Origin of the sequence: Pseudomonas sp. PP3 (genome assembly GCF_905336995.1) — a bacterium.
GTDB lineage: Bacteria > Pseudomonadota > Gammaproteobacteria > Pseudomonadales > Pseudomonadaceae > Aquipseudomonas > Aquipseudomonas reinekei.
This window is the reverse complement of record NZ_HG995459.1, coordinates 3382021-3438106: the sequence shown is the minus strand read 5'-3', so window position 1 is coordinate 3438106 and position 56086 is coordinate 3382021. Positions and strand designations below refer to the sequence as shown.

53 protein-coding genes and 1 pseudogene (1 of these 54 cut by a window edge) are annotated in these 56086 nt (G+C 60.2%); 19 read left to right on the top strand and 35 right to left on the bottom strand.

Going from position 1 to position 56086, the window contains the following annotated elements; genetic code table 11:
• Positions 1-29: 29 nt before the first annotated feature.
• Positions 30-548 (top strand): hypothetical protein, encoded by a 519-nt coding sequence (locus KHO07_RS29190; RefSeq protein WP_244858220.1) that lies wholly within the window; start codon positions 30-32, stop codon positions 546-548.
• Positions 549-620: 72 nt separating this feature from the next.
• On the opposite strand, the gene KHO07_RS15525 is transcribed toward KHO07_RS29190, so the two are convergent.
• A complete protein-coding gene (locus KHO07_RS15525; protein ID WP_150732677.1) occupies positions 621-914 on the bottom strand; it encodes a fructose-bisphosphate aldolase in 294 nt (97 codons plus the stop codon).
• Between the two features lie 516 nt (positions 915-1430).
• On the opposite strand from KHO07_RS15525, the gene KHO07_RS15520 reads away from it, so the two are divergent.
• Both KHO07_RS15520 and KHO07_RS15515 read left to right on the top strand, forming a co-directional pair.
• Entirely contained in the window at positions 1431-1850 is a 420-nt protein-coding gene (locus KHO07_RS15520; RefSeq protein ID WP_212624787.1) for an HD domain-containing protein, read from the top strand.
• A gap of 64 nt (positions 1851-1914) precedes the next feature.
• A complete protein-coding gene (locus KHO07_RS15515) occupies positions 1915-2526 on the top strand; it encodes a hypothetical protein (RefSeq protein WP_212624786.1) in 612 nt (203 codons plus the stop codon).
• 12 nt (positions 2527-2538) lie between these two features.
• Here KHO07_RS15515 and KHO07_RS29185 read toward each other — a convergent pair whose 3' ends face one another.
• Positions 2539-3321 carry a hypothetical protein gene (locus KHO07_RS29185; protein WP_191635199.1) on the bottom strand — a complete coding sequence of 261 codons (783 nt, stop codon included), beginning with the start codon at positions 3319-3321 and terminating at the stop codon, positions 2539-2541.
• A 193-nt stretch (positions 3322-3514) separates the two neighbouring features.
• Here KHO07_RS29185 and KHO07_RS15505 point away from each other — a divergent pair, with 193 nt between their 5' ends.
• Positions 3515-4183, top strand: a complete 669-nt coding sequence (locus KHO07_RS15505) for an ATPase (protein WP_212624785.1) — start codon at positions 3515-3517, stop codon at positions 4181-4183.
• 5 nt (positions 4184-4188) lie between these two features.
• Here KHO07_RS15505 and KHO07_RS15500 read toward each other — a convergent pair whose 3' ends face one another.
• The 7 genes and pseudogenes from KHO07_RS15500 to KHO07_RS15475 form a co-directional block, all read right to left on the bottom strand.
• Positions 4189-5073 carry a serine hydrolase domain-containing protein gene (locus tag KHO07_RS15500; protein ID WP_212624784.1) on the bottom strand — a complete coding sequence of 295 codons (885 nt, stop codon included), beginning with the start codon at positions 5071-5073 and terminating at the stop codon, positions 4189-4191.
• Between the two features lie 344 nt (positions 5074-5417).
• Positions 5418-6704, bottom strand: a complete 1287-nt coding sequence (locus KHO07_RS15495) for an FAD-binding oxidoreductase (RefSeq protein WP_150732682.1) — start codon at positions 6702-6704, stop codon at positions 5418-5420.
• 23 nt (positions 6705-6727) lie between these two features.
• Positions 6728-6826, bottom strand: a pseudogene (locus KHO07_RS29430) (metal ABC transporter ATP-binding protein); the annotation flags it as partial.
• Positions 6827-6841: 15 nt separating this feature from the next.
• Positions 6842-8206 carry a glutamine synthetase family protein gene (locus tag KHO07_RS15490; protein ID WP_212624783.1) on the bottom strand — a complete coding sequence of 455 codons (1365 nt, stop codon included), beginning with the start codon at positions 8204-8206 and terminating at the stop codon, positions 6842-6844.
• A gap of 320 nt (positions 8207-8526) precedes the next feature.
• Positions 8527-9873, bottom strand: a complete 1347-nt coding sequence (gene chrA / locus KHO07_RS15485) for a chromate efflux transporter (RefSeq protein ID WP_212624782.1) — start codon at positions 9871-9873, stop codon at positions 8527-8529.
• A gap of 134 nt (positions 9874-10007) precedes the next feature.
• The gene (gene moaA / locus KHO07_RS15480; protein WP_212624781.1) at positions 10008-11006 is read right to left on the bottom strand and encodes a GTP 3',8-cyclase MoaA; all 999 of its coding nucleotides are present in this window, start codon (positions 11004-11006) and stop codon (positions 10008-10010) included.
• Positions 11007-11134: 128 nt separating this feature from the next.
• Positions 11135-11986 carry a CAP domain-containing protein gene (locus tag KHO07_RS15475; RefSeq protein WP_212624780.1) on the bottom strand — a complete coding sequence of 284 codons (852 nt, stop codon included), beginning with the start codon at positions 11984-11986 and terminating at the stop codon, positions 11135-11137.
• Positions 11987-12127: 141 nt separating this feature from the next.
• On the opposite strand from KHO07_RS15475, the gene KHO07_RS15470 reads away from it, so the two are divergent.
• The 7 genes from KHO07_RS15470 (at position 12128) to KHO07_RS15440 (ending at position 18853) form a co-directional block, all read left to right on the top strand.
• Positions 12128-12748 (top strand): cell wall hydrolase, encoded by a 621-nt coding sequence (locus KHO07_RS15470; protein ID WP_212624779.1) that lies wholly within the window; start codon positions 12128-12130, stop codon positions 12746-12748.
• A gap of 188 nt (positions 12749-12936) precedes the next feature.
• Entirely contained in the window at positions 12937-13677 is a 741-nt protein-coding gene (locus KHO07_RS15465; RefSeq protein ID WP_150732688.1) for a glycosyltransferase family 2 protein, read from the top strand.
• On the top strand, positions 13674-13952 hold the full coding sequence (locus tag KHO07_RS15460) for a lipid-A-disaccharide synthase N-terminal domain-containing protein (protein ID WP_150704572.1): 279 nt from the start codon (positions 13674-13676) through the stop codon (positions 13950-13952). Before KHO07_RS15465 ends, KHO07_RS15460 begins: the two co-directional genes overlap by 4 nt.
• Positions 13953-13955: 3 nt before the next feature.
• A complete protein-coding gene (locus KHO07_RS15455) occupies positions 13956-15479 on the top strand; it encodes a glycosyltransferase family 39 protein (protein WP_212624778.1) in 1524 nt (507 codons plus the stop codon).
• 268 nt (positions 15480-15747) lie between these two features.
• Positions 15748-16785, top strand: coding sequence for an isopenicillin N synthase family oxygenase (locus tag KHO07_RS15450; protein ID WP_212624777.1), 1038 nt, complete (start codon positions 15748-15750; stop codon positions 16783-16785).
• Position 16786: 1 nt separating this feature from the next.
• On the top strand, positions 16787-17734 hold the full coding sequence (locus tag KHO07_RS15445; RefSeq protein WP_212624776.1) for a hypothetical protein: 948 nt from the start codon (positions 16787-16789) through the stop codon (positions 17732-17734).
• A gap of 39 nt (positions 17735-17773) precedes the next feature.
• Positions 17774-18853 carry a putative urea ABC transporter substrate-binding protein gene (locus KHO07_RS15440; protein ID WP_212624775.1) on the top strand — a complete coding sequence of 360 codons (1080 nt, stop codon included), beginning with the start codon at positions 17774-17776 and terminating at the stop codon, positions 18851-18853.
• Positions 18854-18921: 68 nt separating this feature from the next.
• Here the strand turns inward: KHO07_RS15440 and KHO07_RS15435 are convergent, their stop codons facing one another.
• Entirely contained in the window at positions 18922-19437 is a 516-nt protein-coding gene (locus KHO07_RS15435) for a DoxX family protein (protein WP_212624774.1), read from the bottom strand.
• 371 nt (positions 19438-19808) lie between these two features.
• Here KHO07_RS15435 and KHO07_RS15430 point away from each other — a divergent pair, with 371 nt between their 5' ends.
• On the top strand, positions 19809-21311 hold the full coding sequence (locus KHO07_RS15430) for an aldehyde dehydrogenase family protein (RefSeq protein WP_212624773.1): 1503 nt from the start codon (positions 19809-19811) through the stop codon (positions 21309-21311).
• Positions 21312-21394: 83 nt separating this feature from the next.
• Here the strand turns inward: KHO07_RS15430 and KHO07_RS15425 are convergent, their stop codons facing one another.
• The 3 genes from KHO07_RS15425 to KHO07_RS15415 all read right to left on the bottom strand — a co-directional run bounded on the left by KHO07_RS15425 (position 21395) and on the right by KHO07_RS15415 (position 24879).
• Complete coding sequence (locus tag KHO07_RS15425; RefSeq protein WP_150732693.1) at positions 21395-21724, bottom strand: hypothetical protein; 330 nt, start codon at positions 21722-21724, stop codon at positions 21395-21397.
• Between the two features lie 512 nt (positions 21725-22236).
• Positions 22237-22740, bottom strand: a complete 504-nt coding sequence (locus tag KHO07_RS15420; RefSeq protein WP_212624772.1) for a GNAT family N-acetyltransferase — start codon at positions 22738-22740, stop codon at positions 22237-22239.
• 189 nt (positions 22741-22929) lie between these two features.
• Complete coding sequence (locus KHO07_RS15415) at positions 22930-24879, bottom strand: DNA topoisomerase III (protein ID WP_212624771.1); 1950 nt, start codon at positions 24877-24879, stop codon at positions 22930-22932.
• Positions 24880-25146: 267 nt separating this feature from the next.
• On the opposite strand from KHO07_RS15415, the gene KHO07_RS15410 reads away from it, so the two are divergent.
• Complete coding sequence (locus KHO07_RS15410) at positions 25147-25515, top strand: DUF427 domain-containing protein (protein ID WP_212624770.1); 369 nt, start codon at positions 25147-25149, stop codon at positions 25513-25515.
• Positions 25516-25565: 50 nt separating this feature from the next.
• On the opposite strand, the gene lldD is transcribed toward KHO07_RS15410, so the two are convergent.
• The 3 genes from lldD to KHO07_RS15395 form a co-directional block, all read right to left on the bottom strand.
• Entirely contained in the window at positions 25566-26717 is a 1152-nt protein-coding gene (gene lldD, locus KHO07_RS15405) for an FMN-dependent L-lactate dehydrogenase LldD (RefSeq protein ID WP_212624769.1), read from the bottom strand.
• A 153-nt stretch (positions 26718-26870) separates the two neighbouring features.
• Positions 26871-28493, bottom strand: coding sequence for an MFS transporter (locus tag KHO07_RS15400; RefSeq protein ID WP_150732699.1), 1623 nt, complete (start codon positions 28491-28493; stop codon positions 26871-26873).
• Positions 28494-28654: 161 nt separating this feature from the next.
• Positions 28655-30295, bottom strand: coding sequence for a GMC family oxidoreductase N-terminal domain-containing protein (locus KHO07_RS15395; RefSeq protein ID WP_212624768.1), 1641 nt, complete (start codon positions 30293-30295; stop codon positions 28655-28657).
• 121 nt (positions 30296-30416) lie between these two features.
• Between KHO07_RS15395 and KHO07_RS15390 the strand changes: the two genes are divergently transcribed.
• On the top strand, positions 30417-31319 hold the full coding sequence (locus KHO07_RS15390; RefSeq protein ID WP_150732701.1) for a LysR family transcriptional regulator: 903 nt from the start codon (positions 30417-30419) through the stop codon (positions 31317-31319).
• A gap of 28 nt (positions 31320-31347) precedes the next feature.
• Here the strand turns inward: KHO07_RS15390 and KHO07_RS15385 are convergent, their stop codons facing one another.
• Both KHO07_RS15385 and KHO07_RS15380 read right to left on the bottom strand, forming a co-directional pair.
• Entirely contained in the window at positions 31348-32448 is a 1101-nt protein-coding gene (locus KHO07_RS15385; protein WP_212624767.1) for a DNA alkylation repair protein, read from the bottom strand.
• Positions 32449-32604: 156 nt separating this feature from the next.
• On the bottom strand, positions 32605-34413 hold the full coding sequence (locus KHO07_RS15380) for a monovalent cation:proton antiporter-2 (CPA2) family protein (RefSeq protein WP_150732703.1): 1809 nt from the start codon (positions 34411-34413) through the stop codon (positions 32605-32607).
• A gap of 160 nt (positions 34414-34573) precedes the next feature.
• Here KHO07_RS15380 and KHO07_RS15375 point away from each other — a divergent pair, with 160 nt between their 5' ends.
• Positions 34574-35488: a LysR family transcriptional regulator gene (locus KHO07_RS15375; RefSeq protein ID WP_212624766.1), complete on the top strand. Its 915-nt coding sequence runs from the start codon at positions 34574-34576 to the stop codon at positions 35486-35488.
• Here the strand turns inward: KHO07_RS15375 and KHO07_RS15370 are convergent.
• Both KHO07_RS15370 and KHO07_RS15365 read right to left on the bottom strand, forming a co-directional pair.
• Positions 35478-36254, bottom strand: a complete 777-nt coding sequence (locus KHO07_RS15370; protein ID WP_212624765.1) for a substrate-binding domain-containing protein — start codon at positions 36252-36254, stop codon at positions 35478-35480. The two genes, KHO07_RS15375 and KHO07_RS15370, sit on opposite strands and share 11 nt — an antisense overlap.
• A 24-nt stretch (positions 36255-36278) precedes the next feature.
• Complete coding sequence (locus tag KHO07_RS15365; RefSeq protein WP_212624764.1) at positions 36279-37571, bottom strand: MFS transporter; 1293 nt, start codon at positions 37569-37571, stop codon at positions 36279-36281.
• A 276-nt stretch (positions 37572-37847) separates the two neighbouring features.
• On the opposite strand from KHO07_RS15365, the gene KHO07_RS15360 reads away from it, so the two are divergent.
• On the top strand, positions 37848-38186 hold the full coding sequence (locus tag KHO07_RS15360) for an FKBP-type peptidyl-prolyl cis-trans isomerase (RefSeq protein WP_150733163.1): 339 nt from the start codon (positions 37848-37850) through the stop codon (positions 38184-38186).
• Between the two features lie 16 nt (positions 38187-38202).
• Here KHO07_RS15360 and KHO07_RS15355 read toward each other — a convergent pair whose 3' ends face one another.
• From KHO07_RS15355 to KHO07_RS15345, 3 genes are all read right to left on the bottom strand, one after another.
• Entirely contained in the window at positions 38203-38526 is a 324-nt protein-coding gene (locus KHO07_RS15355; RefSeq protein ID WP_212624763.1) for a protealysin inhibitor emfourin, read from the bottom strand.
• A complete protein-coding gene (locus tag KHO07_RS15350) occupies positions 38523-39584 on the bottom strand; it encodes a M4 family metallopeptidase (protein ID WP_212624762.1) in 1062 nt (353 codons plus the stop codon). The genes KHO07_RS15355 and KHO07_RS15350 overlap by 4 nt, the downstream gene beginning before the upstream one ends.
• A 109-nt stretch (positions 39585-39693) precedes the next feature.
• The gene (locus tag KHO07_RS15345) at positions 39694-40824 is read right to left on the bottom strand and encodes a cytochrome P450 (protein WP_212624761.1); all 1131 of its coding nucleotides are present in this window, start codon (positions 40822-40824) and stop codon (positions 39694-39696) included.
• Between the two features lie 77 nt (positions 40825-40901).
• Here KHO07_RS15345 and KHO07_RS15340 point away from each other — a divergent pair, with 77 nt between their 5' ends.
• Positions 40902-41657, top strand: coding sequence for a winged helix-turn-helix domain-containing protein (locus KHO07_RS15340; RefSeq protein ID WP_212624760.1), 756 nt, complete (start codon positions 40902-40904; stop codon positions 41655-41657).
• Between the two features lie 14 nt (positions 41658-41671).
• On the opposite strand, the gene KHO07_RS15335 is transcribed toward KHO07_RS15340, so the two are convergent.
• The 6 genes from KHO07_RS15335 to KHO07_RS15310 all read right to left on the bottom strand — a co-directional run bounded on the left by KHO07_RS15335 (position 41672) and on the right by KHO07_RS15310 (position 48979).
• A complete protein-coding gene (locus tag KHO07_RS15335) occupies positions 41672-42415 on the bottom strand; it encodes an SDR family oxidoreductase (RefSeq protein ID WP_212624759.1) in 744 nt (247 codons plus the stop codon).
• 287 nt (positions 42416-42702) lie between these two features.
• Positions 42703-43722: a branched-chain amino acid aminotransferase gene (locus KHO07_RS15330; RefSeq protein WP_150732713.1), complete on the bottom strand. Its 1020-nt coding sequence runs from the start codon at positions 43720-43722 to the stop codon at positions 42703-42705.
• A gap of 288 nt (positions 43723-44010) precedes the next feature.
• Complete coding sequence (gene lpdA, locus KHO07_RS15325) at positions 44011-45393, bottom strand: dihydrolipoyl dehydrogenase (RefSeq protein ID WP_212624758.1); 1383 nt, start codon at positions 45391-45393, stop codon at positions 44011-44013.
• Between the two features lie 18 nt (positions 45394-45411).
• A complete protein-coding gene (locus tag KHO07_RS15320; protein WP_212624757.1) occupies positions 45412-46683 on the bottom strand; it encodes a dihydrolipoamide acetyltransferase family protein in 1272 nt (423 codons plus the stop codon).
• Positions 46684-47742, bottom strand: a complete 1059-nt coding sequence (locus KHO07_RS15315; protein WP_053158507.1) for an alpha-ketoacid dehydrogenase subunit beta — start codon at positions 47740-47742, stop codon at positions 46684-46686. It lies immediately after the preceding gene.
• Between the two features lies 1 nt (position 47743).
• Positions 47744-48979, bottom strand: a complete 1236-nt coding sequence (locus tag KHO07_RS15310; protein ID WP_212624756.1) for a 3-methyl-2-oxobutanoate dehydrogenase (2-methylpropanoyl-transferring) subunit alpha — start codon at positions 48977-48979, stop codon at positions 47744-47746.
• A gap of 185 nt (positions 48980-49164) precedes the next feature.
• On the opposite strand from KHO07_RS15310, the gene bkdR reads away from it, so the two are divergent.
• Positions 49165-49653 carry a Bkd operon transcriptional regulator BkdR gene (gene bkdR, locus KHO07_RS15305; RefSeq protein ID WP_016985245.1) on the top strand — a complete coding sequence of 163 codons (489 nt, stop codon included), beginning with the start codon at positions 49165-49167 and terminating at the stop codon, positions 49651-49653.
• Between the two features lie 114 nt (positions 49654-49767).
• On the opposite strand, the gene KHO07_RS15300 is transcribed toward bkdR, so the two are convergent.
• Positions 49768-50631, bottom strand: coding sequence for an MBL fold metallo-hydrolase (locus tag KHO07_RS15300; RefSeq protein ID WP_212624755.1), 864 nt, complete (start codon positions 50629-50631; stop codon positions 49768-49770).
• Between the two features lie 161 nt (positions 50632-50792).
• On the opposite strand from KHO07_RS15300, the gene KHO07_RS15295 reads away from it, so the two are divergent.
• The gene (locus KHO07_RS15295; protein WP_212627640.1) at positions 50793-51596 is read left to right on the top strand and encodes a sulfite exporter TauE/SafE family protein; all 804 of its coding nucleotides are present in this window, start codon (positions 50793-50795) and stop codon (positions 51594-51596) included.
• On the opposite strand, the gene KHO07_RS15290 is transcribed toward KHO07_RS15295, so the two are convergent.
• From KHO07_RS15290 to KHO07_RS15270, 5 genes are all read right to left on the bottom strand, one after another.
• Positions 51591-52454 (bottom strand): aldose 1-epimerase, encoded by an 864-nt coding sequence (locus KHO07_RS15290; protein ID WP_212624754.1) that lies wholly within the window; start codon positions 52452-52454, stop codon positions 51591-51593. The genes KHO07_RS15295 and KHO07_RS15290 overlap by 6 nt on opposite strands.
• A 163-nt stretch (positions 52455-52617) precedes the next feature.
• Positions 52618-53898 carry a TRAP transporter large permease gene (locus KHO07_RS15285; protein ID WP_212624753.1) on the bottom strand — a complete coding sequence of 427 codons (1281 nt, stop codon included), beginning with the start codon at positions 53896-53898 and terminating at the stop codon, positions 52618-52620.
• The gene (locus KHO07_RS15280) at positions 53899-54426 is read right to left on the bottom strand and encodes a TRAP transporter small permease (protein WP_212624752.1); all 528 of its coding nucleotides are present in this window, start codon (positions 54424-54426) and stop codon (positions 53899-53901) included.
• A 78-nt stretch (positions 54427-54504) separates the two neighbouring features.
• Complete coding sequence (locus KHO07_RS15275) at positions 54505-55476, bottom strand: TRAP transporter substrate-binding protein (RefSeq protein WP_150732721.1); 972 nt, start codon at positions 55474-55476, stop codon at positions 54505-54507.
• 61 nt (positions 55477-55537) lie between these two features.
• A protein-coding gene (locus tag KHO07_RS15270; protein ID WP_212624751.1) for an SMP-30/gluconolactonase/LRE family protein crosses the window boundary here: on the bottom strand, positions 55538-56086 show its 3' portion. 360 nt of this gene lie beyond the right edge of the window; the window shows 549 of its 909 coding nt (coding positions 361-909); the start codon falls outside the window, past its right edge; its stop codon occupies positions 55538-55540.

Sequence of the window (56086 nt, the reverse complement as noted above, 5' to 3'; positions counted from 1 at the left end):
TGCGATATCAACCCCCTACGGAAGCAATCATGCTTTTAAAAAACAAGAGTCTCGTAGCTGTCCTGTCCTGCGCATTTATGCTGGCAGCAGCCCCTTTACTGCCTGCTGACCTTTCCCTCATCAACTCAGCCGTTGCGAAAGAGGGTGGTGGTGGCGGAGGCGGTGGTGGCGGTGGCGGTGGCGGCGGCGGAGGTGGTGGGCACGGCGGTGGAAATGGTGGTGGCCACGGTGGCGGTAATGGTGGTGGAAATAGCGGCGGTCGCAGCGGGTCTGATCATGCCGGAAACTCTACCAGCAATGGCCACGGGAAGGGGTTGGCCAGCGATCACGCCGGCAAAGCGACGCGCAATCATGGTGTAAGCGGCAACCATTACGGCAGTGAGCGCAATGATGACAACGGTCATGGCACCGCTACCTCAGGCATCGCCAATTCCAAAGACACCCGTGGAATTTCCAAGGCCAGAGCGATTTCGACAACGACGCCAGGTGATCACAACGTCAAAGGGCTGAGTCACGCAGGTCCGTCGGGGGCGAAAAATCCTCGTTGAGACATTGAAGCGATCAGTTTCATGCACACAGAAAACCCGCAGTGATGCGGGTTTTTTCTGTCTGGAGTTTCGTTACTGCCCTTTAGGCACTTCAAACCCGCGCTGCTCGATCACCGCAAACACATCGCGCACGTCCTGAAGCAGAATCCGCGAAATGTTGGTGACGGTGTTGATGTCGTTTTCGGCGTAGTCGGGGAGGCTGGTGCAGGCCATCAGGTTGATGTAGTGGAGGACGGCGTTGAGGCGTTCGCTGACGCACTTGTGCAGTTCGCGGATGGGGGCTTGGTTATCGATCAGGAGGACGGGGTAGTCCGTGGCGAATTGTTTCAGGGGGATGTAGCGGCGAGGAGAATTCTCAGTAGTCATGGTGATAATCCTATTAAAAGTAGAATCGCCACCTTTTTGCTGCGAAACAAAATGGGTGGCAGCTATGCACGGGTTCGCAGACCGGAGGATTAACACCATGTCCCGGCAGACCCGTAGGTCTCCCGTGCACAACCGCCATAAAGAAAACACTCAGCCGGAAGCCGGCCGTGTCGGACGGAATAAAGTGCCAATCTTAAGGGCTGCGAAACCCTATCGCCAACTGCGGTCAGCGACGAGGCTCACCATAAACGGCGATTTTGTTGCCTTCAACCAGGCCACCACCCAGCTGTAGGACCGAACCGGGTAATTGTGGCGAGGGAGCTTGCTCCCGCTCGGCGGCGCAGCCGTCGTAAAACCGGCCACTACAACGAAGCTTAGGAAATGAGCGAGTAGGGACCAGGGCTGCTTCGCCGCCCAGCGGGAGCAAGCTCCCTCGCCACAAAGCGAGATTTCCTACAGCTTTTACAGATCAAAAAATCCGAGTATCAAGCACGGCTTCGCATCAAGGAGAACGAGATGACTCAATCACTGGAACGTGCCATCGCCATCGCTGCCGGCGCTCACGAGGGGCAAATCGACAAGGGCGGTGCGCCCTACATCCTGCATCCGTTGCGGGTGATGCTTAAAGTCAGCACGCTGGAAGAGCAAATCGTCGCGGTGCTGCACGACGTGGTCGAGGACTGTGACATCAGCCTTGAGGCGTTAGCCGAGGAAGGCTTCAGCGAGACGGTGCTGGCGGCTATCGAGTCGGTGACGAAAGTACCGGGTGAGGCTTACGAAGACTTCATCACCCGCGCGGCACAGAACCCGATCGGCCGTGTGGTCAAACTGGCGGACCTGGAAGAAAACAGCGACCTGTCGCGCATCGCCCAGCCGAGCTGGGAGGATCTGGAGCGGATTGAAAAGTATCGGCGGGCGATTGGGGTGTTGCGTTAGTCGTCGCGATTTTTGTGTGTTTGATCTAGCGTTAAATATCAATTCTTACGCAGGGAATGCACCCATGACCGAAACGTTGCTGTTCCAAGGGCCTTTTTTCGACTATCTGCTGACCCAGGTACCATTGGCGGGTACGCGATATTTCAACCATGGCTCCTTGAGCGTGTTGTTTGAAGATGATTCGCGTCTGTTTCGGCTCACCCGGGATGGCGGTGGGCATGTGTTTTTAGTCAAGGAGTCTGCAGCCGGTAACCCGAATGTAGTTAAGGTGTTGAAGGATTACGGTCCTGTTGCGCCTTCGGATGAGGATCGCAAGATCGGATTCTACTATTGGCTAGCCGAAGTAGAGCGGCTCGAGGAACTGCCCGATACGGATGAACGGACACTGCGATTGGAACAGGCTTTCGACTTGCTGGAGTATGACAGCGCCGATCTGCCTCAACAGATTGAAGCGGCCAGTGCTGAATTTCCGGAATTCCATTCTCTGTTCCACACCCTTGAACTCGCCCGGCGATTTGCGCTAGAACGTGGCGATTTGCCGGATCCGAACATCAGCAATGTAATGGTCAGGCCTTCTACCGGCGAGTGGGTGTGGATCGACGCACTGACTTCAACTGAATACATGCCGGAGGAGGCCACACTGATCCGCCTGGAAGCAATGCGGGCAGGCGATTGAGCGCAAAGATTATCAGCGCGCCGGCGCGCGCAATTGCCCAATCTTTTTCGTCAATTGCTCCCGAGCCGCATCCAGTGAGCCCGCGTTGGTTTTTACGGACAGTGCCGCCTTGTCCTTGCGCCCCAGGAAATAGCTGATGCGCTCGGCGTTGGCGCCGGAGGGGTGGGGCAAGCCGCTCAATACCTGTTCCGGGCGCAGCAGGCCAAGGGTCAACAGGTATTCGAACACTTCGCCGACCTTGGGGCCCAGTGGCACGTACACGCAGTTGGCGGGCAGTGCGCGGATTTCTTCGCTCAGGTGATTTTCTATCTGATTGCGCAGGCTGGCGCGGCTCAGCAATCCAGGGTTACCGCTGTAGTTCTCGCCGTTCAGGAATACCGGATAACGCAGCGCCGAGGTGTAGTGCACCCAGTGTCGATGGGATTCGAACAGTCGTTCGCAGCTATCGATGCCCAGGTAGGTCTGCACACCGATGTGATCCAGCATGGCAATCAGGTTCGGTCGCATCGGCCCCGAGAAGCTCGCGGTTTCCTTGGCGGCCTGCTTGGCCAGGGCCACCGATGCGCCGTTGCGTAATTGGCGGCGGGCCTCGTTGAGCGCATTCATCGCTTGTTGCAGGCCTGGGGTGATGCCGCAAATGACAATGCGGGCCTGTTCATTGATGTGGTCGAAAGGGGCATAGAAGGTTTGCAGGCTGCCTTCGCTGGATAAAAGCAGGCCTTCAGGCAGCGGCTTGCCAGCCAGAATGAAGGCCTCGTCGGCCATCAGGTGCTGATAATGCTCGAACAGACTCAAATTTTCGTTCTCCAGGCTGGATGCTTCGTTAGTGGCTTAAAGGTAGCGGATTTATCCGCAAGTGCAGGGCGCGTACGCGTTATGGCTACCATTCATTTGGTCGATATCCATCATTAAAGAATGCAAGTTCTGTTTTTCTGTCATCAGAGGAGGATAGGGTCATACCAATCTCGCCTTTGAAGGAATCAGCGCGATGAGAATCTCGACCTTGCTGGCTTTTGTTGCCGTGTTCAGCGGCAGCGTTGCTGTTGCTGCCCCGGCCGTTGCGGCCGATCCGTCCTGCCACTTTCTGCCCATAGCCGATAGCGCTGCCAGTTTGCAGGAAGCGAAAACCGTGGCGGTGCTCTATAGCGAAAACACCCTCAATACCCAGGAGTATCTGGAGCGCTACCACGCCGTGGCGGTGAATGGCGCGAAGAATCCGCAGCTGGATTCGCGGATCAGCCAGGCGTTTGTCGACAGCTCCGATCCGCAGCGGGCGATTAATTGGTTGATGGGGTCGCTGCAGAAAGAATTCGCTTCGGTGACGGCCTATGACAGCCTCGATGCGGCGGTGCAGGCCCATCCGGATGTGGTAGTGATGCTCGACACTTACAGCCGCCTGGTTTCCAAGCGCAACAGCCAGGTTGAGGCGCGGTTCATGGCCAAATTCTACGATGCGAACTTGCAGTACATCGGCCAGGCTGAGGGCTCGCGTGCCCGGCAAATGCCTTCGGTGTGGGTGCATGGCAAAGCCGCGCCGCAGATTGCCGCGCAGATTGGCCAGCAGACCGAGCTGCAAGTGAATGCGCTGAAGCAATTCGACGCGTCGTTGAAGGCGCTGGTGAATGCCGATACTGCAGGGCATGTCGCCAGCAATTGATGCAGCTAAAGAATTCCCAGGGTTGCCGCCAGATGGTTGACCGCTTCTGCTTCAACCAGCCCATCGTCGCTGCCCTCATGAAACACTGCGCAACTCGCGGATTTACCGGCATGAACGCCGCGATAAACCGCGATGTTGCTGCCGGGGCCGGCGCCGGTGTGTCCGCTCAGGATCAAGCCGCTCGCCACAGGGCCGTGCATCAGGCCGAGCGCGTAGCCGGGGGCGGTCCATGGGCGTCCGGCAATCGGTCCGCCGAGGACGCGCGCTGTTTGCATGTCCTGCAACAGCGGCGCAGGTAGAAAGTCGCCATTCAACACTCGGTCCAGACACCGCGCTGCCTGATCCAGCGGGCCGACCAGCAAGCCGTGATAGACCCAGCCGGGGTCGTAAGTGGCGGCGGTTCCCATGCTCACCCCGTTCAAATCATGCCGGGTCTTTGCCAGATGCGCATTGCACAGGTCGAGGGGCGCGAACACACGCTGCGTTAGCGCCTGTTCAAGGGAAAGGTCGGTGATGCGCTCAATGATGCGTGCAACCCACAGGTAGCCGACGTTCGAGTAGCGCCAGCCTTCACCCGGTGCGTATCGCAATCGACTGGCATCCAGGCGCTGCAGCATTTCATCGGCGGGCCAAGGGGTGTCATTGCGAGCCACGGCGGCGTGGTAGTCGGCGAGTTCGGAATAATCCGCCAGCCCGCCCTCGTGCCGCAGCAGTTGCCGCAGTGTGAACGGCCCCTCCGGAAGGGGATCATCGAGAGCAATCAGCCCGTCTCGCACCAGTGACAGGGCCGCCGCCGCCAGCACGGTTTTGGTGAAGCTCCACCAGGGCACCCTCGTCTTTGGCTGTTGAGGCGTGAGCAAGGTGCCATTCGATACAAGGGAAAAAAGCATGAATCGACTCTGGATGGAGGGCAGGCCCGTTAGGGGTCAGGTGTGTACCAGCGCGATGGTAAACGAAACCACGATCATGCAGGCAAATGCAAAATTCAGATTCATGAAGTGTTCATCCGGAATGGGGGAGATGGTCGCCATTTTGAACAGGTCATCTCCCAATAAAAAATTCGGCTTCATGATTTGAAAGATCGAAACAATTGATACCTGGCGAGAGGGTTTGTGTTGGGGCGAGGACAGATTGCGCGAGGTTGCCGCTGGATATTTCCATCATGGCCGTCACGGGACGGCGGTGGCACAGACAACATCCCTGTTGAAAGTACCCCGGTGCCAAGGCAGACGACTCAGCGCAGTCGCTCGAGCATCTGGTAGTACCACATGCCCGCCGCCAGCATCGGGTTGCCCAGCAAGTCGCCCATCGGCACGCGGATGTGCTGGCACGCGGCGAAGGTGTCGAAGTGTTCGAGCTGCCCGGTGATGGCACGGCCCATGATCTCACCCATGATGTGGGTGGTGGCGATGCCGTGGCCGGAGTAGCCCTGGCAATACCAGACGTTGTCCGAGAGCTTGCCCAGTTGCGGAATGCGGTTGATCACAATGCCCATCGCGCAGCTCCACTGGTAGTCGATGGCCACGCCTTTGAGTGCCGGGAAAGTCTGCTCGATGCACGGCCGCAGTTCGGCGGCGATGTCCCGTGAATCCTTGCCGCTGTAATTGGCGCCACCGCCGAACAGCAAGCGACCGTCGGCGGTCAGGCGGTAGTAGTCGAGGACGAAGCGGCAGTCGTACACGGCGAGGTCTTCGGGGTTGATCTGTTTGGCCAGATCCCCCAGCGGCGCGGTTGTGACGATGCCACCCATGGCCGGGAAAATCTTGCCCTTGAGCTTGCCCGGTTCCAGTTTGTGATAGACGTCACCGGCCAGCAGCACTTGATTGGCATCGATGCGACCGTGGGCGGTGCGCACCCCGGGCGTAGCGCCATGGATGATTTCCAGCACTTCGCTGTTTTCGAAGATCAGCGCGCCCAGGCTGTGCGCCGCCCGCGCTTCGCCGATGCACAGGTTGAGCGGGTGCAAATGCATGTTGCGGGTGTTCTTGATTGCACCATGGTAGAGGTCGCTTTGCAGCAGGTCGCGGACCTGGCTGCGGTCGAGCAGGCTGACTTCATCGGCCATGCCGCGCCTTACGGCTTCGTCGTAATCCTTGCGCAGGCCGTCCATGTGGCTGGGCTTGTAAGCGGCGTGCAGATGGCCGTGCTTGAGGTCGCAGGCGATGCCGTATTTTTCGACGCGTTGCTGGATGATCTGGTGACCGCGCCAGCGCAGGTGCCAGATGAAGTCGTCGACTTCCTCGCCGAGGGTGCGGCGCATTTGTTTGCGCATCGCTTCATCGCCCGACAGGCTCCCGGTGACCTGGCCACCGTTGCGCCCAGTGGCGCCCCAGCCGATTTTATGGCTTTCGACGATGGCGACTTTCAGGCCTTTTTCCGCGAGCTCGACAGCGGTGGCGACGCCGGTAAAACCGCCGCCGATGATCACCACGTCGACCCGGTGCAGGCCTTGCAGTATCGGGTAATCGGTGTCCTGGTTGAGGGTGGCGGTGTAGTAGGAATTGCAGCGTTGTTGAGTCATGGTTTTGTCCAGGTAAAGAGAGTTACCTGTGGGAGCGAGCCTGCTCGCGATAGCGGTGTGTCATTGAGCAATGATGTTGGCTGACACGGCCTCTTCGCGAGCAGGCTCGCTCCCACAGGGATTGGGGTACCGACGGGTTACGCCTCAGTCAAATACCAACGCCAATCCTGCTCACCCACTTGCGCCATGAACTGCCGATACTCGGCACGTTTGACTGCCAGATACACCCCAAGAAATTCCTGCCCCAACGCATCCCGCGCCCACGACGAGTTTTCCAGTGCCGTCAGCGACGTCAGCCAGTCGGTGGGCAGCACTTGCGTGGCCTGTGCGTAGCCGTTGCCTTCTACCGGTTCGCCCGGATCAAGGTTTTCGCTGATGCCGCGATGAATGCCGGCGAGGATCGCCGCTGCCGCCAGGTACGGGTTGGCGTCGGCGCCGCAGATGCGGTGTTCAATGTGCCGGCTGTTGGCCGGGCCGCCTGGTACGCGCAGGCTCACGGTGCGGTTGTCGACACCCCAGGTCGGCGCCAGCGGCGCGTAGCTGTTGGCCTGGAAACGCCGGTAGGAGTTGGCGTTAGGGCAGAACAGCAACAGCGAATCGAGCAAGGAGGCGAGCATGCCGCCAATGGCCGTGCGCAGCAGCGGTGTGCCCGCCGGGTCCTCGGAGGCAAACAGGTTGTGGCCATCGGCGTCGGCGATGCTGACGTGCATGTGCATGCCGGTGCCCGCCAGATGATCGAACGGCTTGGCCATGAAAGTGGCTTGCATGCCGTGCTGGTGGGCAATGGCTTTGACCAGGCGTTTGTAGCGTACTGCCTGGTCCATCGCCTGCAAGGCATCGCCGTGTTCCAGGGTGATTTCCACCTGGCCCGGTGCGTATTCGGAAATCGCCGTGCGCGCTGGAATGCCGTGGAGTTTGCACGCCGAATAGAGGTCGGCGAGGAACGGTTCGATCTGTTCCAGCTCGCGCAGGCCGTATACCTGGGTGTGTTGCGGTCGACCGCCGTCAGCATCCAGCGCCGGTTGCGGGCGGCCGAGATGATCGCGCTTGGCATCGAGCAAGTAGAACTCCAGCTCACACGCCATGACCGGGTAGTAACCCTCGGCCTTCAAACGCTCGATCACGTTGATCAGCAGGTGGCGCGGGTCGGCGATGCTCGCCGGCATGCCTTGTTGCGGGTGCATGCTGACTTGCACCGCGGCCGTCGGAATCTGCCGCCACGGCAACCGCACCAGACTGCCTTCGAGGGGGTAGGCACGGCAATCGATGTCGCCCACATCCCAGACCAGCCCGGAGTTCTCGACATCGTCGCCCTGCAAGGTCAGGCCGAGGATGGTGCTGGGCAGCGGACGACCGCTTTCATACACCGCCAGCAGTTCTTCGCGGTGCAACAGTTTGCCGCGCGGCACGCCGTTGGCATCGAGAATGAACAGCTCGATCATGTCGATATCAGGGTTGTTCGCCAGAAAAGTCTGGGCGTCTTCAAGGGCTGCGAATTTCATGGTTCGTCACTCACGTTGGCGTCCTGCGGACGCACGGATTCGGGCCTCGGCACGACGACGGATACACAGATCCGGGGCATGCAGGCAAAGGATTAGCGAAGGAGGGGGCTCTACGCGTTTGGGGCGCGATCAGGCGAGCAGGGTGCTATCCGGCGGACGTGCGGAGTGACGGAGTTTGGAACGGCTCAAGGCCATGGGCAGGTTGACAATGCGGTTCATAACGGATGTTTCCGGCATTGGAGTTCGTCGGCGGCAGGTGGACCTGCCAGCCGGGCGTGTCTGGATACTAGGGGGGAATGCGACGCCTGTAAATGTTTCATTCACCGCAGCAGGTGCACGCCAAGACCGATCAACCCACAGCCGATCAACACTTCGATCACGCCCCGCTTGAAGCGGAACAAGGCAATGGCCGCCGCAATGGCGATCAGCAACGAGGGCCAGTCCAGGGGATTGTCGAAGCCTTTGGGCCAAAGCACGTGGTAACCGAAAAAGCATGCCAGGTTGAGAATCACCCCCACCACGGCAGCGGTGATCGCCGTCAACGGTGCGGTGAATTTCAGTTCGTTGTGCGTCGATTCCACCAACGGCCCGCCGACGAGGATGAACAGGAACGAAGGCAGGAAGGTGAACCAGGTCACCAGCGTTGCCGCGACGGCACCGGCGACAAAGGCCTGGTCCGGGCCGAAGACTTGCAGCACGTAGCCCCCGATAAAGCCGACGAACGCCACCACCATGATCAGCGGCCCGGGCGTGGTTTCACCCAGCGCCAGGCCGTCGATCATCTGCGTCGGCGTCAGCCATCCGTAATGACTGACTGCGCCCTGATAGACATACGGCAACACCGCGTAAGCGCCACCAAACGTCAGCAGCGCCGCTTTGGTGAAGAACCAGCTCATTTGCGTGAGCGTGCCGTCCCAGCCGAACAACGCGGTCAGTGTGGCCATGGGCAATGTCCACAGGAACACACCGATCACGGCCAGGCGTATCACCTTCCGGCCGCTGAAATGGGCGTGCTCAGGCGGTGGTGTGTCATCGTCGATGAGTGCCGGGCCGAAGGTTTTTCGCGCAGCGCTGTGGCCACCGGCGCGGAATTTTTCTGGTGCCAGGCGCCCGCCGAAGTAACCGATCACCGCGGCACCGAGCACGATCAGCGGAAACGGCACGTTCAGCGCAAAGATCGCGACGAAGGATGCGGCAGCGATGCCCCACAGCCAGCCGTTCTTTAATGCCCGCGAGCCGATCCTGTGGGCGGCTTGCAATACGATCGCCGTCACCGCCGGCTTGATCCCGTAAAACAGGCCAGCCACCACCGGCACTTCACCGAAGGCGATGTACACCCAGGACAAGCCGATCAGGATGAACAGCGATGGCAGCACAAACAGCACACCCGCGATCACGCCACCCCAGGTGCGGTGCATCAGCCAGCCGATGTAGGTCGCCAGTTGCTGGGCCTCGGGACCGGGCAGCAACATGCAGTAGTTGAGCGCGTGCAAAAAGCGTCGCTCGGAGATCCAGCGCCGGCGCTCGACCAGCTCCTGATGCATGATCGAAATCTGTCCCGCCGGTCCGCCGAAACTGATGAAGCCGAGCTTGATCCAGAAGCGCAAGGCTTCGCGCAGGCTGATGGCTTGAGGCAGGGACTGTTCCGGTTCGGGTGAGACGCTCAAGCCTGAGCTCCTTGTGTCGATGCGCGTGGAGGCGATGACACTAGCGATGCTTGAGCGATTTGGAAAGTCGATGTTTCATCTGAACCGCTTGCTGGACAAGCAGATCGATGATTTGGCTCTGACGATCGTCGGTTTCAGCCGCCGGTCATGTTCATGAAGCGAACGACCTGAACCTCGTCGTTCACCTCGAAACTGTGTCGATAGGGCTTGAGTTTCATCGCTTCGATGATGGCTTTCTCCAGGCGTTCGGGCTGCCCTGGATGGCTACGCAACACGGCCTTCAAATCCACAGAATGCTCATTGCCCAGGCACAGCAGCAAGCGACCCTCCACCGTCAGCCGCACCCGGTTGCAGGTGTCGCAGAAGTTGTGGCTGTGGGGCGAAATGAACCCCAGGCGAATCTGCGGTGCCTCGGCCAGCCGCCAGTAGCGCGACGGGCCTTGGGTCGACTCGGCGGATTCAATCAACGTGTAGCGTTCGGCGATTCGTTCGCGGACCTGGCTGCTTGCGAAAAACGATTCGGCGCGGCTGTGTTCATCGATGATGCCCAGCGGCATTTCTTCAATGAAGGAAATGTCGAGATTGCGCTCGATGGCAAAGCTCACCAGATCATTGATCTCGTGATCGTTGCGGCCCTTCATCACCACACAATTGAGTTTGGTATGGCGAAAGCCTGCATGGATTGCGGCGTCGATGCCCTTGATCACTTGAGCCAGATCACCGGTGCGGGTCAGTTCGCGAAAGCGTTGCGGGTCCAGGCAGTCAAGGCTGATGTTGAGGCGTCTGACCCCGGCGTCGAACAGCGGCCGGGCCAGTTTGGCCAACTGCGAGCCGTTGGTAGTCATGCACAATTCACGCAGGCCGGGCAGGGCGGCGATCTTTTCGCACAGTTGCACCACGCCCTTGCGAATCAGCGGTTCGCCACCGGTCAGGCGAATCTTGCGGGTGCCCAGCGCGACGAAGCTTTCGGCTACTTGATAAATCTCTTCCAGGGTCAGCACCCGTTGGCGCGGCAGAAACTGCATGTCCTCGGCCATGCAATACACGCAACGGAAATCGCACCGGTCAGTGACCGACATCCGCAGATAGTCCACGCGGCGGGAGAACCCATCGATCAAAATTCGTTCCGACATGACATCCCCGCGTGGCGTCTGGTGTGGCGTACTCCGCGATTAACGGCTTGTGCGCAGACTAAGAGCATCGGGCAGGGACGTCCAATCAGTATCAGTAACCGCTTGATCGAGCGGATCTATGATGGGATCTACTGCGCGCCAAACATCGCCGTCCAGTAAATCCCTGCATCACTCTTCGGATCATTGGCATACGCCGCGCCCAATTCGTTGAACTGTGGGTTCATCAGGTTGGCGCAGTGGCCTGGGCTGGCCAGCCAGCCGTCGACGACTTTGCGCACGGTGTCTTGCCCGGCGGCGATGTTTTCGCCGATTTGCTGGAAGTTGTAGCCGGCCAGCTCCGCGCGGTCGCCCGGGGTACGGCCGTCGCGATCCTTGTGGTCGAAGAAATTGTTGTTGGCCATCGAGCGGGAGTGGGCTTCGGCGGCGGCGCCGAGCGTAGCGTTCCAGGCCAGTGGCGTGGTCGCGTTGAACGCTTGCGTGCCGCACTGGCGCGGTTTGGTGCGTGCGGCATTGAGTTCGGTGAGTAACTTCTGGCCTTCGGCCTGCCAGTCACCCAAGCGTGCACTCAACAGTGGACGCGCCACGACAATTCGCCACTCACGGTCCTGGCGGCTCACGCCGACATCGACAAATTGCGGGTCGAGCACGATCTGGCAAAAACTTTCCTGAATCGCTTTCATCGCCGATGACGCATCGCGCGGCCCGGAGAGGCTGATCGCCTGCACGTTCTTCATCGGGTAGCCCGCCGTCACCATGGCCTGCTGCAAATTGCCGATGCTGGTGGCCGACAGCGCCAAACGTGGGTCGGCCGCCAGCGGTGGCAATTCCGATGAGACCTGGCCGGCGCAACGTTGCAACTGGCTGCGATAGACGTTGATCGATTCGATCAACTGCGACTCTTCGCTCGCCACGGCGCTGGCGGCCAACAGCAGGCCCACTGACAAACCGGCAAAACGCAGGGCGGATGGTAGGAAACGCATGGATATCTCCTTGAGCTGACTGCGCCCATGATGCGCGAAGTTACCTTGTCACAGGCAACGGATTTTCCCGAAAGTTGTGGCGCAAGTGCAATCATTTCACTACTACACTCAAGCGAACTGCCACCAGAGTATTGTCCAACCATGCGCCATAACTGGATAGCTACCTGCCTCGCCCTGATAGTGCTCGCCGGTCCGGCATTCGCCGCCGATCAACAGCAAACCCGAAAAGTCGCCGAAGACAAGGCCGAGGTACTGGAGCAGAAGGCTGCCGACAACAGCAGTCCGGCACCGGTCCCCAAGTCTGAAGCCATCACCCAACCCGAAGTGCAGGCCGTGGACCCGGCGGGCAAGGCGCCGCTGGACGACGCTATTACCTGTCTCGCCCGGTCGATCTACTGGGAGGCCAAAGGCAAGGACGCTGCCGATATGGAAGCGGTGGCCAACGTGGTCATGAACCGCCTCGGTCATGGAGGTTTTCCCGATACGGTTTGCGGTGTGGTCAAGCAAGGCTCGGAAACCAGGAACTGCCAGTTCTCCTGGTGGTGTGACGGGCGCGCCGACTCGGTTCAGGAGGAAGTGCCTTACGCGATGGCCAAGGAAATCGCGCGCAAGGCGCTGAACAAGCAACTGCCGGATCGCACCAAAGGCGCACTTTACTTCCACGACCGCACGGTGAAACCCAATTGGGCCAAGGAGTACACCAACACCGCGAACATCGGGTTGTTCAAGTTCTACAAGCCCCAAGGCGGGGATGCGAAGTAGTCGCTTTTAAGGGGAACACCGTTCGCAATTCATCCAGACCACCGAAACTGAAACATTTCTGTTCTACAAGCTTCATGACAACACAACGCGTTAGAAACGTCATGAGTGGAACAGAACATGGAACAGGCGTGGTTATCGAGCAGTAGCACCGCACCGATCGGTGCGTCCGTACGGGGCCGTGGGACTCCATGAGCCAGGACATTTTTGTATCCGTACTGATTCCGGCAAAAAACGAAGCGAACAACCTCAAGCCATTGCTTGAGGAAATCCGCGTGGCGCTGGCTGACGAGGCCTACGAAATCATCGTCGTCGACGATGGCAGTACCGATGCCACCCTGCACGAACTGCGGCAGATCAAGCACAACGGCTTGAGCGCCTTGCGCATCCTGCACCATGAACGTTCGCTGGGGCAGAGCACTTCGCTTTACCACGCGGCCCGCGAAGCGCGCGGCCAGTGGCTGGCGACCCTCGACGGGGACGGGCAAAACGACCCGGCGGATATCCCTGGCATGCTGGCGCTGGTGCGCGGCGAACCGGGCAGGGTCGATGTGCAGTTGGTGGCAGGGCACCGGGTCAATCGTCGCGACACCGCGAGCAAACGCTGGGCGTCGCGCTTCGCCAACGGCCTGCGCAGCCGTTTGCTCAAGGACGCCACGCCGGACACCGGTTGCGGCTTGAAACTGGTCGAGCGCACGGCGTTTCTGCGCCTGCCGTATTTCGACCACATGCATCGCTACATTCCGGCCCTGATCCAGCGGCACAACGGCCGAATGATCGTTCACCCGGTGAACCACCGGCCACGGACGACCGGGGTGTCCAAGTACGGCAACCTCGACCGTGCCCTGGTGGGCATTCTCGATCTTGTCGGGGTGTGGTGGCTGATCCGCCGGACCCGCCTGAACACCCATGCACAGGAGATCGAAGGATGATGCTGACCCGTGAAGCCCTGTGGTTGATGGTCGGCTTCGCCGGCCAGATTGCGTTTACCGGTCGTTTTGTCTTGCAGTGGCTGTACAGCGAATACAAGAAACGCAGCGTGATTCCTACCAGTTTCTGGTACCTGAGCATCGTCGGCAGCACATTGTTGTTCGCGTATGCGATCTATCGCCAGGACCCGGTGTTCATCGCCGGTCAGGCGTTCGGCTCGATCGTTTATCTGCGCAATTTGCAATTGATCAAAAGAAGCAAAGACCTCAAGGAATAAGTCATGCGCAGAACGCTGCCACCCCGGGTCGAGTGCCTGGGCCTGATGCTCTTTGCCTTGTTATTGATCGGTGCGGGCCTGGGGTTGCGTCAGGCGCAGAACGTCGATGAGGAGCGCTTCCTCGGCGTGGCGCTGGAGATGCTGGACAACGGCTCGTGGCTGATCCCGCACCGGGCTGGGGAAATCTACGGCGACAAACCGCCGATTTTCATGTGGACGGTGGCGTTCTTCGTCTGGCTGACCGGCAAACCGAATATCGCGCTGTATATTCCGGGGCTGTTTTCGGCGGTCACGGTGACGGCAATGGTCTACGACCTTGGTCGTCGCTTGTGGACCCAACGCATCGGACGTATCGCCGCGTTGCTGTACCTGGCGACTTACCAGACCTACAGCATCCTGCGCACCGGGCAGATCGACAGCTTCCTGATTCTGTTCACGACCCTTGGCCTCTACGGGCTGGCGCGACATTTACTGCTCGGGCCGGCCTGGCGCTGGTTCTATGTGGGATGCGCGGCGATGGGGATCGGCGTGATCACCAAAGGCGTCGGATTTCTTCCGGCGCTGATGTTGATCCCGTATGCCTATGCGGTTCGCACAGGCTGGCCCGGCGTGGTGGCAATGCCGGGTGAAGCGCGCAAGTGGCTGCTCGGATGGGTGATCATGCTGGCGGCCATTGCCATCTGGCTGCTGCCCCTGGCCTTGTCCATCGCGTTCAATGGCAGCGCTGATGAAATTGCCTATGCGCGAGAAATTCTCCTGCGCCAGACCGCAGGGCGCTATGCCGCCGCATGGCACCACCGCGAACCGTTCTGGTACTTCTTCACCAACGTCATTCCGCAGTATTGGCTGCCGCTGGTGCTGGTGTTGCCGTGGCTGGTGCCTGCCTGGCGGCGTCAGTTGCAAAAGCGCGACGGTCGGGTGTTGGTGCTGCTGGGCTGGGTGGTCTTGGTCGTGCTGTTTTTCTGCATCAGCAGTGGCAAGCGCAAGTTGTACATCTACCCCGCACTCCCGGGCCTGGTGCTGGTGGCCGCGCCACTGGTGCCGTGGCTGCTGCAACGCTGGTTCCATCAGCGCCCTCGCTTTCGAAAAGTATTCCCGGCGCTGGTCGCGACCTGGTTTGCTCTGTGGTTCGCTCGGGGCTTTGTCGAACCGATCAGGGACGGTACCAACCCCAATGAATCGATCATGGCGCAGGCCAACACCCTGACCCATGGCGCCGATCTGGTGCTGGTCAACTGGAGCGAAGGGCACTGGCTGTTCGCCCGCCAGCCGATCGTACATTTCGGCATGCTTGATTCCACGGTTGAGCGGGCGGCGCAATGGTTGCGTGAGCATCCCGATGACTATGCATTGGTGCCGGATAACGTGCTGAGCCGCTGTTTCAAGCCCGAGGCTGCTCGGGAGTTGGGGGAGAATTCCCGGGCACTCTGGTCGATTGTCGGGGTGGCTGCGGATAACGGGCAGTGTCGTCCAGAGCCGGCGTCTACGGTCTATCGATTCAACGGGGCGTCATTTACTGCGCATTGATTCGGGCTTTAAGGTTCCATTCTGGTGCTTTGCGTGCATCAACAGGAATGCTTCCGAACCTGCAGATTGCACATATACCCATTCAGAATCAACGAGATAAGCGTAAACCCTGCGTGCCACAATCGACGTGGCACGCACATTGCTCGGTCCCACCTGCACCTTTTCGGGTGCCGTAGATCCGGGACGACCCGGAGGCCTCACGGCTTTGTGGGATCTGGACGACCAGGTGACATTTTGACTAATCATCAGGAAGTTACTAATGGCGCCAATGCCTCGCATCACCCCTCATTCCGCCTTCAAGACGCTGCCCCTCGTGGACATTCGCGGGCTGTTTTCGACGAACCTGGCTGATCGGGCGGAAGCCGCTGCCGCGCTGGGAGATGCCGCCTCGCAAGCGGGATTTCTTTACGTGACCGGGCACGGCATCGATTCGCAGGTTATCAACGCTCTCAAGCAGCGGGCGGCGGAGTATTTTGCGCAGCCGCTTGAACAGAAAATGCAGGATTACATCGGTTATTCGAGTAACCACAGCGGTTACGTACCTGAGGGAGAGGAGCAGTTCGTCGAGGGCAGCATCGACCACAAAGAAGCGTTCGATGTCGGTTTCGATTACCCGTTGCCACAGGGACGTCGACCGATGCTTGGCGCCAACCGCTGGCCGGCGTTGCCGGGCTTCAAGCAGGACGTCAAGGCTTACTACGACGCGGTGTTCAGCCTAAGCCTTACGCTTTTCCGCGGCTTCGCACTGGCATTGGGGTTGCCGGAAAATGCCATCAGCCAATACGTCAAACAGCCGCCGAGTCAGCTCCGGTTGATCCATTATCCCTTTTCACCGCAAGCAACAGATCGCCCCGGCATTGGTGCGCACACGGATTATGAGTGCTTCACCATCCTGCTGCCGACGGCTCCGGGCCTGGAAGTACTCAACGGGGCGGGGCAATGGATCGACGTGCCGTTGGTGGACGGGGCCTTTGTCATCAACATTGGTGACATGCTGGAAGTGCTGAGTAATGGTCGGTACGTCGCGACTTCCCACCGGGTTCGTAAAGTCGCCGAGGAGCGTTATTCGTTTCCGATGTTCTGTGCTTGTGATTACGACACGGTCATTGAACCTATCGCTCAGTTAGTCAATGCGGCAACGCCCGGTCGTTATGGTCCGCTGGTTTGTGGCGATCATTTATATGCGCAAACCTTGCAGACGTTCCGCTACCTCAAGCAGCGGCTGGCCAGTGGTGAACTGAGCTTGCCGGACGGCGCCAAGGGCCTGTCTTCTTTCGGTCGCGCCGCCAACGCGATGGAGGTTTGACATGCACCTGTCAGAACTTGTCACCCGCTTCGCGCAACAGCCTGCCCATGGCGTTCCAGACTGGATGCTGGGTTACTACAAGCGCCAGGCGATCAGCTTCGCCGACGGTCTGACCGATACCCAGACCCACGTCTGCTGGTTTCAAAGCCGTAACTTCACCCTCGATTTGCGTCTGCCGATCGAGCAACATCAAGTGCCCGCCAAGCCGCTGGCCGCCTGTACCGTTGAGGAGTTGCAGCAACTGGCTAATTACGAAGGTTGGGAAGCTTTGTGTGCCTGGGAAGGCGACACCCTGAGCTGGCATACCGATACGTCCTTTCAGCTGCATAACCGCTGGCCGGAACCTGGTGTATTGAAGCGTATCGGCAACTGCATGATCGAATTGGCGCCCAGTGGCGCATACGTCGAAGACTGGCGGCTGCAATCGTCTGCGCCAGGTGCATTGATCGGTTTGCGTCTGGTGGAGGACAGGGAGCTGGAGAGCGGCATCGTGCGCCACCGGGGTGGCGGCGTGGTCGTCTGCGGTGACTATGCAGCGATGGTGCTGGGACGGGCACAGCCGCTGGAGAGTGAACCGAAGGGGGAGATGCTGCGCGATAGGGTCGCGCGCTTGGGCGATGACCCGCACTGGCTGAGTCGCGCATTCAACTTTGAAACCTCAGTCGCCCAAGGTTCTTTGGTTGATGGCTATTCGGTAACCCTTTCCACCTGCGCTGCGCGCGTTCGTCAGCCGCTGATGCCGCTGGACGGTTTCGACTGGCTGGAAGATGGCGTTCACGTCAGCCAACGGCTGCAGGTCGATGGCATTGCCCGTGAGCGACTATTTGCCATCGATACGCTGGAACCCCTTGTCCATTACGCGCAAGCCACCGGGTTCAACGGTGATGCTGCGCAATGGTATGAGCGCGAAGCCCCGACATTGAGCCGTTACACCCGGCCAGTCGTTTGAACCCAACGCGTCACCCCATTCATAACCCGTGAGGTTTCCATGAAGGCATTCTCGTGCGTTTTTTACCGTTTCACCGCTGTGTTGCTGGCATTGTCCTGTCTGGCTTTCAGCGCGTCGGCCGCTGAGAAAAAGCAGGAGTTCAAGGTGGCCTGGTCGATTTATTCCGGCTGGATGCCGTGGGGGTATGCCAGCGAACACGGGATCATCGACAAATGGGCAAAAAAATACGGCATCAAAATCGAACTGGTACAGCTCAATGACTACATCGAATCGATCAACCAGTACGCCGCGGGCGCATTCGATGCCTGCGGCATGACCAACATGGATGCGTTGACCATTCCGAGCGCGAACGGGGTCGATACCACTGGTTTGATTCTGGGAGATTACTCCAATGGCAACGATGCCATCATCCTCAAGCACGGCAAGACCTTCGCCGATATCAAAGGCCAGCAGGTCAACCTGGTGGAGCTGTCGGTTTCCGACTACCTGATGTCCAGGGCTCTGGATATTCATGGTCTGAGCCAGCGTGACATCAAGATCATGAACACCTCAGACGCCGATGCGGTGGCTTCTTTCTCCACTACTGGCGTCACTGCAGCCGCGTTGTGGAACCCACAGTTGAGCATGGTGATGAAGCAATCCCCCACGGCGACTCAAGTCTTCACGTCCAAAGAGATTCCGGGGGAAATCATCGACATGATGGCGGTCAACACCGAGACGCTGGCGGCCAATCCTGAGTTGGGCAAGGCGCTGGTGGGCGCATGGTTCGAGACCTTGCAATTGATGTCTGGCGACAATGAACAGGCGCGCGCCGCACGCAGCTCAATGGCCGAGCGCTCGGGCACCGACCTTAAGGGCTACGAAGACCAACTGACGCAGACCATGCTTTTTTACACACCCGCCACGGCTCTTGAGTTTGCCAGTTCCGAGGCTATTCGCCAGACCATGGACAAGGTTCGCACGTTCTCTTTCGCCAAGGGATTGCTCGGTCAGGCGGCTACCAGTGCTGACGCAGTGGGCATGCAGTTCGCCGATGGTTCTACTCTGGGGGACACGAACAACATCAAGCTGCGATTCGACACGCGGTTTGTGAACATGGCGGTGGCCAACCAGCTCTGACCGGGCATCGGCCAAGGAGGTAGAAAAGGGGACTTCATGCAAGTCCCCTTTTGTTTGGCCAGTGGGTATCAGCTATGACTGCGACGCCAGAAGAACCGCGCCAGCAACGCATCGAGACTGAACTTGCCCGGCCCCGAGAGCAGCAACGGCACCAGTGCGGCGAGGTAGATCAGCGGCAGCTTGAAGTTGCCGTAGCCTTTGTTGGTGATCGAGTAACCTTGTGCCAGTTCGCTCAGGCTCGACCAGTCCGCGGGCCAGTGCACGGCGGCGGTTGCGACGATGGTGACCACAATCAGGCTGATCGCTGAAAACCGTGTGGCCAAACCGACCAGCAAGGCGAGGGCGCAGATCAATTCCACCCACATCGACAGTTCCCAGTTCAGCGTCGCCGGCAGGTGGTTGAACGGAAACAGGAAGCGGTCCTGAATGTCGGCGAACCAGTTTTCGCCATTGAATTTCTCCAGGCCCGACTCGAAGAACTCCCAGGCCAGAAACACTCGCAGTGTCAAAGGCGCGATCCAGTTACCGGCGCGATCCAGGTTCAGGTGCAGGCCTTTGACGGCCGACGAAATCGAAGTGCTCATGGACGGTAGTCTCTTTCAAGTCTGTGAGGGTGGGCGACGTGTGCCCGTTAGCGACAGGTGAATTTCAGCAGGCGGGTGTATCTGTGTTGTGTCTTGCGCGCCGGGAATTGAAGGTCTGTTGTGTCAGGGGCGGAGCTGTACACACTGTGATACGTAGCAATCTCAAAGCACCGCATACCCCTGTAGGAGCGCGCTTGCTCGCGATAGCGGTCTGACAGTCAACATTGATTTCGACTGACCGGGCCTCATCGCGAGCCAGCTCGCACACAGCAATCACCGGTCTTCTGGAGAAGCATGCCTTTGGGGCGGATGACGCTCGGGGACTTTTGCTATACATTTTCTGCCCGACCATTACTTGGTGAATCCGCTTCATGTCTCTTGCGCTCGAACGTCTAGTCGCTGGCACGCCGATCCCTTTCGCTGGTAACCGTGTCACTGTGGTCAGCCCCGAATTGGCGGCACGCTTCCAGCCCGGAGATCACCTGCTGGTGGAACAGGTCAGCGGTGAGTTGTTGCTGATCCCGGTGGCTGACCAGCAGGCCGCTGCCGTGGCCATCGAGCGTGCTGAAGCAGCGTTTACCGCGATGTCGGCGGTGTCGGATCAGGCGATCAGCACCTTCTTCGATCTGTTCGCCCAACGCCTGGAAACTGCGGATTGCTGGGCCTTGATCGAAGCGGCCAACCAGGCCGACATCGAGCGGGCCAAGGCCCGTGGTCGTTCGACCACGCGTTTGCTGGCCGATGAACGCATGCGCCGCGACATGATTGCCGGCCTGCGCGCCTGGCGTGATGCCTCGGCCACGCGCGGTAAGGTGATCAGCTGCGTCGAGCACGATGGCTGGAAGGTCGAGCAAGTGGTCTCACCGCTGGGCATCGTCGCGTTTGTTTTCGAAGGCCGGCCGAATGTCTTCGCCGATGCCGCTGGCGTGTTGCGCACCGGGAACACGGCGGTGCTGCGCATCGGCAGCGATGCATTGGGCACCGCCCAGGCGATTGTTGCCCATGCTCTGAATCCGGCACTGAGCGATGCCGGGTTGCCGAGCGGCGCGGTGTCGCTGGTGGAAAGCGTCAATCACGCAGCCGGTTGGGCGATGTTCGCCGACCGGCGCCTGTCGCTGGCCGTGGCCCGGGGTTCGGGACGTGCGGTCAGCCAGTTGGGCAGTATCGCGCAACAGGCCGGCACCGCTGTCAGCCTGCACGGCACCGGTGGCGCGTGGCTCGTTGCTGATACCGCCGCCGATACCACCCGCTTCGCCAGCGTGGTGCGCAATTCCCTCGACCGTAAAGTCTGTAACACCCTGAATGTGTGCCTGATCCAACGTGACCGTGCCGGCGAACTGGTGCCGGTGTTTCTCGATGCCTTGCAGCAGGCTGGCAAGGCCCGGGGCCAAGGCTGCAAGTTGCACATCGTAGAAGGCAGCGAGGCATTCCTTCCGGCGGATTGGCTGAATGCAACCGTCGAGGTGTATCGCGCCGAAGGCTACCAGACCGAAGCACTGGCCGAACCGCTGCCCGAGGATCAACTGGGCCGCGAGTGGGAATGGGAAGAAACCCCGGAAGTCAGCCTGAAAATCGTCGACGACCTGGACAGCGCCATCGCCTTGTTCAATCGCTACAGCCCGCAGTTCACCGTATCGCTGATCAGCGAAGACGCGGCGGCGCAGGAGCGTTTTTATAACGCCGTCAACGCGCCTTTCGTTGGCAACGGCATCACCCGTTGGGTCGATGGCCAGTACGCGCTCAATAAGCCGGAACTGGGTTTGTCGAACTGGGAGAGCGGGCGCCTGTTTGCGCGCAGTGCGATTCTTTCTGGCGATGGCGTGTTCACCATTCGCAGCCGCATGACCCAGGTCGATCTGGGCGTCAAACGCTGAGTGATCCTGCTGGACAAAAAAAGGGCCTGCTCTAATTAAGAGCAGGCCCTTTTTATTTATAAGTCAGCAATGACTCATTTCAATTAGTAGAACCGATCAATCACCCGAACTTCGTTCTTGTTCTGCATCGAGTCCCAAGCCTGTTTCAGCGTTTGCAGAACATTGCCGATGAAGTCCTTGTCGGCCGCGGCTTTCTTGCCGACATAGCCCTGGCCGCGGCGGTACATCTTCAGTCGGGCGAGCAGGTTCTGGTTGTTCTGGTCGAACTCCGCTTCATGGGCATGTGGCGACAGGCAGTCAATGTGAACCTGACCCGATTTGCTGATCCACAGGATATGGCTGTCGTGGCTGTCTTTTTGCGCAGCGAACATACGAGCCAGTTCTTCGATAGTAGGTTGATTGTTCAGATTCATGATTAAAGCCCCCTTGACCATTTGGTGATCTTTCAAAGTTGATTCGCTAATACAAGTAGCCCATCGGTTAGTTGATCCCTGGCACCGAAACCAGGACGTCAGCAGTCGTCCGTCATAAGCGACGAGGTCCCGCGTCTGTTGCATGTAGTCGTGTTGAATAACTGCTACGCAATAGCGTCACAACGAAGAGAAGCAGCGATTACCTTTGGCCCCTGCCGACGTTTTCAGGGTCGGCCACAAGCTTCATGAGGATGGATCGCCAGCGCTTCTCGTCCTTGTACTGGACGTTCAGGCCAGGTCAGCTTCTTCAATCTGCCTTGTGGGCAGCGTGTATCCGGAAAAAACAGCTCGGCGGTCAGACGAGCTTGCTCAAGCGTGTTGCGTGTACTCCCGATCGGGGAGACGTCTGCATCATGCAAGGGCAAATCGTGCTCGTCAACGGTTTTGTAGTGATTATTTTCAAGCACTACATATTGTCGGACAAAGCTGTGGGGAATTAAAAAAAGCGCCGGTCAGGTTGACGGCGAGGGTGCCTCGAAGCGGTAAAAGGTGCAGGGGTAACCTTCTGCCATGAGCGAATGCCGAGTGAATCGGCCTGCGCTAATACCGGGCATCACGGCGGCCCAGAACTGCCGCGCAGGCGGGTTGGCCTCGATGTGGAAAATTTGCCATTGACCGGGAAACCGGCTCAAGAGGGTGGAAACGACAAACTTCGCGACACCCTGGCCACGAAAGCGTCGACTGACAAACAAATAGCCGATGTTGAATTGGGCGCCGGGCAGGTGAGTGTCGCCATCCACGGTCACGAAACCCGCCAGTTCGCCGTCGACCCGGATCAAAAACGGCCGGGTCGCGGGTTTGTCCCAATAGTCCGGCAGGGCCCGGAGCTGGAAAAAACCGGATTCGCCCAAGGTCAGCGGTAACCATTCGCTGAAGTCGTAGGTGTAGAACTGCATCAGGTTTTCAATGGTTTCCAGTTCGTCGCGATGGGCGGCGTGCAGCGTTATCGAGGGCATGGCGAGGGGCTCCTGATGTCCTTCTGGCAAGGATAGTCCGGCGTATTTTTCCGCGTGGGCACGATCCCTGTAGGAGCCGGCTTGCTGGCGATGGTCGTTAACGATTACGCGTGTGGTCTCGGTGAGCGCGGTGCACCCATCGCCAGCAAGCCGGCGCCTACAAGTGTTGCGTTATCGATAGCGAACGGTTCAAGCCTTGCTCGCCGGTTTCGCCGGGCGTTTGCTGCCAGCCGCCGTTTTGCGCTTGGTGGGTTTGCGCTTGTTTTTCCATGGTGTTGCAGCGCGTCCGGCAGGGCTCGCCGGGCCACTGATGGTCAGGCTCAGGCCGGCGCATCGGCTGACTTGCTTGCTCATCCACGCCGCCTGTTTGGTGACGAACTCTTCGAGGCTCATTTCACCGCTCTGCACCATGTCCAGTGCCTGCTCCCAAATGGCCGTGGTGCCCGGATCGGCAATGGCGCGCGGTACCGCATCGATCAGACTGAACGCGGCTGGCGTGGCAGAAAGCGCCTTACCGTTCTTGATCAGATAACCACGGTCGAGCAAGCCCTGGATGATCGACGCGCGGGTTGCTTCGGTGCCGATGCCGGTGGTGTCCTTGAGTTTTTGCTTGAGCAACGGATCTTCCACCAGTTTGGCGACGTTTTTCATCGCCTTGATCAGGTCGCCCTCGGTGAACGGTTTGGGTGGCTGGGTCCAGAGGTCCTTGAGTTGCACGTTGGCCACTGCGCAATCGATCCCTTCGCGCAGGTTGGGCAAGGTTTGCGGCGCCGGGGCTTCTCGACCCTTGGCCGGAGCGAGGGCCTCGGGCAGGGCGCGTTTCCAGCCGGGTTCGACGATCTGTTTGCCAACCGCGCGCAAGGCTTCACCGGCACAGTCGAAGTCGGCCTGGGTACGGTCGTATTCGTGGTTGGGCAGAAACTGTGCGAGATAGCGTGCCCGGATCAGCGTATAGACCGCGCGGTGCTTGCCGGTCAGGCGTTCGAGGTTTTTCGCCGCCGCGGTGGGAATGATGCCGTGGTGCGCGCTGACCTTGGCATCGTTCCAGGCCCGTGAACGCCGATGGGGCTCCAGATGATCGCGCAAGGCATCCAGTGCCGGATCGGCTTGCCTGAGCGCGGCGAGAATGGCCGGAGCCTCGCTGTGCTGGCTGACGGGCAAATAGCCGCAGTCACTGCGCGGGTAGGTGATCACCTTGTGGGTTTCGTAGAGCGCCTGGGCGATGTCGAGAGTTTCCTGGGCGCCGAGCCCGAGCTTCTTCGAGCAGACTTCCTGCAACGTGCCCAGATCGAACGGCAGTGGCGCGACTTCACGCATGCGCTCGGTGCGCAGCTTGATGACCCTGGCACTTGCTGCGCCCACCATGGCTGCGGCTGCCTGCTGGGCCAGCGCCTGATTCAAGCAGCGATCCTGATCGTCGCAAACCTCGGACGCCGCGCGCCATTGCGCGGTAAAGGCAGTGCTGTCATGCAGCAACTGCACGTCGATGGCCCAGTAGGCGACCGGGACGAAGTCGGCAATGCTGCGATCGCGATCCACCACCAGGCGCAGGGTCGGGGTTTGCACCCGGCCCACCGGCAACACGCCCTGATACCCGGACTGGCGGCCGAGCAGGGTAAACAACCGGCTCATGTTCATCCCGATCAACCAGTCGGCCCGGCTGCGTCCCAGCGCGGAATGGTAGAGGCTGAAGGTTTCGGCGCCAGGCTTGAGCGCCGCGAGGGCCTTGCGGATCGAGGCGTCGTCCAGCGCCGACAGCCACAAGCGGCGGATCGGGCCGCGATACCGGCAATGTTCCACCAGTTCCCGGGCGATCATCTCGCCCTCACGGTCGGCGTCGGTGGCGATGATCAGTTCCGAGGCTTCGCCGAGCAGGCGTTTGACCGCCTTGTACTGGCTCGCCGTACGCGGCTTGACGGTCATCTTCCATTTGTCCGGAATGATCGGCAGGTCGGCCAGCACCCAGCGCTTGTAGCGCGCGTCATAGGCATCCGGCGGTGCGGTTTCCAGCAGATGGCCGATGCACCAGGTGACCGTGACGTCCGTGCCCAGCCAGCAGCCGTCGCCACGGCGTCTGGCGCCGAGCACGGCCGCGATGTCTTTGGCCTGGGAAGGTTTTTCACAGAGGTACAGCCGCATAACCACCATCGTCGATCAGTGTCCGGGGAGGTGCACAGAATGGCGGGTGAGGCGCGCCGGAGCAATCATTATCTGTATGGATGTACAGCTTGGTGTTTCCAGCACCCATTCGGCTGTGAAGCAGTCGTGATTGCTAAAGATGGTTTATACCTGACTGATCACACATTCGATTATCGGGGGCCGCTTCGCAGCCCAGCGGGAGCAAGCTCCCTCGCCACAAGCAGGTGGGGCTCCCACAATTCCATCACCGTCATGAGGAAGATTTCCATGAAAAGCTCAGGTCCCAGCCCTGTCATCACCATCGCCGAGCAGCCCGGTTGCCTGCTGGTGAAGTTTCACGGGATCCAGGTCGCGGCGTCCTCCCGCGCGCTGGTGTTGCTTGAGGCCAATTATCCGCCGGTGTACTACGTGCCCCGCGAGGACATCGACGAGAAGTATTACGCCCGCACCGATCACACCAGTTATTGCCCGTACAAGGGGGATGCCAGCTACTTCAGTTTGCAAATTCCAGGGCATGAAGGTGCGAACGCAGTGTGGAGTTATGAAAATCCCAAGGTGTCGGTGGCGCAGATTCAGAATTACATGGCGTTTTATCCTGACCAGGTGAAATTCGAGGTCGTTGAACTCGACGAGTGAGGGTCGTTCCGGCTGACGAGTCGTTGCGCATACCGCGGCAACGATCATCGTCAGTCGGCACTTCTGATTGCCTGCACCAGCGTGCTTTCGTCGATCTGGGCTATCGACGTCACCCCGGTCAACGTCATCGCCACGCGCATTTCCCTGGCGAAAATATCCAGCATGTTTTCCACCCCGCGTTGACCATCGGCCGCCAGCGCGTAAGCCATCGAACGCCCCAGCAACACGCCTTGGGCGCCCAGCGCGAGCATACGCACAACGTCCAGCCCCGAGCGGATACCCGAGTCGACCAGCACCGTCAGGTCATCGCCGATGGCTTGCTTGATCGGCGGCAATGCCTTGGTGGTCGAGAGCACACCGTCCAGCTGCCGGCCGCCGTGGTTCGACACGACGATGCCATCGGCGCCGAAACTCACTGCGTCTTTCGCATCCTGGGGATCGAGGATGCCTTTGATGATCATCGGGCCTTTCCAGAAATCACGAATCCATTCCAGGTCGCTCCAGCTGATCGACGGGTCGAAGTTGTTCGCCAGCCAGCCCATGTAGTCTTCAAGCGTCACGGCTTTGCCGAGGTACTTCGAGATGTTCCCCAGATCATGGGGGCGGCCCATGAGGCCGACGTTGAAGGCCCAGTCGGGACGGGTCATCGCCTGCAGCATGCGCCGCGATGACGCAAACGGGCCGGACATGCCCGAGTGCGCGTCGCGGTAGCGGGCGCCGGGAGTGGGCATGTCGACGGTGAACACCAGGTTCTTCACCCCCGCAGCCTTCGCCCGTTCCAGGGCGTTTCGCATGAAGCCACGGTCCTTCAGCACATACAGCTGAAACCAGATGGATTGTTCGCTTTGCGCGACGACTTCCTCGATCGAACACACCGAGACGGTGGACAGGCACAGGGGAATGCCCTTGTTCTGCGCCGCTTTCACGGCCTGCACTTCACCCCGGCGGGCGAACATGCCCGTCAGCCCCACCGGCGCGAGGATGATCGGCATTGAAAGGGGCTGATCGAAGAGGGTGGTTTCGAGGCTCAGGGTTTCGACGTTTTTCAGGATGCGCTGGCGCAGGCTGATGCCGGTCAGGTCGGCGCTGTTGGCCCTCAGCGTATGTTCCGCGTAAGCGCCGCCATCGATGTAGTCGAACAAAAAGCGTGGGAGTTTGCGACGTGCTGCCTCGCGATAGTCGGATGCAGAAGAAATGATCATGCCGGTGCCTTGATCTCAGAGGTGACGATTCGTTGGCTCAGGTTAGCCTAAACCAGTAGGAGCCGGCTTGCTGGCGATGCGGGGCAACAGTCGACGCAAGTGTCGCCTGATGACCGTTATCGCCAGCAAACCGGCTCCTGCAGTGGGTGGGTGTCAGTTCTTGTTCAGATCGACGTTGCGCGTCTCACGCAGGCAGATCATTCCCACCACCAGGCTCACCCCGGTGATCAGCACCGGGTACCAGAGTCCGTAGAAGATGTCCCCGGTGTAGACCACCAATGCAAACGACACGGTCGGCAGGAACCCGCCGAACCAGCCGTTGCCGATGTGGTAGGGCAGCGACATCGAGGTGTAGCGGATGCGGGTCGGGAACAGTTCGACCATCAGCGCTGCCAGTGGGCCGTAGCACATGGCGGAAATGATGATCAGCGCCACGATCAGGGCGACGATCATCGGTTTGTTGATCTGCTGCATATCAGCCTGTTGCGGGTAACCGGCGAGGGTCACCGCGCCACGCAATGCGGCTTCGTCGAAACCGTCGATCTTCACGTCGCCGACGCTGACCTGCACGCCGCTGCCGGCCGGGGCCACGGCGCTTTGGTAGGGCAGGCCTTGCTTGACCAGGAAGGTCTTGACCTTGTCGCACGGGCTATCAAATTTCGCCTTGCCCACCGGATCGAACTGGAAGGTGCACGTGGCCGGGTCGGCCAGTACGGTGATCGGCGCCTGGCGGCTGGCCAGGTCGATGGCCGGGTTGGCGTAGTGGGCCAGGGTCTTGAAGATCGGGAAGTACAGCACGGTGGCCAGCAACAGGCCGAGCATCAGTATCGGTTTACGCCCGACCTTGTCCGACAGCCAGCCGAAGAAGATGAAGAACGGTGCGCCAATGGTCACGCTGACGATCAGCAAGCCGTTGGCCACGGCCGGGTCCATCTTCAGGAACTGGGTGAGGAAGAACAGCACGTAGAACTGCGCCGCGTAGAAGGTCACGGCTTGCCCGGCATTGATGCTGAACAGGGCGATCAGCACGACCTTGAGATTTTCCCATTTGCCGAAGGAATCGCGGATCGGTGATTTGCAGAGCTTGCCTTCTTCTTTCATTTTCACGAAGGCGGGGGATTCATGCAGGCTCAGGCGAATCCAGGTCGAGATGCCCAGCAGAACGATCGAAAACAGGAACGGAATACGCCAGCCCCAGACTTCGAACTGATCGCCAGTGAAGTAGCGGCAACCGAGTACCACCAGCAGCGACAGCAACAGGCCGAGGGTGGCGGTGGATTGAATCCAGCTGGTGTGGAAACCGCGTTTGCCGATGGGTGCGTGCTCCGCCACATAGGTCGCGGCGCCGCCGTATTCACCGCCCAGGGCCAGGCCCTGAAGCATGCGCAGCACCACGAGGATGATCGGTGCGGCGATGCCGATGCTGGCGTAGGTCGGCAACAAACCGACGCAGAAGGTGGCCACGCCCATGAGGACGATGGTGGCGAGGAAGGTGTATTTGCGGCCGATCATGTCCCCCAATCGACCGAACACCAGGGCGCCGAATGGCCTGACGATGAAACCGGCGGCAAAGGCCATCAGCGCAAAAATGAACGCCGTGGTGTCGTTGACCCCGGCAAAAAACTGCTTGCTGATCACCGCCGCGAGGGCGCCATAGAGGAAAAAGTCATACCACTCGAACACCGTGCCAAGTGACGAGGCGAAGATGACTTTCTGGGTTTCCTGGCTGGTGCCCGCGCTGCGCACGTCTTCCAGGGGCTGAACATGTTCTGACATATCGGTATCCCTCACAGTGATTGTTTTTGTTGTTCCACTGATGTTGCGTATTCCTTGCAGGGGTGATGCTCGATGTCCGTGAAACTTGTGATGTCCTTGTGGGAGCGGGCTTGCCCGCGATTGCGGTGGATCATCCAGCATGAACGTTGAATGTCACACCGTCATCGCGGGCAAGCCCGCTCCACAGGGTTGGTGTTTACTACCGGGTTGAGGATCAGCTGCGCCGCCTTTTCGGCGATCATCAGCGTAGGCGAACAGGTGTTGCCCGAGGTGATGCGCGGCATGATCGAGGCGTCGGCGATGCGCAGGCCGGGAATGCCGTGCACGCGCAGTTCGGCGTCGACTACCGCATCGGCGTCGTTGCCCATTCGGCAAGTGCCCACCGGATGGAAAATCGTGGTGCCGATCCGTGCGGCGGCTTCGTGCAGTTGTTCTTCGCTTTGCAGGCTGTCGCCGGGCAGGTACTCGACCGGTTTGAACGCCTTCAGGGCCGGGGCGGCAACGATGCGCCGGGTCAGACGAATCGCATCGGCGGCGACCCGCAAGTCCTCCGGATGGCTCAGATAATTAGGCTGTATCAGCGGTGCTTCCTGCGGGTTCGCAGAACGGATTTCTACCCGGCCACGGCTTTGCGGACGCAAGTCACAGACCGACGCGGTGAACGCCGGGAACGCGTGCAGTGGTTCACCAAAGCGCTCCAGCGACAGCGGCTGCACGTGGTATTCAAGGTTGGCCGAGGTCTGTTCCGGCCCGGAGCGGGCAAATGCACCGAGTTGACTCGGCGCCATCGACAGCGGGCCGCTGCGGTCGTACAGGTAGCGCAGGCCCATGCCCATCTTGCCCCACAGGCTGCCGGCGATCTGATTGAGGGTGCGGGCGTTTTCCAGTTGGTAGATCAGCCGCAGTTGCAGGTGATCCTGCAGGTTGCCGCCCACTCCAGACAGTTCATGAACGACGCCGATGCCCAGGCGCTGCAGCAGCGGGCGAGGGCCAATGCCGGAACGTTGCAAAATACTTGGCGAACCCACGGAGCCGGCGCACAGGACGATCTCCTTGCGCGCCTTGAAAGTCTTCGCCTGATGTTGCCAGCGGGCGCTGACTGTTGTCGCACGGCCGTTTTCCAGCAAGACGCGATCGACTTCCACGCCGGTCAACACGGTCAGATTGGAGCGATTGCGCACAGGTTTGAGAAAAGCCTTCGCCGCGTTCCAGCGGATGCCGGCCTTCTGATTGACCTGGAAGTAACCACAACCTTCGTTGTCGCCCTGATTGAAGTCATCGATGCTGGCGATGCCGCTTTGCTCGGCGGCGCTGCGGAACGCATCCAGGATCGGCCATGACAGCCGCTGGCGTTCGACCCGCCAGTCGCCACTGGCACCGTGAAACTCGGAATCGCCGGCAAAGTGGTTTTCGCTTTTCTTGAACAGCGGCAACACGTCCTGCCAGCGCCAGCCGGGGTTACCGTCGGCCGCCCAGCCATCGTAGTCCCCGGCCTGGCCGCGCATGTAGATCATGCCGTTGATGGACGAGCAGCCACCCAGCACCTTGCCGCGCGGGTAGCTCAGGCTGCGGCCTTGCAGGCCCGCTTGTGCTTCGGTCTTGAAGCACCAGTCGGTGCGCGGGTTACCAATGCAGAACAGGTAACCGACAGGAATATGAATCCATGCATAGTTGTCGCGGCCACCGGCTTCGAGCAGCAGCACCCGGTGTTGCGGATTGGCCGACAATCGATTGGCCAGCAAACAACCGGCAGGCCCGGCCCCGACCACGACGTAATCGTATTCATCAAGGGAAGACTGCATCCCTGACCTCGTCTTGTTGTTCTTGTTGTCGGTCATCCTAGTTGTTAGCTTTCGTCAAAAGAATGTTAGTTTTTGCGCAGCTGCTGTGCGTTTTTAAACAACGACGACCTAAGGATGGACGATGTTCGACTGGAATGACCTGCGGTTTTTTCTCGAGTTGCAGCGCAGCGGGCGTTTGCTCACTGCGGCCCGTCGTTTGAACACTACGCACGCCACGGTGGCGCGGCACATCGAGGCCATCGAAAAGAGCCTCGGCACTGCGCTGTTTGTGCAGCATGCCCAGGGTTATGAATTGACCCCGTCCGGCGAAGCGCTGCTCAAACATGCGGAAGCGATGGAAAATGTCGCGCTGCTGGCCCAGGAGGAAATCACTCAGTCCACGGCACCGCTGGGCAAGATCCGAGTCGGGGTCACCGAAGGGCTGGGCATCATGTTCCTTTCCAGCCGCATGAACGGCTTGTTCGAACGCTATCCAGGGCTGGAAGTGGAACTGGTGGCGGTGCCGCGCTTTGTCAGCATCCTCAACCGCGAGGCGGAAATCAGCATTCACCTCGAACGCCCTTCGGCTGACATGCTGGTCACGCGCAAACTCACGGACTATCGGCTGGCCCTCTATGCCAGTCAGGACTACCTCGACCGCGCGCCACCGCTGGGCAGCCGCGAGGACCTGGGGCGCCACGCCTGGATTGGCTACGTCGACGATTTGCTGTTCAGCCAGGAGTTGATGTTCCTCAACAGCTTCTGCCGCAATCCGCAGGTGGTTTTTCACAGCACCAGCGTGATCGCCCAGCATCAGGCCGCGCGAGCGGGCCTGGGGATTGCTGTTTTGCCGTGCTACATGGCCAGCGACGATCCCGGATTGGTGCCGCTGTTTCCCGATGAAAGCATTTTGCGCAGTTACTGGATGAGTACCCGGCGGGAGCTGCACAAATCAGTGCGGCTGCGGGTGATGTGGGATTACGTGGTGGAGTTGTGTGAGCGCGAGCAGGGGTTGTTGCTTGGCCCTGAGCCTTATCTCGCCTGATAGGACGCCATCGCGAGCACCGGAAAATTCAAGGAAGAATTTCAAACGCTGTACTGGCCAGACGTTCACCGTTAACCATGATGTGCACGGCGTGGCGACCGGCGTAATGCCGGCGTGTGGTCAGCTCCTTGATGTGCTGGCCACGACTCAGACGTTCCGTGCCATTACCGGGCAACGTCAGGGCCTTGAGCTTGAACACCTTGGCCGAGGTGCTGCCGTTGGCTTTCACGTAGTCGATGGCGTAGTCGATCACCAGTCGCTGGCTGTCTGCGACCGTGGATTTGACGGCGAAGGACAGGGTGATTTTTTCCCCCAGGCCAATCACGGGTGGATGGACTCGCACATCAACGATCTCGACTTCTGGCTTGCCACCCGCGCCAATGAGGGCCAACGCCCGCTGGTTGCCCTGTTTGATCAGGCTGCGCAGCGCATGTTTGGCGATCCACGCGGTGTGTTTGTTGTCCAGCGACCAGCTTTCGATCAGGTCCAGCACCCAGTCGGGATGGTCCTTGGTGATGTCGTTGAGGTGGTTGGCCACGGACTTGCGCACATAAAGGCTGGTGTCCGCCTTGAGGTTGTCGAGGATCTTCGCCGCCAGACGCGGGTCGGCCTGGATCTGCTCCAGGCGAAACGACCACGGCAAGCGCGGACGGCAACCTTCACTGGCCAGGCGCCGGACATGCTCGTTATCGTCCAGTGACCAGTCGTGCATCAGTTCCAGCGAGCGTTCGAGATCCCTGCGCAGGAAATGGCGGATGGCAAATTCCGACGAGCCGAACGTGGTGAAGTACTTGAGCGCGTCCATCGATACGTCGAAACGATCGGCGCCGTAGGTCGCCACGTACTGCGGCAGGCACATGCTGACAAAACCACTGTTGAGGCGAGGCGCGAGGGCGCGCAGTACCTCCAGCGATGCGTCATAACCCAGTGGCAGCACCGCATGCAGGCATTCGCTGACCCGGGCCATGCGTTGCATCACCGACAGCTCCGCCAGGCCGGTTTTGGCCAGTTTCAGGAAGCCCTTCGCGTCGAACGCCGGATAGACCGCCGTCATTTCGGTGGCGATGTGCTGGAGGCGTTCTGCGTTGAAGATTTCCTTGAGCGCGGGGGAGGATTGCTCGGCAGCCATTGTAAGTCCCTTGTTCGTCGTTATTTATCCAATAGACCGCGTCATCGTTCATCGCGGGCAAGCCCGCTCCCACAGGATTTCGGGTGTACACAAAACAGATGTAGTCCCAACCACTGTGGGAGCGGGCTTGCCCGCGATGACGCCAGTACAGTCACCTCAATGTTTACTGGCCTGCTCCTCGAGCTGATCCGACTCAAACAACCGCGCCAGTTCCGCCCGCGCTTCCTGCGCCGTCTGCTTGACCTTCACCGCATCGTCGTAAATCGAATGCTGGGCTTCGAGGACCTGTTCGTCGTGATGTTTGAAACGCTGGATCCGCGCTTCAGCCTGAGCCGGGGTCAAGCCCAGGCCAATCAACGTCTGCCGGCTCATTTCGAGGCTGGAGTAGAAGGTTTCACGTACCGCGTGAGCCCCCACATCCACCAGCCGATGCACGTGTTGACGGTTACGCGCCCGGGCGATGATTTTGATATGCGGATAAAGCTTGTGCACCAGTTCGGCGGTCTTGATGTTGGCGTCCGGGTCGTCGGTGGCGATGACAAAGAATTCGGCTTCACCGACCTTGGCCGCACTGAGGATTTCCGGGCGCATCGGATCGCCGTAGAACACCGGCACGCCGCCGAAGCTGCGCGACAGTTCAATGGTTTCCACCGAAGTGTCGAGGGCGACGAACTTGATGTTCTGCGCCCGCAGGATGCGCGCCACAATCTGGCCCATCCGGCCCATGCCGGCAATCACAACGCGGGGTTCATCGGCGTCGATCTCACGGAATTTCTCTGGCACTTCCACCGGTTGCACCTTGGGCCGGGCCAGGCGTGCACAGACCAGCAGCAACAAGGGGGTGAGTGCCATGGACAGGGTGATCGCCAGCACCAGCAAGTCGTACAGCCGCAGGTCGAACAGGCCATTGTCACGACCGATCTTGAACACCACGAAGGCAAACTCGCCGCCTGCGGCCAGCACGATGCCGAGGCGTATCGCACTGACCTTGTTCAAGCCGCCGGCCAGTTGTCCCACGATATACAGCAGCGGCAACTTGACGGCGATCAGCAGCACCGTCAGCCCCAGCACCACGATGGGCTCGCGCAACAGCAGGCCGAGGTTTGCGCCCATGCCGACACTCATGAAGAACAGCCCCAGCAACAGGCCTTTGAACGGTTCGATCTGCGATTCCAGTTCGTGGCGGTATTCGGAGTCTGCGAGCAGCAGGCCGGCAAGAAAGGCGCCGAGGGCCATGGAAATGCCCGCCAGATCCATCAACCAGGCGGTACCCATCACCACCAGCAATGCAGTGGCGGTAGACACTTCCGGCAAGCCGCTTTTGGCGACCACGCGGAACACCGGGCGCAGCAGGTAGCGACCGCCGATCACCACAATGGCAATGCTGACCAGTACGCGCAGACCCTGATTCACGTCGTCGACGGCCGTGGCGTTTTGATCGCTGCCAGCCAGCAACGGCACCATGGCAATCAACGGGATCGCGGCGATGTCCTGAAACAGCAGAATCGCAAAGGCCAGGCGTCCATGGGGGCTGGTCAGCTCCTTGCGTTCGGCCAGGCTCTGCAAGCCGAACGCGGTGGAAGACAGTGCCAATCCCAGGCCCAGCACGATGGCGCTGTTCAACGGTTGCCCGAACACAAACAGCGCCAGCACGCCCAGCAGGGTGCCGGTCAGCAGCACCTGTGCCAGGCCGACGCCGAAAACCGACTTGCGCATCACCCACAAGCGTCGGGGCGACAACTCCAGGCCAATGATGAACAGCAGCAGCACCACGCCCAGTTCCGAAATGTGGGCGACGCTTTCCGGGTTGGTCACAAACCCCAGCACAGACGGGCCGATGATCACCCCGGCAAACAGGTAACCCAGCACCGCGCCCAGTTGCAGGCGCTTGGCGAGGGGGACGGTGAGCACGGCCGCGAGCAGAAATACGACTGCGGCTTGCAACAGACTGCCTTCATGGGGCATGGCTAAAACTCCATTAACTCGGTACGGCGGGGGGCGACAAGGATAAAGGCTCGACCCGGTGGCGTCAGCATAGCGTTTGAACTTGGATGTTACATTTTGCATTAATTGGTTACATTCATAGAATAAGCGGATCAATCTGATCCAGGCGCCGAGTTCCCCCATGGCCATCAATTTCGACCTTAACGATCTGCAGGCCTTTCGCGCCGTAGTGGAGCAGGGCAGCTTTCGCAAGGCCGCCGATACGGTACGCATCTCCCAACCGGCCCTGAGCCGACGTATTGAAAAACTCGAGGACGCCCTCGGGGTCAGGTTGTTCGAGCGCACCACCCGCAAGGTCAGCCTGACCCAGGCCGGGCGTGGCTTCATGCCCAGCGTCGAGCGCCTGTTGGACGATCTCGACGTGGCATTGCTGGGCATCAGCGAAGTCGCTTCGACCCGGCTGGGCCATGTCACCGTCGCTTGTGTGCCGTCGGCGGCGTACTACTTCATGCCCCGTGTCGTCGCGCACTATCACCGGCAATTTCCGCGGATCAAGGTCAAGGTGCTCGATTCCAGTGCCCATGAGGTATTGAGTGCGGTGGTCAATGGTGAAGCGGATTTCGGCCTGAGCTTCATGGGCACACTGGAGGCCGAGGTGGATTTCGAGCCGCTGGTGCAGGAGGGCTACGTCGTCGCCTGTCGGCGCGATCATCCCTTGGCGGGCCGTACCAGCGTGACCTGGGACGAGTTTTATCAGCAGGACTACATCTCGCTGGACAAGACCTCGGGCAACCGTTTTTTGCTGGATCAGGCGTTGACCGGCGTGGTGCCACAGCGGCCGAGCATCTGCGAAACGCGGCATGTGACGACGATGATTGGTCTGGTGGAAGCGGGGTTGGGTGTCGCTGCGGTGCCTTTGATGGCGATGCCGGGCGAAGATCACCCGATTCTGACGCGGGTGCCGCTGACCGATCCGCAGGTGATGCGCAGCGTCGGTTTGATCAAGCGCCGGGGTCGCACCCTGACCCCGGCAGCTCTGGAACTGGAACGTTTGGTGGTGGAAATGAAAGTTCAGCCGCCGACGGTCAGCGGCTGACGGAATCCAGGCCAGTGGCTTTCACATCCGCTTGCGCCTGGGCTGATGCCATGTACTCCAGCAACGCCTTGGCTTGCGCCGGATGTTGTGCGCCGACCGGAATACCCGCGGCGAAGCGGGTGACCGACTGCACCGCTTCCGGAATCTTCGCGACAAAACTCACCCCTGGCACTGGCAACAGTTCGCTGACCTGCTGGAAGCCCAACTGATAGTCGCCGGTGGCAACCACCGAGCCCACGGGGATTTTCGGCACCATGGTCGACTTGGCCTTGAGGGGGGCTTCGATGCCCAGGCGCTTGAACAATTGCTGCTCGATGTACACGCCGCTGGCACTGTCGGAATAGGCCACGGACTTGGCGTCCAGCAAGGTTTTTTTCAGGTTGTCGACGGTGCTGATGTCGGGCTTGGGTGCACCTTCGCGCACCACCAGGCCAATCCGCGAATCCGCCAGTTCAACCCGGGACGACGGGTCGACTTTGCCTTGCTTGATCAGATCGTCCAGCGCGTAGCCGACCATGATCACCACGTCGGCTTGTTCACCGCGGGCCAGGCGATTGGGGATCGCTTCGGGGGCCTTGCCCATCGACGGGCCGAGGGCGGTGTCGAGGGTGTTGCCGGTGGCGGCGGCGAACTTCGGGCCGAGAATCTTGTAGGCCGCGGTGAAGCCTCCGGAGGTCATCACGCGTATCTCTTCGGCCTGCGCCGCCGTGCTCAGGGCCAGGCTGACCAGCAAGCTCAGGGCTGCAACGTTGAATAGCTTTTTCATGAAGTTTTCTCTAACAAGGCAGGTTTACGAAATGGCGGGTTGCAGGCGTCCGCTGGCACGGCGATAGAGATACAGCGTCGCGCAGAGCGCACAGAGCGCGGCGAAACTCATCCAGTAGCCGGGCGCCGCCTTGTCGCCGGTGTACTGGATCAGGAAGGTCGACATCGCCGGGGTGAAGCCGCCAAACACGGCGGTCGCCAGGCTGTAAGCCAGAGAGAAACCCGCAACCCGCACTTCGACCGGCATGATCTCCGTCAGCGCCGGGATCATTGCGCCGTTGTACAGGCCGTAAATGAACGACAGCCACAGCAGCACCAACAGCATGTTGATGAAGCCAGGCGCCTGCACCAGATACGACAGCGCCGGATAGGTGGTGGCCAGCGCCAGCAAGGCCATGGCAATCAACAGCGGACGCCGGCCGATGCGGTCGGACAACGCACCGCCAATCGGCAGCCAGAAGAAGTTCGAGACGCCCACCAGTAAAGTCACCAGCAAGGCATCGGACGTACTGAGGTGCAGCACGGTTTTGCCAAACGTCGGCGCGTACACCGTGATCAGGTAAAACGCCGTGGTGGTCAGGGCGACCATCATCATTCCGGCAAACACAATCACCCAGTTCTGCGCGAGCGTGCGAAACACATCGCCCATGCTCGGGCGGTGTTTGCGGGCGGCGAACTCTTCGGTTTCTTCCAGGTTACGGCGCAGGAAGAAAATGAACGGCACGATCATGCAGCCGACGAAAAACGGAATCCGCCAGCCCCAGTCGGCAATTTCCGACGGCGCCAGCCATTGGTTCAGGCCATAGCCCAACGCCGCAGCAACGATGATCGCCACTTGCTGACTGGCCGATTGCCAACTGGTGAAAAAGCCTTTGTTGCCGGGCGTGGCGATCTCCGAGAGATACACCGAGACGCCACCCATTTCCGCACCGGCGGAGAACCCTTGCAGTAACCGGCCAATCAGCACGAGCGCGGGGGCGAACAGGCCGATGGTTTCGTATCCGGGGACCAGCACAATCAGGATTGTGCCGCTGGCCATGATCGACAGGGTGACGATCAGCCCTTTGCGCCGGCCCACATCGTCGATGTACGCACCCAGCACCACCGCACCCAGCGGTCGCATCAGGAACCCTGCGCCAAACACCGCAAAGGTCATCATCAGCGAGGCGAACTCGCTGCTGGCCGGGAAAAACACGGCCGCGATCTGTGTGGCGTAGAAGCCGAAAAGGAAGAAGTCGAACTGTTCGAGAAAGTTACCCGAGGTGACCCGGAAAATGGCGCTGGCGCGAGAGCGTCCGCGCGGGATTGTGGCTGACATCGATAAATACTCCACCGCTTTTATGACGTGCGCTACCTGGACGCGGCGCACGGTTCTTATTGAGGCGAATGGTGGAGCAGGGCGATCGATATGTTAATTGCATTGTTGGAATGCATTGATGCGTGAAGCGGATCAATGTGGGAGTGAGCCTGCTACACCAAGGTTAGTGCCGTTATGTCGCCGAGTCCGGAGGCGGCAATGGTTGCCATCCGCGGGCAAATCTGGGAAAACGGCGCCCATCAGGCCGTTGGGCAAATGAGCATGCGAGTGAACTTAATGAATGACGAGCTTCAAGTAATCGATCTTCAGTTGGGTGAGGGTAAAGCCGCCGTGAAAGGCGCATTGATTACCACCCAATACCGTGGCTGGCTGGAAGATGGTACTGAATTCGATTCTTCCTACAGCCGAGGCAAAGCGTTCCAGTGCGTGATTGGCACAGGGCGGGTTATCAAGGGTTGGGACCAGGGCTTGATGGGCATGCAGGTCGGCGGCAAGCGCAAGTTGCTGGTACCGGCGCACCTGGCTTATGGCGAACGCACGATGGGCAAGATCACGCCCAACTCGAACCTGATTTTCGAGATCGAGTTACTGGAAGTGCTGACGCGGGATGATTGACCGCGGCGGGGGAGATTTACATCAGCTCCCCCGTATCCCACAGATGCACCAACTCTCCCGGCGCCCGGTCCTCCGGTACCTTGAGCACCATCTGGTCTTCCTGCTCACCCGAGCGATAGCTCACTTCAATCTGATAGAAGCGCTGGTCGCTACGGCCGGAAACCACGCTGTCCAGGGGCAGGCAGCCCTCCAGCACCGAGCAGATGCGGGAGCGCTGGTTGATATCGCATTGCGCAAACTCGATCTCTCGCGGTCGGCTCAAGGCGTGAATCGGCGCAAAGCCGCCTTGGCGGGACAGTCGAACCCGGGCGTCATCGCCTAATGCAGGCAGGGTTTTCATACGTTCTCCGTGATTTCAACACCCGTTTGAGCCCAGCCCTGGCGCACGGCGTCGATTTCTCGCGTGCCGAAGCGCTTGCCGGCATGTTCGATGGTCAACCGGGCGAAGGCATCGAAACTGGCGTCCGGACTCAGGCGTTTGTCACACAGGGCGTCGTACCAGATTACTCCGGCTTTCTTCCAGGCGAACCCGCCAAGTGCTCGTGCCGCCAGATAAAACGCGCGATTGGGAATGCCGGAATTGATGTGCACGCCGCCATTGTCCTCTTGGGTGATGACGAATTTGCGCATGTGATCCGGTTGCGGGTCCTTGCCCAGCAGCGGGTCGTCATAGGCCGTGCCGGGATGGGACATCGAGCGCAGGCCCCTGCCGTTGATCCTGGCGGTGAGCAAGTCCGCCCCGATCAGCCAGTCCGCCTGTTCGACAGTGTGGCCGAGGACGAATTGCTTGGTGAGGATGCCGAACACATCAGACAGTGACTCGTTCAACGCCCCGGACTGGTTGGCGTAGATCAACCCGGCCGCGCTTTCGGTCACGCCATGGGCCAATTCATGGGCGACCACATCCAGCGAGCGGGTGAAGCGCTGGAATATCTCCCCATCGCCGTCGCCGAAGACCATTTGCGCGCCATTCCAGAAAGCGTTTTCGTAGCCCTGGCCGTAATGCACACTGCCGACCAGCGGCAAGCCTTTGTTATCGATCGAATCGCGGCCCAGCACTTTCCAGAAAAAATCATAGGTGGCGCCCAGCGCATCGTAGGCTTCATCGACTGCCGCATCACCCGTGGCCGGCTGACCTTCCAGGCGCACCGGCATTCCCGGCAGGAGCATCTTGTTCTGCGCATCGTGCACGCTGCGCTGGGCCACTCCCGGTTTTCCGGGCGGCGGCAGAATCGCCTGCTCCGGTGGGCGCGAAGGTGGAACGGGATTGGGCAACAGGCTCTGTACGTGATGCAGGGTGGTCATCGCCGCCGTGCGCTGCGGCTCTGAACCGTGGGCAATGATGCGGTTGAGAATGTAAGGCGGGATGAAACTGCGCAGTGCTTGTGAGTAGGTCATCAGTGCATCCATGGCTTGATAGATGTCGATACCGATGTGATCAGGCCTGCGCGCGTTCGGTTCCGTGCCGGTTGCTGGCGAGTGTGAAGTGCTTGGCAATCAGCCGTGATTATCGGGCCACCGGCAAGTCCTTGAACGCGGGAACCCGGCCGTTCAGGGATGGGCGGTAAACCCAGTCCAGTCGATCCAGTACAGGATTCACTGCCAATATCTGCCTCAACGTGGCCCCGGCAATGTCCATGGCCAGCATTTGCCCCGGACATTGATGGCGACCAGCCCCGAACGTAAAGCTGCGTCGGTCCGGGCGATGCAGCAGGAAGGCGTCGGGGTTGTCATTGAGCTGCGGGTCGCGATTGGCCGAGGCCAGCAGCACCAGGATCACATCGCCGCGATTGAGGTGCACGCCCTGGATTTCGCAAGGCGCTGCGACGAAGCGTCGGGTGTTTTGTACTGACGGGTCGAAGCGTTGGACTTCAGCGATCAAATCGTCGATAGGTAGCGCATCATGCCGTAGCGACGGGTTTGCAATCAGGGCGAGCACTGCATTGCCGATCAATCCGGCGGTGGCGTCGTATGTCTGGGACAGCAGGCCGATCAGGTTGGCAATCAGCGTTTCATTTGATGCAGAGGTCGAGGTGAAGCGCTGGCGGATGCCGCTGAGCAGGGGGCTCTGATCGGCCTGTTCATCCAGTAACTCAACAAAGTAACCGCTCAGCTGCTCGGCGGCGGCATGGGCCATGGTCAGTTGAGCCGAAGTGCTGAGCGGTGACAGGCAGGCGACAAAGTCTGCAGTGAGCTCGGCGATGATGCGGCCCTGAGCCGGTGTAAAACCCAGCAACGCCGCGATCACGCAGACCGGGCCACGGAACATGGCGGCCTGTATCCCTTGGGCGCCCGGCGTGATCAAGCGCGCTGCCACCAACGCCTCGACCTGCGGCGGGTCGATCCACTGCAGCCCCGGCTGGATGGCTGAACGTGGGCAGCGCTGCCGTTCGCCTTCATTCATGCGCATCAATTGGCCAAACACCTTGCCGGCCATCCCGTTGGCAGTCGCCTTGGGCACCGGTTCGGCGTCCGGTCGAACATGGCACTCAGGATGCGCCAGCACTGCGGCCACCGCGGAGGCGCTGCTGGCGACCCACACGTTCAGCCCCTGATGAAAAACCAGCCCACCCTCGGCCCGCAATTGTGCGTAGTAAGAATAAGGATCGGCGTGAGTCGCAGCGGTGATCGGGTCCATGGTCGCAGCCTGTTGTTGTCGGAAGTGTTGCTACTATCTGCAGTTCGAACAGGCGATGATTCGTCCGGGAGCGAAATATGAACGTAGAGCAACATGACATCGGGGTGTCCCAGGTGGCCGCTGCCATCGCGGAGCCGGCGCGAACGAAAATCCTCTGTTCGCTGATGGATGGCCACGCCCGCACCAGTACTGAATTGGCGGCGGTGGCCGAAGTCAGTGCATCAACTGCCAGTGCGCACTTGGCCAAACTCAAGGAATTGGCGCTCATTCGCCTGCATGTGCAGGGTCGTCATCGCTATTACAGCCTGGCGGACAGGCGAGTAGCCCAGGCACTGGAGGCGTTGATGGTGATTGGCCAGAACACGGCGCCGAGCTTCCAGTCGCGCACGCCGGATCGCTTGCAATTCGCCCGCACTTGCTACGACCACATGGCCGGCACGCTGGCCGTGCAACTGCATGACCGGATGATCGAAGCGGGATGGTTGCTGGAGATTAATGAGCAGGTTTACCAACTGAGCGACAGCGGCGAGGCGTTGTTTGAAAGTCTGGGCATTGAGGTCAAAAATCTTGCCTTGGTACGCCGTCGATTTGCCTGCTCGTGCCTGGACTGGAGCATGCGCCGGGCGCATTTGGGCGGGGCACTGGGCGCCGCGCTGTTGCAAGTGACGATCAAGCGCAAATGGCTGACGCAGGATCTCGACAGTCGGGCATTGGCGCTGACCGCCTTGGGTCGCAAGGAGATCAGCGCGCGGTTCGGGTTGAAGGCCTTGATGCCAGATGAGGATTCGAAAGCAATTTCGAACGACCCTCAAGTTAATCTCTCTACCTATTGATATTTATAGAAATATTAACGAATCGTATAGCCGCTATCGACGACCCAGTCCTGGCCGATGACGTTGCGGGCGCCGTTGCCGAGCTGGAACAGAATGACGTCGGCAACGGCGCCAGCCTCCAGGAACTGACCACCTGACAGCCGCTGATTGACCGCGTTGGCGACAGTGTTCAGCTCTTCTGCCTTCAAGCCCAGCGTTGACCAGATCGGCGTCGCGGTCGGTCCGGGGGACACGGTGTTGATGCGGATGCCATGGGGCGCCAACTCGACTGCCAGGGTGCGGGCATGGTGGATCAGCGCGGCTTTGGAGGCGATATAGGCGGCGAGGCCAGGGAAAGTCACTTGCGCCAGGAAGGTGCCGATGAACACCACCGAAGTCGACGCTGCCAAGTGCTCGCGCAGGCAGGCCAGGGTGTTCAGCGCACCCGCTCCGTTGACCGCCCATTGCCGGTCGAACGCCGTCAGATCAAGGCCACCGGCCAGTTCCGCAATCCCTGCGTTCGGCACCAGGTAACTCACCGGGCCCAAGGCTGCTGCCTGCTGTGCGAGCCGCGCCAGATCAGTGGGTTGTGTGACATCCCCGGCTACCCACGACAGCTGTGTCGGGAAGCGTTCCACCCATTGCGCGAGGCCACCGATCTGGCGCGACATTGCCAGCACACGGGCGCCTTGGCCCAGCAGCCGCTCGGTAACAGCCAGGCCGATTCCGGAACTGGCGCCGGTGACGACGGCCAGACGGTCTTGAAAAGCATTGTTCATAAACGGGTTCCTTTTTTGGTCAGTGAACGTTCACGGATCACGTACCAAAAATCAGGCCAATTTCAAGAGCCTTGAAACACGTGGGGTTGCGGTGGGTTGTAGTTATTTTGACCTGTCTGGGGTGGTGTCGTTTTGACTGCAAGATAGTCGATATAACCAGATGGGGTCGCTTGAAAACCTTGTAGGCGCGAGCATGCTCCTACAGGTTTTGTGTGTGAACGCAGGCAAAAAAAATCGCCGCCTTCGAATACCGGAGGCGGCGATTTGTTGTGGCGGAGGGGGTCAGGTCAAACCTTGACGATCCAGCCCGCAGGCGCTTCGATGTCGCCGGTTTGCACACCGGTCAGCTCTTTGTAGAGCTTCTGGGTGATCGGGCCGACTTCGGTTTCGCTGTGGAACACGTGCAGGTGGTCGTTGTAGCTGATGCCGCCGATTGGCGTAATCACTGCAGCGGTGCCGCAAGCGCCGGCCTCTTTGAAGTCCGAGAGCTTGTCGATCAGCACATCGCCTTCAACCACTTCCAGGCCCAGACGGGTCTTGGCCAGTTCGATCAGCGACAGACGGGTGATGCCCGGCAGTACCGACGGCGAGTTCGGGGTCACGAACTTGTTGTCGTGGGTGATCCCGAAGAAGTTGGCCGAACCGACTTCCTCGATCTTGGTGTGGGTCATTGGATCGAGGTAGATGGCGTCAGCGAAGTTGGCTTTCTTGGCCTTGGAACCCGGCATCAGGCTGGCGGCGTAGTTGCCACCGACCTTGGCAGCGCCGGTGCCTTGCGGCGCCGCGCGGTCATAGCTGGAGATCTGGAAGTTGTGCGGGGTCAGGCCGCCCTTGAAATAAGCGCCGACCGGAATGCAGAAGATCGAGAAGATGAACTCGGGTGCAGTACGCACGCCGATGTTGTCACCCACGCCGATCACGAACGGACGCAGGTACAGCGCGCCACCAGTGCCGTAAGGCGGGATGAAACGCTCGTTGGCGCGAACCACTTCTTTACAGGCTTCGATGAATTGCTCGGTGTCTACCAGCGGCATCAGCAGGCGCGCACAGCTGCGTTGCATGCGCAGGGCGTTCTGGTCCGGGCGGAACAGGTTGATCGAGCCGTCCTTGCAACGGTAGGCCTTCATGCCTTCGAAGCATTGCTGACCATAATGAAGGGCCGTCGAGCCTTCGCTGATGTGCAGCACGTTATCTTCGGTCAGGGTGCCTTTGTCCCACTCGCCATTGCGAAAATACGACAGATAGCGCTTGTCGGTCTTGATGTAGTCAAAACCCAGCTTGTCCCAATTGATGCTTTCGTTACCCATGACACCCTCTATCACTGAACAACCGTCGAAACGGTTCAAGGCTTCTGACGTTTTTTGGATGGGGACAACAATACTTCATTCCGGGCCGGTTTCGCAGCCCGGACTATCGGCTATTTACCGCCGATTCTTCATTGTTCGAAATCCTGTGGCGAGGGAGCTTGCTCCCGCTCCAGTGCGCAGCACTGGTAAAACCAGACACCGCGGTGCAGCAAATGCACGGTGGCGGCAGTGTTTGGGGCCGCTTCGCAGCCCAGCGGGAGCAAGCTCCCTCGCCACAATTGATCGCGGTTACAGGTGTAGGGCGTGGCCCAATGCCCGCAATGCCGCTTCCTGCACAGCCTCGCCGAGCGTCGGGTGCGCATGAATGGTGCCGCCGATGTCTTCCAGTCGCGTGCCCATTTCCAGGCTTTGCGCGAACGCCGTGGACAACTCCGACACACCCACGCCCACCGCCTGCCAACCGACAATCACATGATTGTCCCGACGGGCAACCACGCGTACGAAGCCGCTTTTCGACTCCAGCGTCATCGCCCGGCCATTGGCGGCGAACGGAAAGCTGGAAACGATGCAGTCAAGGCCATCAGCCTTGGCCTCGTCCGGGGTCTTGCCGACCACCACCAATTCCGGGTCGGTGAAGCACACGGCGGCGATGGCGGTGGGGTTGAACTCGCGGGACTTGCCGCTGATCAGCTCGGCAACCATCTCGCCCTGGGCCATGGCCCGGTGCGCGAGCATCGGTTCGCCACTCAAATCGCCGATGGCATACACGTTGCGCATGCTGGTCTGGCAGCGGTTGTCGATCTTGATCGACGAGCCGTTCATGTCCAGATTCAGCGCTTCGAGGTTCCATCCCTGAGTGTTGGGTTTACGGCCCACGGCCACCAGGACCTGATCGGTTTCCAGATTCAGAGTGTCGCCACCAGTCGCCAGGACCTGCAAGGTTTTATTCGTAGAATCAAAGGCTTGCACGCTGTGTTTCAAGTAAAGCTTCACGCCGAGTTTTTTCAGTTCGTCGTGCACCGGTTGGGTCAGTTCTGCATCGTAGGCCGGCAGGATCCGATCCTGAGCCTCAACCACGCTGACCTCGGCGCCGAGCTTGCGATAGGCAATGCCCAGCTCCAGACCGATGTAACCGCCGCCCACCACAATCAAGCGCTTGGGCACCGATGTCGGCGCCAGGGCTTCGGTGGAAGAAATGATCGGCCCGCCAATGGGCAGCATCGGCAGGTTCACGCTTTTCGAACCGGTGGCCAGCACCAGGTGTTCACATTGAATGCGCGTGTCACCGACATCGACAGTCTTGCCGTCTACCACCTTCGCCCAGCCTGGAACGACCTGGACCTTGTTCTTTTTCAGCAGCGCCGCGACGCCGGTGGTCAGGCGATCGACGATGCCATCCTTCCACTCGACGCTCTTGCTGATGTCCAGCGTCGGTGCCGAGACGCTGATGCCCAGCGCCGAATGCTGGCTGTGGTGCTGCGTCTGGTGAAACTGCTCAGCGACGTGAATCAGTGCCTTGGATGGAATGCAGCCGATGTTCAGGCAAGTGCCTCCCAGGGATTGGCCTTCCACCAGAATGGTCGGGATGCCCAGTTGGCCGGCACGAATTGCCGTCACATAACCGCCGGGGCCGCCGCCGATGATCAGCAATGTGGTGTTCAGAGTTTGCATGCTGCTCTCCAACAAAAATCAGTCCACAAACAAGGTGGCGGGTTGTTCGAGCAGGCCACGGATGGCCTGGATGAAGAGCGCCGCGTCCATGCCGTCGACCACGCGGTGATCGAAGGAACTGGAGAGGTTCATCATCTTGCGGATCACGATCTGGCCTTTGATCACCATCGGCCGTTCAACGATCTTGTTCACGCCGACAATCGCCACTTCGGGCAGGTTCAGCACCGGGGTGCTGACAATGCCGCCCAACGCGCCAAGGCTGGTCAGGGTGATGGTCGAGCCGGACAGTTCATCGCGGCTGGCCTTGCCGTTACGGGCAGCAGTGGCCAAACGGGAGATTTCCTGAGCACTGTCCCACAGGCTGCGGGCTTCGGCGTGACGCACCACAGGCACCATCAAACCGATGTCGGCCTGGGTGGCGACGCCCACATGCACCGCGCCGAGGCGGGTAATGACCTGGGCTTCGTCGTCGTAACGGGCGTTGATTTGCGGGAAGTCGCGCAGGGCGACGACCAGGGCGCGGACCAGGAACGGCAGCAAGGTCAGCTTGCCGCGAGTGGCACCGTGTTTTTCGTTGAGGTGCGCGCGCAGCTCTTCCACGGCGGTGACGTCGATTTCTTCGACGTAGCTGAAGTGGGCGGCTCGCTGGGTGGCGTCCTGCATGCGCTGGGCGATCTTGCGGCGCATGCCGATCACCGGGATTTGTTCTTCATCGGTACGCTGGGTGTAAGCGCTGCTGACCGTCGAGGCATTCGACTGACCCTGGGCCAGGTAGGCGTCGAGGTCTTCATGCAGCACGCGACCGGCCGGGCCGCTGCCACGTACCAGGCGCAACTGGATGCCCAGATCCAGCGCATGCTTGCGCACGGCCGGGGAGGCCAGCGGACGCTCATCGGCGTTGCGCGCGACCATCGGGCCCGGGCACACGGCGGCTTTTGGCGCAGCGGCAGCGACCGGTTTGCTTTGCACCACGGCTTCGACTTTCGGCGCGGCAACCGGCGCTTCTTTAACCGGAGTCGGTTGTGCTGACTCCTTCACGTTGCCCGCGCCTTCGACTTCAATGCTGATCAGCACACTGCCAACCGCCATGACTTCGCCTGGCTGACCGCCGAGGGCGATGACCTTGCCATGCACCGGCGATGGAATATCCACCATCGCCTTGTCGGTCATGACATCGGCCAGCACCTGGTCTTCGACGACCATGTCGCCGACCTTGACGTGCCAGACTGACAATTCAACTTCTGCAATGCCTTCACCAATGTCCGGCATCTTAATAACGTGCGTGCCCATTCAGACCTCCATGACCCGTTTCAAAGCCGCGCCCACTCGGGACGGGCCAGGGAAATACGCCCACTCTTGCGCGTGCGGGTAGGGGGTGTCCCAACCGGTGACGCGTTCGATTGGCGCTTCCAGGTGGTGGAAGCAATGCTCTTGCACCAGCGACACCAGTTCGGCGCCGAAACCGCAAGTGCGTGTCGCTTCATGGACCACCACGCAGCGGCCGGTTTTCTTCACCGACTTGACGATGGTTTCCAGGTCCAGCGGCCACAGGCTGCGCAGGTCGATGACTTCGGCGTCGATGCCGGTTTCTTCAGCGGCGACTTGCGACACATACACGGTGGTGCCGTAGGTCAGAATGGTCACGTCCTTGCCTGGACGGGTGATGGCGGCGACGTCCAGCGGCACGGTGTAGTAACCGTCCGGCACTTGCGCGGCCGGGTGCTTCGACCACGGGGTCACCGGGCGGTCGTGGTGACCGTCGAACGGGCCGTTGTACAGGCGTTTAGGCTCGAGGAAGATCACCGGGTCATCGTTTTCGATGGAGGCGATCAACAGGCCCTTGGCGTCGTACGGGTTGGACGGCATGACCGTGCGCAAACCGCACACCTGGGTGAACATCGCCTCGATGCTCTGGCTGTGGGTCTGACCGCCATAGATGCCGCCGCCGCAAGGCATGCGCAGGGTCATGGGTGCGGTGAATTCGCCGGCCGAGCGATAACGCAGGCGGGCGGCCTCGGAAATGATCTGGTCGGAGGCCGGGTACACGTAGTCGGCGAACTGGATCTCGGCCACCGGGCGCAAGCCATAGGCACCCATGCCGACGGCGACGCCGACGATGCCGCTTTCCGAGATCGGCGCGTCGAACACCCGCGAGGTGCCGTATTTGTTCTGCAGGCCTTCGGTGCAGCGGAACACGCCGCCGAAGTAGCCAACGTCCTGGCCGAAGACCACGACGTTGTCGTCACGTTCAAGCATCACATCCATGGCCGAGCGCAGGGCCTGGATCATGGTCATGGTGGTCGTGGTCATGGCGGTTTCCAGCTCGATATTGTTGTTGTGATCGTTCATGTCAGATCCCCAACTCTTGACGCTGGCGCTTCAAGTGCTCCGGCATCTCTTTGTAGACGTCTTCGAACATGGTCGCAGCGCTTGGAATCTGGCCGCCGGCGAGGGTGCCGTACTGTTCGGCTTCTTTCTGAGCGGCGATCACTTGGGCTTCCAGTTCGGCGCTGACGGCGGCGTGTTCCTCTTCGGACCACTGGCCGATCTTGATCAGGTGCTGCTTGAGACGCGCAATCGGATCACCGAGCGGGAAGTGGCTCCAGTCATCGGCAGGTCGGTATTTGGATGGATCATCGGAGGTCGAGTGCGGGCCGGCGCGGTAGGTGACCCACTCGATCATGGTCGGGCCGAGATTGCGCCGGGCGCGTTCGGCGGCCCAGGCGGAGGCGGCGTACACCGCGTAGAAATCGTTGCCATCGACCCGCAGCGAGGCGATGCCGCAACCGACGCCACGACCGGCAAAGGTGGTGGCTTCACCACCGGCGATGGCCTGGAAGGTGGAGATCGCCCACTGGTTGTTCACCACGTTGAGAATCACCGGCGCGCGGTACACGTGGGCGAAGGTCAGGGCGGTGTGGAAGTCCGATTCAGCGGTGGCGCCGTCGCCGATCCATGCCGAAGCGATTTTGGTGTCGCCCTTGATCGCCGAGGCCATGCCCCAGCCCACGGCCTGCACAAACTGAGTCGCGAGGTTGCCGGAAATGGTGAAGAAACCGGATTCTTTTACCGAGTACATGATCGGCAACTGACGTCCCTTGAGCGGATCGCGCTCGTTGGACAGCAGTTGGCAGATCAGGTCCACCAGCGGCACTTCACGCGCCATCAGGATGCTTTGCTGGCGGTAGGTGGGGAAGCACATGTCGTCAATGTTCAACGCCAGGGCCTGGGCACTGCCGATGGCTTCTTCGCCGAGGCTCTGCATGTAGAAGGACATTTTCTTCTGACGCTGGGCGACCACCATGCGGTTGTCGTAGATGCGCGTCTTGAGCATGGCGCGCATGCCCTTGCGGAGAATCTCCGTCGGTACGTCCGCGGCCCACGGGCCCAGGGCGTTACCTTGGTCGTCGAGCACGCGAATCAGGCCCTTGGCCAGGTCGGCGGTGTCGGCGGGTTCAACGTCGATTGGGGGTTTGCGCACCGTGCCCGCATCGGTCAGGTGCAGGTAGGAGAAGTCGGTTTTACAGCCGGGACGGCCCGAGGGTTCAGGGACGTGCAGGCGCAGCGGTTCGTACGCTTGGGTCATGGCTTCTACGCTCGATCTTGTGAATTTCTTGTAGTGAGCTGACAGATTTCGTTTGGTAGAAGAAATCTTGTCCTACAACAATCATAGGCCCGGCCAAGAAGAATATTTCTCTCTGTTTCATTGCGCTCAAGATCATTTGCAGATAAAAAATCTGCATAAACATAAAAAACAGGTGGTTTTGTCTCATGCGCAAACTGGACCGTACCGATATCGGCATTCTCAACAGCCTTCAGGAGAACGCGCGGATCACCAATGCCGACCTCGCGCGCTCGGTCAACCTGTCGCCGACGCCGTGTTTCAACCGGGTCAAGGCGATGGAAGAACTGGGCCTGATTCGCGAGCAGGTCACGTTGCTGGATGCCGATCTGCTGGGGCTGCATGTGAACGTGTTCATCCACGTCAGCCTGGAGAAGCAGGTAGAAGAGGCTTTGCAGCATTTCGAAGAGGCAATTTCCGACCGCCCCGAGGTGATGGAGTGCTACCTGATGGCCGGCGACCCGGATTACTTGATCCGGGTGCTGGTGCCGACCATTCAGTCGCTGGAGCGCTTCATGATGGACTTTCTGACCAAAGTGCCGGGGGTGGCCAACATCCGCTCGAGTTTTGCGCTTAAGCAGGTGCGCTACAAGACAGCGTTGCCGTTGCCAGCGAATGGGTTGACCCTCGGTAGCTAGGCACCACAAACCTGTGGGAGCTGGCTTGCCAGCGATAGGCCGAAGGCCGCTTTCAGCATTTCCTGTTTTTTTGGGGGGCTGTACCGGCCCCTTCGCGGGCAAGCCCGAGCAGGGTCAGAGTTGATTCAGGGGGATTTTCAGGTAGGTCACGCCATTGTTTTCGGCCGGTGGCAGGTTGCCCGCTCGCACGTTTACCTGAATCGCCGGTAGCAACAGCGTCGGCATGCCCAGCCCGGCATCGCGTTGGGTACGCATCTGAACGAAAGCGATTTCGTCGATACCGTCGCGCACGTGGATGTTGCTTTTACGTTGCTCCCCTACCGTGGTCATGCAATGCGGTTCACGGCCCTCGGGCGGATAATCGTGGCAGACGTAAAGGCGCACACTGGCGGGGAATGCCAGCAGTTTTTGGATCGAGGCGAACATCTGGTTGGCGTTGCCCCCGGGAAAATCGCAGCGCGCGGTGCCCACGTCCGGCATGAACATGGTGTCGCCCACCAGAATCACATCGTTGCCGATCAGGTACGCCATGTCCGCCGGGGTATGGCCGGGCACATGCAGGGCCTTGGCCTTGAGGTTGCCAATGGAAAATGACTCGTCCGGGGCGAACAGGTGATCGAACTGCGAACCGTCGATGCAGAATCCCGGCTCAAGGTTGAACAGGGTCTTGAATACGTTTTGCACCTTGCAGATCGATTGACCGATGGCGATCTGACCGCCCAGCTCCCGGCGCAGATACGGCGCGGCGGACAGGTGATCGGCGTGGGCGTGGGTTTCCAGCAACCACTGCACTTGCAAGCGATGTTCACGCACGAAGGCGATGATGCGGTCGGCCTGCACGGTGGTGGTTCGTCCGGCGGCGGGGTCGTAGTCGAGCACCGGGTCGACGATCGCGCATTGCCCGCCATCGGCTTCGTAGATCACGTAGCTGTAGGTGGATGAGGCGTCGTCGTGAAAGGCTTCAATCAGGGCAGGCATGGGAGTTGTTTCTGGGTGAACAAGCCATGAGGTTAGTTTCATTCTCCCTGCGCTGACCAGCCCCTGCGTCATTTCTGTTAACGAAAACCCGGGCGGGCTCTATCCTGTCACTCTATCGATACCGGGCGTTCCCGGCCTTTGTCATGGATTACGAGCGTTTTATGTGGCTGGCGAGTTTTTTTGGTGTGGTCATGGGCTTGGTGTTGGGTTTGACCGGTGCCGGCGGCGGCATTCTTGCCGTGCCGGCGCTGGTGCTTGGCCTTGGCTGGAGCATGACCACGGCGGCGCCCGTCGCATTGTTTGCGGTGGGCAGCGCGGCACTGGTGGGGGCCATCGACGGTTTGCGGCATGGTCTGGTGCGCTATCGCGCGGCACTCTTGATTGCGGCGCTCGGCGCGGTGTTTTCGCCGGTGGGCATCTACTTTGCCCATCAGTTGCCGGAAAAAATCCTGATGATCCTGTTCAGCCTGCTGATGGTCATGGTGGCCGCGCGGATGCTGCGTCGTGAGCGCAAGGACGAGGGGCCGAGCGACCATGGCCATGCCAACTGGGGTCAGAAAAACTGCATGCTCGATCAACAGACCGGGCGTTTTTCCTGGACCGCCAAATGCACCGCGACCCTGGCGGCCCTCGGTGCAGTCACCGGGGTGGTTTCGGGATTGCTGGGTGTCGGTGGCGGCTTTCTGATCGTCCCGGCCTTCAAACAACTGACCGACGTGCAGATGCGCGGGATCGTCGCGACGTCGCTGATGGTGATCAGCCTGATCTCGGCCATCGGAGTGATCGGCGCATTCCATGCCGGGGTGAGCATCGATGGTTTGGGCATCGCGTTCATCGTGTCGAGCATTGTCGGCATGATCATCGGCCGCAAGCTGTGTGCGCAGGTGCCGGCGCGGGCGCTGCAGGTGGGGTTTGCCAGCATTTGTCTGGTGGTCGCCCTCTACATGCTTACGCGCGCCTTATAACGCGCGATATTGCAGGCTGAAACCCAGTTCAGCGCTTTGCCCCTGTTCGAGCAAACGCAACCCGGGCCGACCGGGCAGGTGGTGCGCGTTGACCGGGTGGCTCACCGGTTCAATGCAGAAGAACCCCAGGTCAACCGGGCAGTAGAGCAGGTAGTAATCACTGCCGCTGGCCTGGCACTGCAGTTCATAACCGAGGTCGGGTTGCTGGACCAGGCAGTGGCCATCCCATTCGCAGAAGCCATTGTCGACCAGTGTTTCGGGCAATCCCTTGAGTTGCTGGAAATCCCAGTGCGCGGGGACTTCGTCGAGGTGAGTCGGCAGTTTTGCCGAATCGCAAAACCACACCTGACGGGCGGGCGCCTGCAATCGGGTGTTGGCGGTACGCGGTAGATACGGATGCAGCCCCAGGCCATGCCAGGCCGGCTGTTCGGCCAGGTGCGTAACGCTCAGTTCGATGCTCAGCTTGCCTTCGCTCAGATGGAACCGTTGACGGGCGCAATAGGCAAAGGGGCAGGCGCTGTCGAGTTGCAGGATCACTTCATCCGGGGTCGTCGACACCACTTGCCAGGGTTGCTGCCAGGCGCTGCCATGAATCGGCAGCGGATCGGTGACGCTGTTGGGCGACAGGGCCAGCCAGCCATCGGGACAGTCGAAACCGCCTTGGGCAATCCGGTTGGACCACGGCGCCAAAGGGAAGCAACCGAGCTTGCCCGGTAAACCTGTGTTGAGGGCGTGGGTGTCGGCGTGACGCAACAACGGCTGACCGGTGCTGCGCACCACCCAATTGACGATGCTGCCGCCGAGTTCGGGGGCGAGGGTGAGGCGGGTGAATTCGTCTTCGAGTTCGAGCAATGTCATTTGATTGGCTCAATGGGGGCTTTTGTGGCGAGGGAGCTTGCTCCCGCTCGACTGCGCAGCAGTCGTGAATCCTGACGGCACGGTGTACCTGAAGGATTACAGGGGCCGCTACGCGCCCCAGCGGGAGCAAGCTCCCTCGCCACAGGGAGTTTGCCGGTCTTCTTTACAACACCAAATGCGGCAACCACAGCGACAAGGCCGGAATGTAGGTCACGGCCAGCAACACCAGGAACAGCACGCCGTAGAACGGCAGCAGCGCCTTCACGGTCTTTTCGATACTGACTTTACCCACGGCCGACCCCACAAAGAGTACCGCGCCCACCGGTGGTGTGATCAAACCGATCCCCAGGTTCACCAGCATGATCATGCCGAACTGCACCGGGTCCACACCAATGCCCAGAATCACCGGCATCAGAATCGGTGTCAGGATCAGGATCAGCGGCGCCATGTCCATCACGGTGCCGAGCAACAGCAGCATGACGTTGATGCACATCAGGATCACGTAACGGTTGTCCGACAGGGTCAGGAACATCGTGGTGATCTTCGCCGGAATCTGCATCAGCGTCATGATGTAGCCGAAGCTTGCAGCAAAGCCGATGAGGATCATCACAATCGAAATCGTGCGCACCGTGCGGTGCATCAGTTTCGGCAGTTCGCTCCACTTGTAGTCGCGGTAGATGAACATGGTCACGAAGAACGACCACAACACCGCAATCGCCGCAGACTCAGTGGCAGTGAAAATACCGGACAGGATGCCGCCGAGAATGATGACCATCGCCATCAGGCCCCACAGCGCTTCGCCGCAGATCTTCAGCGCTTCGCGCATCGGAATGACTTCACCTTTGGGGTAGTCACGCTTCTTGGCGAAGATCAGGCACAGCACCATCAGGCACGCGCTCATCAGCAACCCCGGCACCACGCCGGCCATGAACAGCGAGGCAATCGACACCGTGCCGCCTGCGGCCAGCGAGTAGAGCACCGAGTTGTGACTTGGCGGGGTGAGCAGGGCTTGTACCGAGCCGCTGACGGTCACCGCCGTGGCGAATTCACGCGGATAACCGCGACGCTCCATTTCAGGAATCAGCACCGAACCGACCGATGCGGTATCCGCCACCGAAGAACCGGAGATCGCACCGAAGAAGGTCGAGGCCATGATGTTGACCAGTGACAAGCCGCCGCGCACGAAACCCACCAGCACACCGGCAAACGCCACCAGCCTGCGGGACATGCCGCCCTCGGCCATGATCGCACCGGCCAGCACGAAAAACGGAATCGCCAGCAGGGAGAACTTGTTCACGCCCCCGGCCACTTGAATCATCAGCGCCTGGAACGGAATGTCGATCCAGAACGCGCCGATCAGCGCAGAAAGCCCCAGTGCGTAGGCGACTGGCATGCCGATCAGGATCAACGCGATAAAGCTGCCCAACAGAATAAAAGCGTCCATTCAGGCAGCCCCTTCGTTTTCTTCAACAATGTCGAAACGCACAACCCGACGATTGCTCTGGTCACCGAACAAGAGTTTTTCCAGAACAAAAATCAGCGTCAGCACGCCACCCACCGGAATCGGCATGTAGGTAATGCCTACGCGCAGGGTCGGCAGGGCACTCATGAACTGGTTCCAGGTCGACAGGCACAGCTTGGTGCCCCAGATCGCCATGAACAGGCTGATGGTCGCCATCAGCAATTGTGCAAACACACTCATGATCTTTCGCACATTCGGCGACATGCGATCGGTGAGCATCGCCACGGCCATGTGCGAGCCGGAGCGATAGCTGGCTGCCGCGCCGATGAAAGTGAAGACCATCATCAACAGAATGGCGGTGGGCTCGGGCCAACTGGAGCCGGTGCCGAGCACATAACGGGCAAACACGCCCCAGGGAATGATCAGCGCAATGGCCAGCACGGAGAGCCCGGCGACCCAGATACAGGTCATGTAGAGCTTGTCATTGAAACGTAGCAGCAGATTCTTCATCGGGTTCCACCGTAACCGGGCGCGCACTGACCGATACCCATGTCAGTGGCGCCGGGCCTTTCTTGAATGCAGGGAGTGTTACTGAACGGCTTCGATGCGTTTGATCAGGTCGGCATAAGGCGCGCCGTATTTCTCGCGGATCGAGGCGGTTGCTTCATAGAAAGGTTTTTTGTCGACGGTGATGAACTCCACACCGGCAGCCTTGAGTTTTTCTTCACTGCTGGCCGATTTTGCATCCCACAGGGTACGTTCCTGGGCCTGGGCGGCCTTGGCGGCTTTTTTCACCAGGGTTTGCTGATCGGGCGTGAGTTTTTCCCAGGTGATTTTCGACATCACGATCGGCTCAGGCAGGATCAGGTGGCCGGTCAGGCTGTAGTACTTGGCGTTCTGGTAGTGGTTGTGTTCCAGCAGGGTTGGCGGGTTGTTTTCCGCACCGTCGATCACCCCGGTCTGCAAGGCACTGAAGATTTCGCCGGTGTCCATCGCGATGCCGTTACCGCCCATGGCGTTAATGGTATCGATGAACATCGGGTTGCCTTGCACACGGATTTTCATGCCTTTGAGGTCTGCCAGCGTGCGTACCGGTTTCTTGGTGTAGATGTTGCGGGTACCACCATCCATCCAAGCCAGGGCGACCAGATTGAATTCGGAATTGGTGATTTTGTCGAGGATCTCGTCGCCGACTTCACCGTCGATGACCTTGCGCATGTGCGCCTGGTCACGGAACACGAATGGCATGTTGAACACGTTCACGTCCGGTACCACCGGACCGACGATGCCAAGGCTGACCCGGGCCATCTGGATAGCGCCGACCTGGGCCTGTTCGATTACTTCTTTTTCCGAGCCGAGTACACCGCCGGCGAACATCTTGAAGGTCAGTTTCCCGTCGCTGTCGGCTACCAGGGTTTTACCCAGTTGCTCTTCAGCCACGACGGTCGGGTAACCGGCGGGATGGATGTCGGCGAATTTGATTTCCAGCGCATGGGCGGCGCTGCTGAGGGAGAAGGCGAGCGGGAGTGCAGCGGCGAGCAAGGTACGTTTGAAGTCCATTGGGGGTGTCTCCGGTTTTGTTGTTTTTTTTATTCAAGGCACAGCGATGCAACAGAAACGATCAGCTTTTGAATCCGGTGGGCGAAGGGGTGAACTGGGGTTCGGGCAAGCCTTTGACGCCGGCGTCGAGGGCGAATACACCGCCGGCGAGCGACTGTTCGTCATGGTCGTCACCCGGGCGGATCGACGTCACGAACAGCGTGTCCAGTCGACTGCCGCCAAAGGCGCACATGGTCGGTTTTTTCACTGGCACGGCGAGTGAGCGATCGAGCCGGCCGTCAGGGGTAAAACGATGGATCAACCCGGCGTCGTTGGCACAAATCCAGTAGCAGCCGTCGGCATCCACCGCCGCGCCGTCGGGACGCCCGCAGAAGTGGTTCATGTCGACGAACACGCGACGGTTGGATGGCGTGCCGTTGGCAGTGTCGTAGTCGAAGGCCCAGATCAGCTGCACATTGGGGTGCGAGTCCGACAGGTACATGGTCTTGCCGTCGGGGCTGAAACCCAGGCCATTGGGCACGATGAAACCGTTCAGTTGTGCTTCGACTGGCCCGCGTTGCCCGGCGCTGTAGCGATAGAGCGTGCCTTCGGCGGCATTGGCGCCCATGTT

Excerpts from the sequence above, each read along its gene's own strand:
- KHO07_RS29190 (WP_244858220.1), top strand. The coding sequence starts at position 30 with ATGCTTTTAAAAAACAAGAGTCTCGTAGCTGTCCTGTCCTGCGCATTT.
- KHO07_RS15525 (WP_150732677.1), bottom strand. The coding sequence starts at position 914 with ATGACTACTGAGAATTCTCCTCGCCGCTACATCCCCCTGAAACAATTC.
- KHO07_RS15520 (WP_212624787.1), top strand. The coding sequence starts at position 1,431 with ATGACTCAATCACTGGAACGTGCCATCGCCATCGCTGCCGGCGCTCAC.
- KHO07_RS15515 (WP_212624786.1), top strand. The coding sequence starts at position 1,915 with ATGACCGAAACGTTGCTGTTCCAAGGGCCTTTTTTCGACTATCTGCTG.
- KHO07_RS15505 (WP_212624785.1), top strand. The coding sequence starts at position 3,515 with ATGAGAATCTCGACCTTGCTGGCTTTTGTTGCCGTGTTCAGCGGCAGC.
- KHO07_RS15500 (WP_212624784.1), bottom strand. The coding sequence starts at position 5,073 with ATGCTTTTTTCCCTTGTATCGAATGGCACCTTGCTCACGCCTCAACAG.
- KHO07_RS15495 (WP_150732682.1), bottom strand. The coding sequence starts at position 6,704 with ATGACTCAACAACGCTGCAATTCCTACTACACCGCCACCCTCAACCAG.
- KHO07_RS15490 (WP_212624783.1), bottom strand. The coding sequence starts at position 8,206 with ATGAAATTCGCAGCCCTTGAAGACGCCCAGACTTTTCTGGCGAACAAC.
- moaA (WP_212624781.1), bottom strand. The coding sequence starts at position 11,006 with ATGTCGGAACGAATTTTGATCGATGGGTTCTCCCGCCGCGTGGACTAT.
- KHO07_RS15475 (WP_212624780.1), bottom strand. The coding sequence starts at position 11,986 with ATGCGTTTCCTACCATCCGCCCTGCGTTTTGCCGGTTTGTCAGTGGGC.
- KHO07_RS15470 (WP_212624779.1), top strand. The coding sequence starts at position 12,128 with ATGCGCCATAACTGGATAGCTACCTGCCTCGCCCTGATAGTGCTCGCC.
- KHO07_RS15465 (WP_150732688.1), top strand. The coding sequence starts at position 12,937 with ATGAGCCAGGACATTTTTGTATCCGTACTGATTCCGGCAAAAAACGAA.
- KHO07_RS15460 (WP_150704572.1), top strand. The coding sequence starts at position 13,674 with ATGATGCTGACCCGTGAAGCCCTGTGGTTGATGGTCGGCTTCGCCGGC.
- KHO07_RS15455 (WP_212624778.1), top strand. The coding sequence starts at position 13,956 with ATGCGCAGAACGCTGCCACCCCGGGTCGAGTGCCTGGGCCTGATGCTC.
- KHO07_RS15450 (WP_212624777.1), top strand. The coding sequence starts at position 15,748 with ATGCCTCGCATCACCCCTCATTCCGCCTTCAAGACGCTGCCCCTCGTG.
- KHO07_RS15445 (WP_212624776.1), top strand. The coding sequence starts at position 16,787 with ATGCACCTGTCAGAACTTGTCACCCGCTTCGCGCAACAGCCTGCCCAT.
- KHO07_RS15440 (WP_212624775.1), top strand. The coding sequence starts at position 17,774 with ATGAAGGCATTCTCGTGCGTTTTTTACCGTTTCACCGCTGTGTTGCTG.
- KHO07_RS15435 (WP_212624774.1), bottom strand. The coding sequence starts at position 19,437 with ATGAGCACTTCGATTTCGTCGGCCGTCAAAGGCCTGCACCTGAACCTG.
- KHO07_RS15430 (WP_212624773.1), top strand. The coding sequence starts at position 19,809 with ATGTCTCTTGCGCTCGAACGTCTAGTCGCTGGCACGCCGATCCCTTTC.
- KHO07_RS15425 (WP_150732693.1), bottom strand. The coding sequence starts at position 21,724 with ATGAATCTGAACAATCAACCTACTATCGAAGAACTGGCTCGTATGTTC.
- KHO07_RS15420 (WP_212624772.1), bottom strand. The coding sequence starts at position 22,740 with ATGCCCTCGATAACGCTGCACGCCGCCCATCGCGACGAACTGGAAACC.
- KHO07_RS15415 (WP_212624771.1), bottom strand. The coding sequence starts at position 24,879 with ATGCGGCTGTACCTCTGTGAAAAACCTTCCCAGGCCAAAGACATCGCG.
- KHO07_RS15410 (WP_212624770.1), top strand. The coding sequence starts at position 25,147 with ATGAAAAGCTCAGGTCCCAGCCCTGTCATCACCATCGCCGAGCAGCCC.
- lldD (WP_212624769.1), bottom strand. The coding sequence starts at position 26,717 with ATGATCATTTCTTCTGCATCCGACTATCGCGAGGCAGCACGTCGCAAA.
- KHO07_RS15400 (WP_150732699.1), bottom strand. The coding sequence starts at position 28,493 with ATGTCAGAACATGTTCAGCCCCTGGAAGACGTGCGCAGCGCGGGCACC.
- KHO07_RS15395 (WP_212624768.1), bottom strand. The coding sequence starts at position 30,295 with ATGCAGTCTTCCCTTGATGAATACGATTACGTCGTGGTCGGGGCCGGG.
- KHO07_RS15390 (WP_150732701.1), top strand. The coding sequence starts at position 30,417 with ATGTTCGACTGGAATGACCTGCGGTTTTTTCTCGAGTTGCAGCGCAGC.
- KHO07_RS15385 (WP_212624767.1), bottom strand. The coding sequence starts at position 32,448 with ATGGCTGCCGAGCAATCCTCCCCCGCGCTCAAGGAAATCTTCAACGCA.
- KHO07_RS15380 (WP_150732703.1), bottom strand. The coding sequence starts at position 34,413 with ATGCCCCATGAAGGCAGTCTGTTGCAAGCCGCAGTCGTATTTCTGCTC.
- KHO07_RS15375 (WP_212624766.1), top strand. The coding sequence starts at position 34,574 with ATGGCCATCAATTTCGACCTTAACGATCTGCAGGCCTTTCGCGCCGTA.
- KHO07_RS15370 (WP_212624765.1), bottom strand. The coding sequence starts at position 36,254 with ATGAAAAAGCTATTCAACGTTGCAGCCCTGAGCTTGCTGGTCAGCCTG.
- KHO07_RS15365 (WP_212624764.1), bottom strand. The coding sequence starts at position 37,571 with ATGTCAGCCACAATCCCGCGCGGACGCTCTCGCGCCAGCGCCATTTTC.
- KHO07_RS15360 (WP_150733163.1), top strand. The coding sequence starts at position 37,848 with ATGAATGACGAGCTTCAAGTAATCGATCTTCAGTTGGGTGAGGGTAAA.
- KHO07_RS15355 (WP_212624763.1), bottom strand. The coding sequence starts at position 38,526 with ATGAAAACCCTGCCTGCATTAGGCGATGACGCCCGGGTTCGACTGTCC.
- KHO07_RS15350 (WP_212624762.1), bottom strand. The coding sequence starts at position 39,584 with ATGACCTACTCACAAGCACTGCGCAGTTTCATCCCGCCTTACATTCTC.
- KHO07_RS15345 (WP_212624761.1), bottom strand. The coding sequence starts at position 40,824 with ATGGACCCGATCACCGCTGCGACTCACGCCGATCCTTATTCTTACTAC.
- KHO07_RS15340 (WP_212624760.1), top strand. The coding sequence starts at position 40,902 with ATGAACGTAGAGCAACATGACATCGGGGTGTCCCAGGTGGCCGCTGCC.
- KHO07_RS15335 (WP_212624759.1), bottom strand. The coding sequence starts at position 42,415 with ATGAACAATGCTTTTCAAGACCGTCTGGCCGTCGTCACCGGCGCCAGT.
- KHO07_RS15330 (WP_150732713.1), bottom strand. The coding sequence starts at position 43,722 with ATGGGTAACGAAAGCATCAATTGGGACAAGCTGGGTTTTGACTACATC.
- lpdA (WP_212624758.1), bottom strand. The coding sequence starts at position 45,393 with ATGCAAACTCTGAACACCACATTGCTGATCATCGGCGGCGGCCCCGGC.
- KHO07_RS15320 (WP_212624757.1), bottom strand. The coding sequence starts at position 46,683 with ATGGGCACGCACGTTATTAAGATGCCGGACATTGGTGAAGGCATTGCA.
- KHO07_RS15315 (WP_053158507.1), bottom strand. The coding sequence starts at position 47,742 with ATGAACGATCACAACAACAATATCGAGCTGGAAACCGCCATGACCACG.
- KHO07_RS15310 (WP_212624756.1), bottom strand. The coding sequence starts at position 48,979 with ATGACCCAAGCGTACGAACCGCTGCGCCTGCACGTCCCTGAACCCTCG.
- bkdR (WP_016985245.1), top strand. The coding sequence starts at position 49,165 with ATGCGCAAACTGGACCGTACCGATATCGGCATTCTCAACAGCCTTCAG.
- KHO07_RS15300 (WP_212624755.1), bottom strand. The coding sequence starts at position 50,631 with ATGCCTGCCCTGATTGAAGCCTTTCACGACGACGCCTCATCCACCTAC.
- KHO07_RS15295 (WP_212627640.1), top strand. The coding sequence starts at position 50,793 with ATGTGGCTGGCGAGTTTTTTTGGTGTGGTCATGGGCTTGGTGTTGGGT.
- KHO07_RS15290 (WP_212624754.1), bottom strand. The coding sequence starts at position 52,454 with ATGACATTGCTCGAACTCGAAGACGAATTCACCCGCCTCACCCTCGCC.
- KHO07_RS15285 (WP_212624753.1), bottom strand. The coding sequence starts at position 53,898 with ATGGACGCTTTTATTCTGTTGGGCAGCTTTATCGCGTTGATCCTGATC.
- KHO07_RS15280 (WP_212624752.1), bottom strand. The coding sequence starts at position 54,426 with ATGAAGAATCTGCTGCTACGTTTCAATGACAAGCTCTACATGACCTGT.
- KHO07_RS15275 (WP_150732721.1), bottom strand. The coding sequence starts at position 55,476 with ATGGACTTCAAACGTACCTTGCTCGCCGCTGCACTCCCGCTCGCCTTC.